56 protein-coding genes, 1 pseudogene and 1 riboswitch (2 of these 58 only partly in view) are annotated in these 57671 nt (G+C 42.0%); of the genes and pseudogenes, 24 read left to right on the forward strand and 33 right to left on the reverse strand.

Going from position 1 to position 57671, the window contains the following annotated elements; translation table 11 throughout:
- Together MKY77_RS19795 and MKY77_RS19800 are read left to right on the forward strand one after the other, a co-directional pair.
- A protein-coding gene (locus tag MKY77_RS19795) for a TIGR01212 family radical SAM protein (RefSeq protein ID WP_339147373.1) crosses the window boundary here: on the forward strand, window positions 1–356 show its final stretch. The gene continues 622 nt to the left of window position 1, outside the view; 356 of the gene's 978 nt are visible here — the last part of the coding sequence; its start codon lies off the left edge, out of view; it ends in the stop codon at window positions 354–356.
- Window positions 353–925, forward strand: a complete 573-nt coding sequence (locus MKY77_RS19800; protein WP_339147375.1) for a class I SAM-dependent methyltransferase — start codon at window positions 353–355, stop codon at window positions 923–925. Before MKY77_RS19795 ends, MKY77_RS19800 begins: the two co-directional genes overlap by 4 nt.
- Before the next feature lie 187 nt (window positions 926–1112).
- Here MKY77_RS19800 and MKY77_RS19805 read toward each other — a convergent pair whose 3' ends face one another.
- Together MKY77_RS19805 and MKY77_RS19810 are read right to left on the reverse strand one after the other, a co-directional pair.
- Complete coding sequence (locus MKY77_RS19805; RefSeq protein WP_339149867.1) at window positions 1113–2183, reverse strand: tetraprenyl-beta-curcumene synthase family protein; 1071 nt, start codon at window positions 2181–2183, stop codon at window positions 1113–1115.
- Between the two features lie 2 nt (window positions 2184–2185).
- On the reverse strand, window positions 2186–2977 hold the full coding sequence (locus tag MKY77_RS19810; protein ID WP_339147376.1) for an alpha/beta hydrolase: 792 nt from the start codon (window positions 2975–2977) through the stop codon (window positions 2186–2188).
- A gap of 82 nt (window positions 2978–3059) precedes the next feature.
- Here MKY77_RS19810 and MKY77_RS19815 point away from each other — a divergent pair, with 82 nt between their 5' ends.
- From MKY77_RS19815 to abc-f, 5 genes are all read left to right on the forward strand, one after another.
- A complete protein-coding gene (locus MKY77_RS19815; RefSeq protein WP_339147377.1) occupies window positions 3060–3578 on the forward strand; it encodes a gamma carbonic anhydrase family protein in 519 nt (172 codons plus the stop codon).
- Window positions 3579–3984: 406 nt separating this feature from the next.
- Complete coding sequence (locus MKY77_RS19820; protein ID WP_339149868.1) at window positions 3985–4524, forward strand: phosphatase PAP2 family protein; 540 nt, start codon at window positions 3985–3987, stop codon at window positions 4522–4524.
- A 16-nt stretch (window positions 4525–4540) separates the two neighbouring features.
- Window positions 4541–5686 (forward strand): glycosyltransferase family 1 protein, encoded by a 1146-nt coding sequence (locus tag MKY77_RS19825; protein WP_339147378.1) that lies wholly within the window; start codon window positions 4541–4543, stop codon window positions 5684–5686.
- Window positions 5687–5762: 76 nt separating this feature from the next.
- The gene (locus tag MKY77_RS19830; RefSeq protein ID WP_339147379.1) at window positions 5763–5894 is read left to right on the forward strand and encodes an RAxF-45 family protein; all 132 of its coding nucleotides are present in this window, start codon (window positions 5763–5765) and stop codon (window positions 5892–5894) included.
- 148 nt (window positions 5895–6042) lie between these two features.
- Window positions 6043–7932 (forward strand): ABC-F type ribosomal protection protein, encoded by a 1890-nt coding sequence (gene abc-f, locus MKY77_RS19835; RefSeq protein ID WP_339147380.1) that lies wholly within the window; start codon window positions 6043–6045, stop codon window positions 7930–7932.
- A 72-nt stretch (window positions 7933–8004) separates the two neighbouring features.
- Here abc-f and metK read toward each other — a convergent pair whose 3' ends face one another.
- Window positions 8005–9204, reverse strand: a complete 1200-nt coding sequence (metK, locus tag MKY77_RS19840; protein ID WP_339147381.1) for a methionine adenosyltransferase — start codon at window positions 9202–9204, stop codon at window positions 8005–8007.
- Window positions 9205–9381: 177 nt separating this feature from the next.
- A riboswitch (SAM riboswitch) is annotated at window positions 9382–9549 on the reverse strand.
- A 476-nt stretch (window positions 9550–10025) separates the two neighbouring features.
- Between metK and pckA the strand changes: the two genes are divergently transcribed.
- The gene (gene pckA, locus MKY77_RS19845) at window positions 10026–11612 is read left to right on the forward strand and encodes a phosphoenolpyruvate carboxykinase (ATP) (RefSeq protein WP_339149869.1); all 1587 of its coding nucleotides are present in this window, start codon (window positions 10026–10028) and stop codon (window positions 11610–11612) included.
- A 24-nt stretch (window positions 11613–11636) separates the two neighbouring features.
- On the opposite strand, the gene MKY77_RS19850 is transcribed toward pckA, so the two are convergent.
- Complete coding sequence (locus MKY77_RS19850) at window positions 11637–12425, reverse strand: prolyl oligopeptidase family serine peptidase (protein WP_339149870.1); 789 nt, start codon at window positions 12423–12425, stop codon at window positions 11637–11639.
- A gap of 123 nt (window positions 12426–12548) precedes the next feature.
- Here MKY77_RS19850 and MKY77_RS19855 point away from each other — a divergent pair, with 123 nt between their 5' ends.
- Genes MKY77_RS19855 through MKY77_RS19865 form a run of 3 tightly spaced genes read left to right on the forward strand, consistent with a single transcriptional unit; the run spans window position 12549 to window position 15119 of the window.
- Window positions 12549–13544, forward strand: a complete 996-nt coding sequence (locus tag MKY77_RS19855) for an ABC transporter substrate-binding protein (RefSeq protein ID WP_339147382.1) — start codon at window positions 12549–12551, stop codon at window positions 13542–13544.
- Window positions 13545–13555: 11 nt separating this feature from the next.
- A complete protein-coding gene (locus MKY77_RS19860; RefSeq protein ID WP_339147384.1) occupies window positions 13556–14335 on the forward strand; it encodes an ABC transporter ATP-binding protein in 780 nt (259 codons plus the stop codon).
- Window positions 14313–15119: an ABC transporter permease gene (locus MKY77_RS19865; protein ID WP_339147386.1), complete on the forward strand. Its 807-nt coding sequence runs from the start codon at window positions 14313–14315 to the stop codon at window positions 15117–15119. Before MKY77_RS19860 ends, MKY77_RS19865 begins: the two co-directional genes overlap by 23 nt.
- A 222-nt stretch (window positions 15120–15341) precedes the next feature.
- On the opposite strand, the gene ytkD is transcribed toward MKY77_RS19865, so the two are convergent.
- The 3 genes from ytkD to MKY77_RS19880 all read right to left on the reverse strand — a co-directional run bounded on the left by ytkD (window position 15342) and on the right by MKY77_RS19880 (window position 16711).
- Window positions 15342–15812: an RNA deprotection pyrophosphohydrolase gene (gene ytkD, locus MKY77_RS19870; protein ID WP_339147388.1), complete on the reverse strand. Its 471-nt coding sequence runs from the start codon at window positions 15810–15812 to the stop codon at window positions 15342–15344.
- Window positions 15813–15918: 106 nt separating this feature from the next.
- On the reverse strand, window positions 15919–16239 hold the full coding sequence (locus MKY77_RS19875) for a hydrolase (RefSeq protein ID WP_339147390.1): 321 nt from the start codon (window positions 16237–16239) through the stop codon (window positions 15919–15921).
- Between the two features lie 73 nt (window positions 16240–16312).
- Window positions 16313–16711 carry a phage holin family protein gene (locus tag MKY77_RS19880; protein ID WP_339147392.1) on the reverse strand — a complete coding sequence of 133 codons (399 nt, stop codon included), beginning with the start codon at window positions 16709–16711 and terminating at the stop codon, window positions 16313–16315.
- Window positions 16712–16881: 170 nt separating this feature from the next.
- Here MKY77_RS19880 and MKY77_RS19885 point away from each other — a divergent pair, with 170 nt between their 5' ends.
- Window positions 16882–17118, forward strand: coding sequence for a hypothetical protein (locus tag MKY77_RS19885; RefSeq protein WP_339147393.1), 237 nt, complete (start codon window positions 16882–16884; stop codon window positions 17116–17118).
- Window positions 17119–17179: 61 nt separating this feature from the next.
- Here the strand turns inward: MKY77_RS19885 and MKY77_RS19890 are convergent, their stop codons facing one another.
- Complete coding sequence (locus MKY77_RS19890) at window positions 17180–17620, reverse strand: Dps family protein (protein ID WP_339147395.1); 441 nt, start codon at window positions 17618–17620, stop codon at window positions 17180–17182.
- 158 nt (window positions 17621–17778) lie between these two features.
- Here MKY77_RS19890 and ytzI point away from each other — a divergent pair, with 158 nt between their 5' ends.
- The gene (ytzI, locus tag MKY77_RS19895; protein WP_339147397.1) at window positions 17779–17940 is read left to right on the forward strand and encodes a YtzI protein; all 162 of its coding nucleotides are present in this window, start codon (window positions 17779–17781) and stop codon (window positions 17938–17940) included.
- A gap of 147 nt (window positions 17941–18087) precedes the next feature.
- Here ytzI and MKY77_RS19900 read toward each other — a convergent pair whose 3' ends face one another.
- Window positions 18088–19089, reverse strand: coding sequence for a TIGR03943 family protein (locus tag MKY77_RS19900; protein ID WP_339147399.1), 1002 nt, complete (start codon window positions 19087–19089; stop codon window positions 18088–18090).
- A gap of 17 nt (window positions 19090–19106) precedes the next feature.
- Window positions 19107–20117 carry a permease gene (locus tag MKY77_RS19905; RefSeq protein WP_339147401.1) on the reverse strand — a complete coding sequence of 337 codons (1011 nt, stop codon included), beginning with the start codon at window positions 20115–20117 and terminating at the stop codon, window positions 19107–19109.
- Between the two features lie 224 nt (window positions 20118–20341).
- On the opposite strand from MKY77_RS19905, the gene MKY77_RS19910 reads away from it, so the two are divergent.
- Window positions 20342–21514 (forward strand): FAD/NAD(P)-binding protein, encoded by a 1173-nt coding sequence (locus tag MKY77_RS19910; RefSeq protein WP_339147402.1) that lies wholly within the window; start codon window positions 20342–20344, stop codon window positions 21512–21514.
- A gap of 35 nt (window positions 21515–21549) precedes the next feature.
- Here the strand turns inward: MKY77_RS19910 and MKY77_RS19915 are convergent, their stop codons facing one another.
- Window positions 21550–22023 (reverse strand): S-ribosylhomocysteine lyase, encoded by a 474-nt coding sequence (locus MKY77_RS19915; protein WP_063559791.1) that lies wholly within the window; start codon window positions 22021–22023, stop codon window positions 21550–21552.
- Between the two features lie 139 nt (window positions 22024–22162).
- Between MKY77_RS19915 and yidD the strand changes: the two genes are divergently transcribed.
- Window positions 22163–22390: a membrane protein insertion efficiency factor YidD gene (gene yidD, locus MKY77_RS19920; protein WP_339147403.1), complete on the forward strand. Its 228-nt coding sequence runs from the start codon at window positions 22163–22165 to the stop codon at window positions 22388–22390.
- On the opposite strand, the gene MKY77_RS19925 is transcribed toward yidD, so the two are convergent.
- On the reverse strand, window positions 22387–22953 hold the full coding sequence (locus tag MKY77_RS19925; protein WP_339147404.1) for a carbonic anhydrase: 567 nt from the start codon (window positions 22951–22953) through the stop codon (window positions 22387–22389). The two genes, yidD and MKY77_RS19925, sit on opposite strands and share 4 nt — an antisense overlap.
- Before the next feature lie 167 nt (window positions 22954–23120).
- On the opposite strand from MKY77_RS19925, the gene MKY77_RS19930 reads away from it, so the two are divergent.
- Both MKY77_RS19930 and MKY77_RS19935 read left to right on the forward strand, forming a co-directional pair.
- Window positions 23121–24305: a GTP-binding protein gene (locus MKY77_RS19930; RefSeq protein WP_339147405.1), complete on the forward strand. Its 1185-nt coding sequence runs from the start codon at window positions 23121–23123 to the stop codon at window positions 24303–24305.
- A 92-nt stretch (window positions 24306–24397) separates the two neighbouring features.
- A complete protein-coding gene (locus tag MKY77_RS19935) occupies window positions 24398–25609 on the forward strand; it encodes a zinc ABC transporter substrate-binding protein (protein ID WP_339147406.1) in 1212 nt (403 codons plus the stop codon).
- A 322-nt stretch (window positions 25610–25931) separates the two neighbouring features.
- On the opposite strand, the gene MKY77_RS19940 is transcribed toward MKY77_RS19935, so the two are convergent.
- Window positions 25932–26921: a zinc-dependent alcohol dehydrogenase family protein gene (locus MKY77_RS19940; RefSeq protein ID WP_339147408.1), complete on the reverse strand. Its 990-nt coding sequence runs from the start codon at window positions 26919–26921 to the stop codon at window positions 25932–25934.
- Window positions 26922–27481: 560 nt separating this feature from the next.
- On the opposite strand from MKY77_RS19940, the gene MKY77_RS19945 reads away from it, so the two are divergent.
- Entirely contained in the window at window positions 27482–27952 is a 471-nt protein-coding gene (locus MKY77_RS19945) for a DinB family protein (RefSeq protein ID WP_339147410.1), read from the forward strand.
- A 204-nt stretch (window positions 27953–28156) separates the two neighbouring features.
- On the opposite strand, the gene MKY77_RS19950 is transcribed toward MKY77_RS19945, so the two are convergent.
- From MKY77_RS19950 to MKY77_RS20010, 13 genes are all read right to left on the reverse strand, one after another.
- Window positions 28157–28711 (reverse strand): hypothetical protein, encoded by a 555-nt coding sequence (locus tag MKY77_RS19950; RefSeq protein ID WP_339147411.1) that lies wholly within the window; start codon window positions 28709–28711, stop codon window positions 28157–28159.
- Between the two features lie 404 nt (window positions 28712–29115).
- Window positions 29116–30285 carry an MFS transporter gene (locus MKY77_RS19955; RefSeq protein ID WP_339149871.1) on the reverse strand — a complete coding sequence of 390 codons (1170 nt, stop codon included), beginning with the start codon at window positions 30283–30285 and terminating at the stop codon, window positions 29116–29118.
- Complete coding sequence (locus MKY77_RS19960) at window positions 30286–32814, reverse strand: right-handed parallel beta-helix repeat-containing protein (RefSeq protein WP_339147413.1); 2529 nt, start codon at window positions 32812–32814, stop codon at window positions 30286–30288. It lies immediately after the preceding gene.
- 148 nt (window positions 32815–32962) lie between these two features.
- Window positions 32963–35275, reverse strand: a complete 2313-nt coding sequence (locus MKY77_RS19965; RefSeq protein ID WP_339147414.1) for a DUF4962 domain-containing protein — start codon at window positions 35273–35275, stop codon at window positions 32963–32965.
- A gap of 13 nt (window positions 35276–35288) precedes the next feature.
- The gene (locus MKY77_RS19970) at window positions 35289–36050 is read right to left on the reverse strand and encodes a glucose 1-dehydrogenase (RefSeq protein ID WP_339147415.1); all 762 of its coding nucleotides are present in this window, start codon (window positions 36048–36050) and stop codon (window positions 35289–35291) included.
- A gap of 8 nt (window positions 36051–36058) precedes the next feature.
- Window positions 36059–37012 (reverse strand): sugar kinase, encoded by a 954-nt coding sequence (locus MKY77_RS19975; RefSeq protein WP_339147417.1) that lies wholly within the window; start codon window positions 37010–37012, stop codon window positions 36059–36061.
- 11 nt (window positions 37013–37023) lie between these two features.
- Window positions 37024–37668: a DUF624 domain-containing protein gene (locus MKY77_RS19980; RefSeq protein ID WP_339147418.1), complete on the reverse strand. Its 645-nt coding sequence runs from the start codon at window positions 37666–37668 to the stop codon at window positions 37024–37026.
- 17 nt (window positions 37669–37685) lie between these two features.
- Entirely contained in the window at window positions 37686–38336 is a 651-nt protein-coding gene (locus MKY77_RS19985; protein WP_339147419.1) for a bifunctional 4-hydroxy-2-oxoglutarate aldolase/2-dehydro-3-deoxy-phosphogluconate aldolase, read from the reverse strand.
- Window positions 38333–39085, reverse strand: coding sequence for a 2-dehydro-3-deoxy-D-gluconate 5-dehydrogenase KduD (gene kduD / locus MKY77_RS19990; RefSeq protein ID WP_339147420.1), 753 nt, complete (start codon window positions 39083–39085; stop codon window positions 38333–38335). The genes MKY77_RS19985 and kduD overlap by 4 nt, the downstream gene beginning before the upstream one ends.
- Before the next feature lie 12 nt (window positions 39086–39097).
- The gene (gene kduI / locus MKY77_RS19995) at window positions 39098–39928 is read right to left on the reverse strand and encodes a 5-dehydro-4-deoxy-D-glucuronate isomerase (protein ID WP_339147421.1); all 831 of its coding nucleotides are present in this window, start codon (window positions 39926–39928) and stop codon (window positions 39098–39100) included.
- Window positions 39929–40332: 404 nt separating this feature from the next.
- Window positions 40333–40650, reverse strand: coding sequence for a cupin domain-containing protein (locus MKY77_RS20000; RefSeq protein ID WP_339147422.1), 318 nt, complete (start codon window positions 40648–40650; stop codon window positions 40333–40335).
- A gap of 96 nt (window positions 40651–40746) precedes the next feature.
- Window positions 40747–42552, reverse strand: a complete 1806-nt coding sequence (locus MKY77_RS20005; protein ID WP_339147424.1) for a histidine kinase — start codon at window positions 42550–42552, stop codon at window positions 40747–40749.
- Window positions 42552–43592 (reverse strand): response regulator, encoded by a 1041-nt coding sequence (locus tag MKY77_RS20010; RefSeq protein WP_339147426.1) that lies wholly within the window; start codon window positions 43590–43592, stop codon window positions 42552–42554. Before MKY77_RS20010 ends, MKY77_RS20005 begins: the two co-directional genes overlap by 1 nt.
- A 188-nt stretch (window positions 43593–43780) precedes the next feature.
- Here MKY77_RS20010 and MKY77_RS20015 point away from each other — a divergent pair, with 188 nt between their 5' ends.
- From MKY77_RS20015 to MKY77_RS20025, 3 genes are all read left to right on the forward strand, one after another.
- Window positions 43781–44689 carry an ABC transporter permease subunit gene (locus MKY77_RS20015; RefSeq protein WP_339147428.1) on the forward strand — a complete coding sequence of 303 codons (909 nt, stop codon included), beginning with the start codon at window positions 43781–43783 and terminating at the stop codon, window positions 44687–44689.
- Window positions 44690–44701: 12 nt separating this feature from the next.
- Window positions 44702–45583: a carbohydrate ABC transporter permease gene (locus tag MKY77_RS20020; protein ID WP_339147429.1), complete on the forward strand. Its 882-nt coding sequence runs from the start codon at window positions 44702–44704 to the stop codon at window positions 45581–45583.
- 113 nt (window positions 45584–45696) lie between these two features.
- Window positions 45697–47268, forward strand: a complete 1572-nt coding sequence (locus tag MKY77_RS20025) for an extracellular solute-binding protein (RefSeq protein WP_339147431.1) — start codon at window positions 45697–45699, stop codon at window positions 47266–47268.
- Window positions 47269–47542: 274 nt separating this feature from the next.
- Here MKY77_RS20025 and MKY77_RS20030 read toward each other — a convergent pair whose 3' ends face one another.
- Together MKY77_RS20030 and MKY77_RS20035 are read right to left on the reverse strand one after the other, a co-directional pair.
- The gene (locus tag MKY77_RS20030; RefSeq protein ID WP_342515456.1) at window positions 47543–48712 is read right to left on the reverse strand and encodes an FAD-dependent monooxygenase; all 1170 of its coding nucleotides are present in this window, start codon (window positions 48710–48712) and stop codon (window positions 47543–47545) included.
- Between the two features lie 964 nt (window positions 48713–49676).
- Window positions 49677–50648 carry a GTP-binding protein gene (locus tag MKY77_RS20035; protein WP_339147433.1) on the reverse strand — a complete coding sequence of 324 codons (972 nt, stop codon included), beginning with the start codon at window positions 50646–50648 and terminating at the stop codon, window positions 49677–49679.
- A 243-nt stretch (window positions 50649–50891) separates the two neighbouring features.
- Here MKY77_RS20035 and MKY77_RS20040 point away from each other — a divergent pair, with 243 nt between their 5' ends.
- A complete protein-coding gene (locus MKY77_RS20040) occupies window positions 50892–52244 on the forward strand; it encodes a cytochrome ubiquinol oxidase subunit I (RefSeq protein WP_339147434.1) in 1353 nt (450 codons plus the stop codon).
- Window positions 52245–52259: 15 nt separating this feature from the next.
- Window positions 52260–53283: pseudogene (locus MKY77_RS20045) on the forward strand (cytochrome d ubiquinol oxidase subunit II).
- A gap of 31 nt (window positions 53284–53314) precedes the next feature.
- Here the strand turns inward: MKY77_RS20045 and MKY77_RS20050 are convergent.
- Window positions 53315–53599: a DUF2325 domain-containing protein gene (locus MKY77_RS20050; RefSeq protein WP_339147438.1), complete on the reverse strand. Its 285-nt coding sequence runs from the start codon at window positions 53597–53599 to the stop codon at window positions 53315–53317.
- Window positions 53600–53781: 182 nt separating this feature from the next.
- On the opposite strand from MKY77_RS20050, the gene MKY77_RS20055 reads away from it, so the two are divergent.
- Window positions 53782–53943, forward strand: a complete 162-nt coding sequence (locus MKY77_RS20055; RefSeq protein ID WP_065240314.1) for a DUF1540 domain-containing protein — start codon at window positions 53782–53784, stop codon at window positions 53941–53943.
- A gap of 78 nt (window positions 53944–54021) precedes the next feature.
- On the opposite strand, the gene MKY77_RS20060 is transcribed toward MKY77_RS20055, so the two are convergent.
- The 4 genes in view from MKY77_RS20060 to MKY77_RS20075 are tightly spaced (at most 36 nt apart) and all read right to left on the reverse strand, a layout consistent with a single transcriptional unit that may run on beyond the window.
- Entirely contained in the window at window positions 54022–54915 is an 894-nt protein-coding gene (locus tag MKY77_RS20060; RefSeq protein ID WP_339147440.1) for a metal ABC transporter permease, read from the reverse strand.
- Window positions 54912–56270, reverse strand: a complete 1359-nt coding sequence (locus tag MKY77_RS20065) for a metal ABC transporter permease (RefSeq protein ID WP_339147441.1) — start codon at window positions 56268–56270, stop codon at window positions 54912–54914. The genes MKY77_RS20060 and MKY77_RS20065 overlap by 4 nt, the downstream gene beginning before the upstream one ends.
- A 10-nt stretch (window positions 56271–56280) precedes the next feature.
- The gene (locus MKY77_RS20070) at window positions 56281–57027 is read right to left on the reverse strand and encodes a metal ABC transporter ATP-binding protein (RefSeq protein WP_339147442.1); all 747 of its coding nucleotides are present in this window, start codon (window positions 57025–57027) and stop codon (window positions 56281–56283) included.
- Window positions 57028–57063: 36 nt separating this feature from the next.
- A protein-coding gene (locus tag MKY77_RS20075) for a zinc ABC transporter substrate-binding protein (RefSeq protein ID WP_339147443.1) crosses the window boundary here: on the reverse strand, window positions 57064–57671 show its 3' portion. It continues 319 nt past the right edge of the window; 608 of the gene's 927 nt are visible here — the last part of the coding sequence; the start codon falls outside the window, past its right edge — the gene reads right to left on this strand; it ends in the stop codon at window positions 57064–57066.

Genomic DNA, 57671 nt, shown 5'->3' on the forward strand with positions numbered 1-57671 from the left:
ATAAAATGATGATGGAAACGGCAGAGGCTGTTGCAAAGCTGGATGTGCAGGGAATCAAAATTCATTTGCTTCACCTCCTGAAGGGCACTCCTATGGTAAAGCAATATGAAAAAGGCATGCTGGAATTCCTTTCCTTCGAGGATTACATCCAACTAGTTTGCGATCAGTTGGAGATTTTGCCACCTGAAATGATCGTCCATCGCATTACAGGGGACGGCCCCATTGATATCATGATCGGTCCGATGTGGAGTGTGGATAAGTGGTCGGTACTGAATGCCATTGATGCTGAACTGAAAAGAAGAGACAGTTGGCAAGGAAAGTATTATGTTGGGAAAGGCGCTGAGGATGCACGATGAAATTGGAACGAGTCTTACCATACAGTAAAAAGATTTTGAAACTTGCTGTGTCAGAGGGTGATATTGCTGTTGATTGTACAGTTGGAAACGGACACGATACCCTCTTCCTTGCAGAGCTTGTTGGAGAGTCTGGCCATGTGTATGGCTTTGATATCCAACGTGAGGCTATAACGAACACTGATGCTCTGCTAGGGGAACATGGTGCTGAACCTCGTGTCACGCTGTTTGAAGCAAGCCATGCAGAGGTACTGGATAGAATTCCTTCTGAAAAACATGACCAGATCAGGGGGGCCATTTTCAATCTGGGTTACCTTCCTGGTGGAGACAAAGAAATTGTAACGGTACCAGAGAGTACGATCATCGCCGTGGACAAACTTCTTTCCGTCATGAAAAAAGAGGGAGTCATCATCATTGTCGTCTATCACGGCCACCCAGAAGGCCAGGTCGAACGGGATGCCCTTCTCGACTACGTCACCAAACTGGACCAGAAAAAAGCACATGTCCTGCAATACCGCTTCCTGAACCAAGTGAACAACCCACCATTCATCATCGCCTTAGAAAAAAAATAACAAAGGATCCGGCACAAAAGCCGGATCCTTTGTCGCTTTAACGTGGTGAGGGTCAGACCCCTTTTAACGCTTTATAACTTTAACGCAGTGAGGGTCAGACCCTTTTTAACATTTTATAACTTTAACGCAGTGAGGGTCAGACCCCTTTTAACACTTTATAACTTTAACACAGTGAGGGTCAGACCCCTTAAGCTCCACGCCAGCTTTGAAAACGTCGATAGGCCCTCCCGTTCATGTAGAAGAAGTAGGCGGTACCGCCACTTGCTTTGATGATGCTTTTTGCCATGGCGGAGATGTCTTTGCAGTCGTGGACTTTGCGATCTGAAAGATAGACACCGAGCAGACCACGGTTGATCAAGCGGTGAAATTTTTCAAAAGGCAAGCCTGCCGTATAGATATCCGCCTGCTCCATGAAATGCCTTAACCTGTCCATGAACACAGACTCATTCTCATAATACGTGCAGAAATTAAGATCTCCACCTTCCAGATCTTCTTCTTGATCAATGAAATAATCCAGTAGTATATGCAGTCCTTGTATATAAGGAAAATATCCTCCCACAATCTTTTCCGCATGATCTGCGGTAAAAGATTCACGGAAGGCCTGCGATACCAGACAAAAAATCCCTAAAGTGGATCCAGAACAAGCAGAGAACTCATACCATTCCATCGGTGGTAGCTCTTCCTTATAAATGGAGAACCACTCCTCAAGCCTTGGCACCCTTTCCTCCACCACTACATGCTTATGTACTTGCAAATCGCAATAATATCCGGCAAGCTTCACCAAGTGCGGAGCTATCAGGGCATAATTACCCAAAGAACTCAACACACTTTGGCAAGTTGTCACCAAACTTGCAAGGTACCCTCCATCTTCCTGCTCTTCCCTGAATCGGTAATAATTTTTCAAAGGGGCTCCGACAGTCAATGCATCCGGCATGGATTCATGAAGGGCTGAGAAATCCTCAGGATCCATCGAAGTACTCCTGTCGCATAGATTATCCAAATAATCACTTATGGTCTGATAAGCAACGATAAACTTTACCGCCTCACGAAAATCGACTCCTGCAAGCAACGATAGAATACCGCCACCTTCACAATGGAAGGCTTTCGCCTCGATACTTGCCAGCGCCTGCTTGCGAAGCTCCTCATCGGGAATATCAGACGCTCTCTTCTTCCAACACTCCAACTCCTCATATACCACAGGAAAAACATCTCGATACACCCTTTTCATCAAGGAAAAAGGATGGGTGGGTACCTTCAAATTCATTCACTTCCTTCTATTTGTAAGTCCACAAAAGCTTTGGCATAACGGAATACGCGATCCCGCTCAGGTTCATTAAAAATTTCGTGATAAAGACCTTTCCATTCCTTGTAGCTTTTTTCTTTTGCAGAAAGGGAATTGAACCATGTCTCTGAAGCAAACTTTTCCACAATCAGATCGTCGCCTGCCTGCATAAGTAATACAGGAATATCCGGAAACTTATCAATCCCCGTAAAGGCCTGATTCATGGACTGAACCAGCTCACGGTACCATCTAACAGATACTTTCGTGATATAAAGCTCATCTCCTGCAGCGCTTCTCCAGATTTCTTCATTTCTCGTCGCTTTGTCAATGGTGATCCCTGTTTCGAATTTCGTCTTTGGCAAGATAAAATTCAGTCCTTTTGATAGGACATCCAACCTTTTTGTTGGAGGTTGTATCAGCTTCAAACATGGAGAAGATAAAATAACTCCCTCTACCATCAATGGTTTCTTCTCCTGAAGTGTACGGATAACCGCCAGACCTCCCATGCTATGACCAATGACAAAAACGGGCGGCTTCAGAAGATATGCTTCTTTGATCCAGTTTTCCACTTCATCTATATATTCATCGAAATTATCGATATGTCCCCTTCTACGTGTGGAAAGTCCTTGTCCTGGCAAATCCCCCATGATGACATTGAATCCATTTGATTTCCACTGATCCATCAACCACTTATATCTCCCGTGATGTTCCTGAGCGCCATGAACAATAACGATGGTTCCCTTAGGTTCTTCTGCCTCCCATTTCCACATTCTCGAACACTCCCTCAAAATAATGACATTCTTTCTGATATAATAAAATAAAACAAACATTTCTTACAAGCCGGAGGAACTTATGTATAAAATATACCCATATCTTGATAAAAAACCACAGATTGATGAAACCGCCTATCTCGCTGATTTCTCGGTTATCACAGGAGATGTGACCATCGGTAAGGAAAGCAGCATCTGGTTCCACACAGTCATTCGTGGCGATGTAGCCCCTACGATCATTGGGGAGAGGGTTAACATCCAGGATCAATCCCTGCTTCATCAAAGTCCCAACAAACCTTTGATAATAGAAGATGATGTCACAGTTGGGCACCAATGTACACTACATAGCGCATTTGTTCGTAAAAACGCCTTAATTGGCATGGGCTCCATCATTCTAGACGGAGCTGAAATTGGCGAGGGAGCCTTTATTGGGGCCGGCAGCCTTGTGCCACCTGGAAAGCGTATTCCACCTAATTCGCTAGCATTCGGCCGGCCTGCCAAAGTCGTTCGCGAACTGACGGAAGTAGACAAGCAGGACATGGCACGAATCCGAAGAGAATACGTCGAAAAAGGACAATTTTATAAATCTGTCCAAAACTGATAATCCATACACACCACCCACTTTCGGGTTGTGTCAGACTGTTGACAAACTATAAACTAGTTAGGTTATCTGTTGGAAGAGTTGATCTTCGTTGCAGGAGCTTCGCTTTCCGCGGGCGGTCCGGGAGCCTCCTCGGGCTAACGCCCTGCGGGGTCTCCCATGTCCCTTCCTCCCGCAGGAGTCTTCGCTCCTTCCACTGCGATCAACTAGAGAATTTCATTATTTTAAGCTTTGTCTACACACTGACACCACCCACTTTAGGGTGGTGTATTTTTTATTCTTAAGTTTCTGTTAATTTTCCACGAGCTAACTCTAACCCTTTCTTTACAAAAGCTTATAACTTCCTAAATATTTGCCATTTAAAATGAAAGTAAGAATTTAGTCTAGATGAAAAGGAGTCCTGATGATGGAGAAATTACTCTTAAATTTCTACGAATTGGAATGTAATCTGTTCCGCAGTGTGAATCAGCATTTTGACAGAAAGCATGTGAACTTCTTTTTCCGCAACATCACGCATGTTGGAGGGGCTGCTTTCACTATTTGTATCCTTCTGCTTCTAATCATCTTCAGCAATCATTCTCTTAAATATACAGCTATGGCAGCAGGGCTTTCATTGGCGCTCAGTCATATTCCGGTGGCAATTGCCAAAAAACTTTATCCAAGACGCCGCCCTTATCTAGCTTTGGAAGCGACCAAAGTGGCTACCAATCCGTTAAAGGATCATTCATTCCCATCTGGCCATACCACCGCAGTCTTTTCCAGCGTCATCCCTTTTATTCTATTCATGCCACCTCTTGCAATTCTTTTAATCCCTATTGCGCTCTGTGTAGCAGTTTCAAGGATCTACCTTGGGCTCCATTATCCATCTGATGTTGCAGTCGGGGCGGTGCTTGGAACCAGCACAGGTATCCTGTCTTACATGATGGGTGTTCCACAATTTTATTAATTGAAGGAGGTTTATTATGAAAATTGCTATCTTTACAGATACGTTTGCTCCAGATGTTAATGGTGTAGCCAAAACCTTGCAACGTCTTACCAATTACTTGGACAGTCATGGGATGGAGTATAGGGTGTTTGCCCCGGAAAGTACAAGCAAGGATCTGTTCACAAGCCATGTTCACCGCTTCGCCAGTCTGCCATTTTTCTTGTATCCGGAATGCCGGCTCGCCCTGCCGAACATGCTCTCTGTCAAGGCGGAACTTCAAAGATTCAAACCTGACCTCATTCATGTTGCAACTCCCTTTAATATCGGTCTTTGCGGGCTTCACTATGCAAAAAAACTCGATATTCCAGTAGTAGGTTCCTACCACACCGATTTTGATAAATACCTCGAATACTACGACCTTCAATTTCTCACAAAAGTACTCTGGAGCTACATGCGCTGGTTCCATCGCCCATTGCGGAAGATTTTTGTTCCATCCACCGACACGCAAAATCACCTTAAGAAACATGGGTTCACCAATACTACCGTCTGGCCAAGAGGCGTGGACTGTTCGGTATTTCATCCTGCTGCCTCCTACTCAAAACAGTTGAAGAGCAAATATAAAATAAAAGAGAAATTTATCCTTTCTTATGTAGGAAGGCTCGCACCGGAGAAAGATGTTACGCTTCTTCCTGAAATTGCTGCAGCACTGCCGGAATCCATCCGTGATGAGGTACACTGGCTATTGGTAGGGGACGGTCCATTGAAACAGGAACTATACAAAAACGCCCCTCCTAATATGACCTTTGCCGGTTTCCAATCAGGTCAAAACCTTGTGGAAGTTTATGCAGGTTCCGATTTGTTCGTTTTTCCTTCCGCTACCGAAACCTTTGGCAATGTGGTGTTGGAATCCCTTGCATCCGGAACTCCCGTAGTGGGCGCAAAGGCCGGCGGAGTCAAAACCATCATACAGCAGGGTCTGACAGGGCATCTATGCAGTCAAGGCGATTCCAAAGCTTTTGCTGCAGCTATCACCAGCCTTCTGGTGGATGAAGAAAAACGGGACCAGATGGCCCTGGCAGGGCGTCAATATGCTCTCGAACAATCTTGGAATGCCATTTTTGATAAACTACTGAAAGACTATAAAGGCACATTGGCGCAAGAAAACTTACAAGAGCTTGCTTAAAAATTAATAATTTGCAACTTTTAAAGAAATCATTATATAATATAGACATCTTACTTGTTCGGAAGGAGGGAAAAAGATGTTACTATCTGTTAATGCTCGCACACAATACATGGCATACTTGCATATTTGTCGTGCAATTTTTCATGATTCAGCTTTCAACAGGACACGTATGTCCTTTTTTAGAAAGCTGAATAGAAAAGACAGATAGTGAGAGATCTTTTGCCCAAAAGCACACCGGATGGAACCTGTACTCTTTTTTGTACACCACCTGTGTCTAAATAAAACCATGGGAAAGAAGGCTTCTTCTTACTCATGGTTTTTTTGTGCTTTTAATTTCTGAAGGAGATGAAATTAACATGATGATATGTACGTTAAATAATATAAGTAAAAGTTTTGCAGGAACGATGATTTTTGAGGATGTTTCAATGGAAATCCAGGCAAATGACCGCATTGGACTTGTGGGAAAAAACGGAAGTGGAAAGACGACACTCTTTCAACTGATAAGCAGTTTGGAAGCCCCTGATAAAGGCGCCATTCATATAAAAAAAGGCGCAAGAATTGGATACCTTGCCCAGATTCCTTCCTATCCTGAAGGGACAACGGGAGAAGATGTATTACGCTCGGCTTTTCAGGAAACATTGGATCTGCAACATAAGCTTCGGGCTTTGGAGGAGCAAATGACAGTGGTAGCTGAAGAGAGCAAATTGAACAAGATAATGCTTGAATATGGCGTCCTGCAAGAACGGTTCGGTTTTATGGGAGGGTATGAAATGGACGCCTCCATCCAGCGAATTGCAAATGGGCTAAAAATCACCCATTTACTATCTCAGCCATTCTCAAGCTTGAGTGGCGGAGAGCAAACAAAGATTTGCCTTGGGTTTATTTTATTACAAAATCCTGACCTGCTTCTTCTTGATGAACCGACCAATCATCTTGATATATTTTCTGTAGAGTGGCTGGAACATTATTTAAAAGAATATGATGGGACAGTTGTTGCCATCTCACATGACCGTTATTTCCTAGATGAGGTAGCAACTAAAATCATAGATTTAGAGGACGGGGAGATTCACACTTATCACACCAACTACAGTGGTTTCCTAAAGGAAAAAGAAGAGAGATTGCTGTTGGAATTCTCCGCGTATCAAGAACAACAGAAAAAAATCAAGAAAATGAAAGAGGCAATCAAGCGCCTGAAGGAATGGGCGAATCAGAGTAATCCTCCAAATGCGGCCATGCACCGCCGTGCAAAAAGCATGGAAAAAGCATTAAATAGAATGGAAAAAATAAAACGTCCCATCCTTGAAAGGAAGGCAATGGGACTTCAATTTGATGCCACAGATCGCACCGGAAAAGATGCTGTCATAATGGAAAAGGTAAGTAAAGCTTTTGGTACGAAAGCTCTTTTCCAAGAAATTGATCTTGCGGTTTATTTTAGAGAGCGGGCTGCGATTGTTGGTCAAAATGGTACAGGTAAATCTACTCTGTTAAAGATATTACTTGGAAAACTGGATGCGGATAGTGGATTAATAAAACTTGGAAGTAATGCAAAAGTCGGTTATCTTTCTCAGCACATCCATGCTAGCAATCCGAACCAAACATTGATTGAAGCTTTCCGTGAGGACATTTCCATCACATTGGAACATGCAAGGCATGTGTTGGCGAAATTCTTGTTCTATGGACCTTCTGTATTCAAGAAAGTAGAGAATTTAAGTGGCGGGGAGAAAATGCGGTTACGTCTGGCCCAGCTAATGCACCAGGACATCAATTTGTTGATATTGGATGAGCCGACCAACCACCTCGATATCGATTCAAGAGAAGTTCTTGAAGAAGCATTAGAGGATTTCAATGGCACCATCCTTGCAGTCTCCCATGATCGATACTTCTTAAATAAATATTTTGAAAAAACATGTTGGCTAGAAGATGGGAGACTTGTATCCTATGAAGGGAATTACCAATATGCCCGTGGAAAGCGGGAGGAGTTGGAGAGGAAAAAGATTGTGAAAAATATCCCTCAATTGGTAGGGATTCAGAATAAGAAAGAGCACTCACCCCCTAACGGGAATAATATTAAAAGCTTTGAAGAGTTAGAAAGGAATTTAGAAGATTTGGAAACGAAAATCGTTGGGGTAGAAGCTCAAATGAGCAATGAAGATGATCTACAAACTCTTCAAAATTTACAAAATGAACTCACCCTTTTAGAATCCAAGAGAGAATCATTATATGTAAAATTAGAGGAAATCCTTTAGAACTAAAAAACCGCCCTAGAATAAAGCTCCTCAAAGAGCCTTATTCCCGGGCGGTTTTCCTTATTACCTATATTAAGCGTTCGCTTGCTCCTTCAAAGCAGCCGCTTTGTCTGTTTGCTCCCAAGGAAGATCCAGATCATTACGTCCGAAGTGGCCGTATGCTGCAGTTTGCTTGTAGATAGGACGACGAAGGTCTAGCATTTTAATGATGCCTGCTGGACGAAGGTCGAAGTTGTTGCGAACCAATTCAACTAATTTTTCTTCAGAAACTTTACCAGTTCCGAATGTATCAACTGCGATGGATACCGGTTGAGCGACACCGATCGCGTAAGCCAATTGCACTTCACACTTGTCAGCAAGTCCGCTTGCGACGATGTTTTTAGCTACATAGCGTGCAGCGTATGCACCAGAACGGTCTACTTTCGTTGCATCCTTACCGGAGAATGCTCCACCACCGTGGCGAGCGTATCCACCGTAAGTATCAACGATGATCTTACGTCCTGTAAGACCTGCATCCCCTTGAGGTCCACCGATTACGAAACGGCCAGTTGGGTTGATGAAATATTTTGTATTCTCGTCGATCAATTCAGCAGGAACCACCGGCTTGATTACATATTCCTTGATGTTTCGTTGGATACGATCCAAGGAAACCTCTGGGTGATGTTGAGTAGAGATTACGATTGTATCAATACGAACTGGTTGGTCGTTCTCATCATATTCCACTGTCACTTGCGTTTTACCGTCTGGACGTAAGTAAGGAAGAACCTCATCTTTTCTTACTTCTGTTAAACGGCGAGAAAGCTTGTGCGCCAGTGAGATAGGTAAGGGCATTAATTCCTTTGTTTCATTACAAGCAAATCCGAACATTAGACCTTGGTCTCCCGCTCCGATCGCTTCGATTTCTGCATCTGACATTTGACCTTCACGAGCTTCTAGAGCTTGGTCCACACCCATTGCGATGTCAGCAGACTGCTCATCGATGGAAGTAAGTACTGCACAAGTTTCCGCATCAAAACCGTACTTTGCACGAGTATAACCGATGCCTTGGATTGTTTCACGAACAATCTTAGGAATATCTACATAAGTGGAAGTGGTGATTTCTCCAGCTACCAATACCAATCCAGTAGTAACGGATGTTTCACACGCTACACGTGCATTCGGATCATTAGTTAGGATCGCATCCAGGATTGAATCGGAAATTTGGTCACAAATCTTATCCGGGTGCCCTTCCGTTACGGACTCAGAAGTAAATAAACGACGTTGTTTAGTCATTAAAAAAAGTTCCTCCTTTTTGTTTATGAAAAGCGTTTGACTTCTCTTCACTTACAGCAGTTATATTTGATACGGATCTCAGTTCCTATTGTGATGTTCTATGTTATCTTGTGTAAAAATAGAAAAAACCTTCCCACAAAATTGAGGAAAGGTTTGATGTCGAGAATTAGCCTTTCACTCTTATCGGTCAAGGTCATAGCCTTGCTCAGGTTTAGCACCTTTTCTCAAGCGACCAAAGAACTTGGCCTAATACAAAACAGCGGCGTGCTTTTTCGCGCTCGCTCATCCTTTGAGCAGGTTGCTGGGTTTCATAGGGCCTGTCCCTCCACCAGCTCGGAATAAGAGTATCCGTTCAAGGTTCTATATTAGCGTACTAAAACCTTTCATGTCAACAAAAAAGAGAAATAATTCGACATCGATTTACAGGAAATAATTGCTTCCTTATTATTATCGTCTTTCCTTTGTTTATACAGATATTCTAAGCCTTGAGAAATTGATCCATCATTCTCTTTTACTTATGGGAAACAGGGTTTATAATGGTAGAGGGAATCGGGCTCGTCCCCTCTTACTTTAGGAGAGAGTTGGTAACGCTTTCAATTTAGTTTTGCCAAAAATTCAATTCAAATGGTCTACTTTACATAATGACTCATAGCTTTTCCATTGGGATAAGCCTGTTTTTCACAAAATGTTAACGAATTCACATTAATTTTCATAAAATAAGCTAATTAGTATGGACTATTAGTTTAAATGTGTTATACTTTTTAACAGATGAGAAAAAACAAAAATAATTAATAATTCAAATTGAAGGAGAGTTATCCATGATGAAAACGGTTGGGATCGATAATGGGTTAACAAAATTAATTTACGGAAGTAACACACATGTACAGCTTTCTGTTCCGCAATTGGTGGAAAAAGTATTAAACCGTAACGAAGGCTGCTTGACCTCTACAGGTGCTGTGCTCGCAACCACTGGAAAATACACGGGTCGCTCCCCTAAAGATAAATTTATTGTGGAAGAAGAGTTAAGCAAAGATAAAATCGATTGGGGAACCGTAAACAGCCCTATCTCAGAAGACGTGTTTGACCGCTTGTATAATAAAGTACTAACATACTTAGAAAATAAAGAGGAGATTTTTGTTTTTAAAGGATTTGCCGGAGCTGATGAAAAATATCAATTACCTATCCAGGTAATTAATGAGTTTGCATGGCACAACCTTTTTGCTCAACAGTTATTCATCAAACCAAACGAAGAGCAGTTGGCCAAACATGAAACCTCCTTCAGCATTGTATCTGCACCAAACTTCAAGGCTGACCCAGCTGTGGATGGCACCAACTCAGAAGCATTCATCATCATTTCCTTCAGCAAACGCGTCGTTCTTATCGGTGGTACGGAATATGCTGGAGAAATGAAAAAGTCCATCTTCTCTGTTATGAACTACCTTTTACCGGAAAACGGCATCATGCCGATGCACTGCTCTGCAAATGTAGGCCGTGAAGGCGATGTAGCCTTATTCTTCGGACTATCCGGAACAGGTAAAACAACCCTATCCGCTGATCCAAACCGCAAGCTTATTGGTGATGATGAGCACGGTTGGTCCAACACGGGCGTATTCAACATTGAGGGCGGCTGCTATGCAAAATGCATCGGCCTGACACATGAAAAAGAACCACAAATCTTTGATGCAATCCGTTTCGGATCTGTGTTAGAAAATGTGGTCATTGATGGACAATCCAGAATTGCCGACTATGATAACTCTACACTAACAGAAAACACACGTGCAGCATATTCCTTGGATGCAATGGAAAATATCGTCCAACCTAGCATTGCCGGCCATCCGACAACCATCGTCTTTTTGACAGCTGATGCAACGGGCGTATTGCCTCCTATCTCCAAGCTTTCAAAAGAACAGGCGATGTTCCACTTCTTAAGTGGTTACACGAGTAAGCTTGCAGGTACAGAGCGCGGAATCACATCACCACAAGCAACATTCTCTACTTGCTTCGGTTCACCGTTCCTGCCGCTTCCAGCTACGACTTATGCAGAGATGCTCGGTAAGAAAATCGATGAGCACAACGTCCAAGTCTACCTTGTCAACACAGGCTGGACTGGCGGAGAATATGGTGTTGGAAACCGCATGAAGCTTTCTTACACTAGAGCGATGGTACAGGCGGCACTTGAAGGCGACCTGACAAATGTAGAAGTGGAAACAGACCCTTACTTCGGAGTTTCCATCCCTGTGCATGTCCCTGGTGTACCTGATGAAGTGTTGCAACCGAAGAAAACTTGGCATGACGAAGAAAAATACGATCAGTTTGCTCGTGAGCTTGCAGGCAAATTCAAAGCAAACTTCAAGAAATTTGAGAATGTACCGGCGGAAGTCCTTGAGATGGGCGGGCCTACGGTTTAATACAGAGAAGAGCGGAAACCATCATCATTGGTTCCGCTCTTTCTTTTGTTCTTTCATCCACAATGTCAACCGCTCCACAATCCTCCGGTTCTCCCTTGGCGGAAAATAATGCGTGTACTCCGGATAATACCATGCCTCCACCTTCTTTCCCATCTCCTTCGCACACCTTTCTAATCGATAGGAGTGCTCAATGGAAACGTTCTTGTCCCGCTCCCCGTGGATAAGCAAGATTGGAGCATCCAACCTATCAAGCTCCAGTAAAGGCGTCCGCCATTCATATCGTTCCGGATACTTATTCGGCGTTCCTCCTATCACACGTTTCATCATGCGGCGCAAATCCACTCTTTCCTCGTAGGTGAGAAACATATCAGATACCCCGCCCCAGGATACAACAGAACACACTTCAGGAAACTCTATTCCTGTCATAAGAGCCATCACGCCCCCACGTGAGAAACCGAACACATGAATGCGGTCAGCCTTCACCTTTTTTAGACCTGCTAACAACTTATAAGCAGAAAACGCATCCACCCTGTCATCCCCAGCAAAGTCTTCATTTCCCTCCCCACCTTGATTACCACGGTAAAAAGGTGCCATTACCACAAACCCTTCCGAGGCGAACTGAACGATCCTACCAACCCGGACCTGTCCGACATTTTTGATTCCGCCCCTTAAATATAGAAATCCATCATACTTCCCCTCCGCTTTCGGTTCGGCAAGTAACCCCTTCACCTTCAACCCACCGCTATAATATGTTACCGAAAAAACAAGGATATGCGGACTTGGTGATGGATATGGAGTTTTTTCAACAATCATCCCGTCTTGCAAAATATTGCCCCCCTTTTACGCACTAGGCATTCACACATATTTAGCACAAATCATACGCTACTCTATACAAACATACAAAGCATATGCCCAAAATTTCTGAGGAGGTTGGACATGAAAGGTTTACGAATAGCATCAAGTATTTTATTATCATTTATTTTAATCGTTGCCCTTGCAGCTTGCGGTGGTGGCAAAACAGAAAAGGTCCGGATTGCCGAAGTTACCCGTTCTATTTTCTATGCTCCCCAATATGTTGCGATTGAAAAAGGCTTTTTTGAAGAAGAAGGACTTGAAGTGGAACTTACCACAACTTGGGGTGGGGATAAAACGATGACCACCCTTTTGGCTGACGGTGCGGAAGTGGCATTGGTAGGTTCGGAGACATCCATTTATGTGTATGCGCAAGGCTCGAATGACCCAATCATCAACTTTGCCCAGCTAACGCAGACAGACGGAACATTTTTAGTGTCCAGAGAAAAGCTTGAAACCTTTTCGTGGGACGATTTAAAAGGCAGGACATTCCTTGGTCAGCGCAAAGGTGGGATGCCACAAATGGCTGGAGAGTTTGTCCTTAAAAAACATGGTATTGATCCACAAAATGATTTGAATCTCATCCAAAATGTCGACTTTGCTAATATCCCTAGTGCCTTCGCTTCAGGAACAGGAGAATTCGTGCAGCTGTTCGAACCGCAGGCTAGTATTTTTGAAGCGGAAGGCATTGGTTATATCGTCGCTTCTTTCGGGGAAGAATCAGGCCACCTTCCATATACGACATTCATGGCCAAAGAAAGCTTTTTAAAAGAGAATGCAGAAGCAGCTCAAAAATTCACCCGCGCCCTCTACAAGGCACAGCAATGGGTGGAAAATAATCCTGCCTCTGAAACAGCCAAAGTCATTCTCCCATATTTTGAGGATACATCGGTGGAGTTGATTGAAACCGTAATAGACCGCTATAAGAGTCAAGGCTCCTTCGCAACTGACCCAATCCTTGACCAAGAGGAGTGGGAAAACCTGCAGAACATCATGCAAGAAGCCGGTGAGCTACCCAAATATGTAGAACATGGCACACTGGTCAATACCACCATTGCAGAAGAGGTAATGGAAGAATAGGATGATGAACGATGAGTTTATTATCAATCAATAACATTGGACATATTTATTTCACACCGGAACGGGCCACAAAGGTCCTAGAGGACATTTCCATCACAATCGAGGAGGGGGAGTTCATCTCCATTCTCGGCCCTAGTGGCTGTGGGAAAACGACGCTGCTCTCCATCATCGCAGGCCTGCTTAAGCCAACAGAGGGAAAGGTTCTGCTTGGAGAAAAACCTTCAAGGGACTGCATTGCTGATATCGGCTATATGCTCCAACAGGATTACCTTTTTCCTTGGAAAACAATTGAAGAAAATGTACTCCTTGGTTTGAAAATATCAAATAAACGTTCCAAAAAAACGATAGAAAAAACTTTGCAGTTATTAAAAGATATGGGACTTCCTGATGTGGAAAAACTATATCCTTCCCAGCTTTCAGGCGGGATGAGGCAACGGGCCGCACTTGTCCGCACACTTGCTACAGACCCTGCGCTCCTTCTACTTGATGAACCGTTTTCGGCCCTCGATTATCAAACAAAGTTAAAACTCGAGGACCTTGTTTTTTCCACACTCAAATCCTTTAAAAAAACTGCGTTGCTTGTTACCCATGATATCGGGGAAGCCATTGCCATGAGTGACCGGATTTTCTTGTTAAAAGCAAATCCAGGCCGTTTGGCAAAAACGTTCATCGTCCCAGAAGAATTAAGAAACATGGTCCCATTCGAAGCAAGGCAACATAAGGATTTCTCCACCTTGTTCCAAAAGATCTGGAAGGAGCTGGAGCAACTTGAACAAGAAAGCGAACATTGACCTCCTTCATGCTGATTTCCTGAAGCAAAGAAAAAAAGTGACCTATAAAGTAAGGTTATATCAATTAATCATTTTCGTCGTGTTCTTCGCTTCATGGGAAATGGCAGGAAAAAACAGTTGGATCAATCCCCTGCTGTTCAGCTATCCAAGCCGGATCTGGAATCTTTTCATTGATAAAATTCGGGACGGTACACTGCTTTCCAATATCAGTATCACCGTTACAGAAACCATCTTTGGATTTATCCTAGGTACACTCATCGGTACTATTATGGCAGCGATCCTATGGTGGTCGCCTATGATTTCAAGAGTACTCGAGCCTTACCTGGTCATCCTAAACGCGATGCCTAAAGTGGCGCTTGGACCTATCTTGATTGTTGCCATTGGACCTAATATGGGGTCCATCATCACAATGGGAGCCATCATCTCGGTGATCATCACCACCATTGTGGTCTACACCGCCTTTAAAGAAGTGGATACCAACTACCTGAAGGTACTGAGGACCTTCGGGGCGACCCGTGCACAGCTCTTCCAACAAGCCGTGCTTCCTGCATCCTATCCCACCATCATTTCCACCTTGAAGGTGAACGTCGGTCTCGCATGGGTGGGGGTCATAGTCGGAGAGTTCCTGGTCAGTTCCAAAGGGCTTGGCTATATGATCATCTATGGGTTCCAAGTATTCAACTTCACCCTGGTGCTGTTGAGCCTGCTGATCATCGCTGTATTTGCCACCATCATGTACCAGCTGGTGGAGTATTTGGAGAGAAAATTGGTTAAACACACTTAACTCAATGAAAATGTAAAGAGCAACCCCGGTTAAATGGAGTTGCTCTTTTTAATTGGCTCTTTTCTCAAAGGTTGTTGCCATTTACTAGGAAAAAGTTGGCAATTGGACCTTTTGCCGCACACATACTCTAAACTATATATGCAGTCTAATCATTCAGCCGGGAAAAGGGCACGATAGTAAGGGATATAACGGTAAATTTATAAATACTATGAAGTAACAAGTTTACGAAAACAATTTCTTAATTTTCTCAAGGCTATATGTCAGCACATCATCTTTCATTATAAAGCTGAATCGACTATCTTTTTTGACATTTCCGGGAATCTGCCTCAATAAGACAGGTCCATTTGTTTCAAAATATGTATCCTGCTTTTCAAGCTTTTCGATGATGGCAAAGTAAACATTTTTGATAATGATCTTCTCTCTTCCATCCACTTTATATTGCCCTATGTATTGCAACTGGGCCACATGCCCACCTGTTTCTTCCTTCACTTCCCTGATTGCTCCCTGATCTGCAGTTTCCCCAATCTCTACTTTTCCGCCCGGAAACTCCAGTCCACGGTTTTTATGGCTGGTCAACAACCACTGGTCCTCATATCGGCAAATAACCCAGACGTGTTTGGGGTCTCGAGAAAAAGGATGGTCTTCAAAGGATAACATCACTCGGTTGTTATAAATATCTTCAAACTCATACATACTATCGAAACTCCAATATCTCTTTTTTTCTTATTTATCTTATCATAGTAGCATCGAAAATGTGAGAGTCAAGTACCCCATTTAGACCATCATTCCTAAAAAAATTCTATTCAATTACATCATCCATCAGCCCTTGGTTCTTTATATGGGCCTTCGTTGCATCATCCCCAAGCTCATAAATCATCTTGAAAGCGTGTTGCAACCCGTTGTCGTAAGCATCATTTTCACGGTCGTAATGGTATTGTATAAACGGAATGTGCGCTCTCCAAAAGCTTTGCCAATCGGAAGAATAGTTCTGATCAAAGATCTCTCTTAATTGTGTGATTTCATCATCAGTAGCCTGAATTTGATAATCCCAAGGAGTTGATGTGCTCACTTGTGAAATAGATCCTTCTGCAAGAGAAATATAATATGTTTTTCGCTCCATATGTTTTCACCCTTTCCAGTGTCTTCTCTTATTTTCACTCAAACTCCGCGCTTTATTCTTCCAAGTCAACTTGTTAAGAATCCGCTTTTTTCTTGATTGCTTCAACTACTTTTTTTAACATTTTCGGAATTGGCACTCCCATGCGAGATGCATTTTCCATTATAGAAATGAACTCATTCACTAGATAAAATAAAATGGTGACATCCTTTATCATGTTTGTACCCAAGATAGTATCCACCACATGGGCAATACTCACCAGGACAAAAATGAAAACCTTTTGTGCGATTCCCTTTAAGCCTACCCGACTCGATAAGCGCTTTTCTACATAGGCAGCCAATATTCCCGTCACATAATCTACTATGACAAATGCAATCAAAAAAATTAAAAGCTTATTGAAACCACCGTACAAAAGCGAAGCAATATAGCCGAATATAGAAACTGCACCCAAATACATCAAACTGTACTTGTCCATGACAACTCCCCACTCAACTCAATTTTTATTTTTGATAATAAACCAACTAATTTCCATACAGCATAATATGCAATCTGCCAGCTTCCGGTTACGAGTTAGTAGAGTTTTTTGTATGAACAGGGAAAAATCGTGAAAACTAACTATTACTTTACTAGAGGAGATAGTTTATCATGAAAACCTTTGAAACGTTCGTAAATAAATACCATAAAAAATGGATAAGAGAAGATGAAGACATTGATGCAGTCGCATTTTCGATTGTAAACAGCTTTACAAGGGAACAATGCTTAGACCTTCTTAACGAATTATCGGATGAGGAGCTTCATCTAGTGGTAGCTCAGTTAGTGATGGAGCAAGTGAAAGAATTTCTGATAAAGGGGGAATACGGAGAAGGTGGGTTACTCCATTAACTGATATTGTCAAAAAAAAGCCCGAGCCCCTAAAACTTCTTTCGGGCTTCGGGCTTTCTCATTATTTTCCTAAAAATGCATGTAACATCCAATTGTGTTTTTCCACACTCTGGTGAATGGCAAGTAGCATGTCCCCAGTAGTTTCATCTCCTGCCTGGTCTGCAATCTCCATACCTTCCTTTAACTCGTCAATAAGGGTCGAAAAGTCATTCGCAATGGACTCGACCATCTGCTTAGCAGACTCTTTCCCTTCCGCTTCATTGATAGTAGAAATCTCAAGGATCTCCTTCATTGTTCCAACCGGAGTCCCTTCGATTGCCAACAGTCTTTCTGCCAACTCGTCGATATGGGTGGCAGCCTCTCCATATAACTCCTCAAACTTTTCATGGAGTGTGAAGAACTCAGGACCTTTAACAAACCAATGATAATTATGTAATTTGATAAAAAGGACACTCCAGTTAGCTACCTGCTTATTTACTACTTCCGTTAGTTGTTGAGACATAAAAAAACCTCCTATAGACATAGCAATTTATATACTTTATTTACCCCCTTTAGCGTCTCCTTAAACAGATGACTTATGCCTCATTATAAAGCTTTTTATAAACCTCCACTTTAATGATAGAATAAGAAAAGCCATTATTAAAGGAGGATTTCCATCAAATGATGACCATCTTGATCATCTGCATCATCATCGTAATTGTCGTGCTATTCCTGACCCTGCTCTCCACCAACAAAGCATACAAATACGAACACACCATAGACCCCGTCGACCAAGAAACAACACACACCGAAAGCCGCCCCGACGTAGAGGAGAAAAAGTAAAGAAATTTTAAAAAAGGGGTCAGACCCCTAAAGGGATTTTACTCCTAACGTCGAAACCCCCTGAGCACCGACTGCTCAGGGGGTTCTTTTCTTAATACTTATTTCATTATATTTCTTCTCATACTTTTCTTTTCATTAGCTTTAGGGTTAGTAGTATTCATAGATGTAAGGTGAATCGGGTTGTTCGACTTTCTCCAGAGTGTCGACTTCGACGTATGGGAGCGTCCAGTTGTTGTATTGTGTTGTTGTCAACGTTCCGCTCACCTTAACCCAATCATCATTTTCCAGATCCGCTGCACCGCTCATAGTTGATAATGTTCCATAAACACTTGCGTCTGCTACACAACAAGATAGACCAAAACGAGCCACGACAAACTGGTTCTCTGAGAAGTCGGCTTCACGATACACAAACCCTACCATCTCAATCTTTTTACCGACAAACTCATTGATGCTCATATCAATTATGTTCATCATCGGAATATATCTGTCCTCATCGACGACAATCGTATCCATCTCAAGCATTTCAGCCTTCAATTCCTCATAATAACCCTCAGGTGGTTCTTGCAGTTCAAAGCCATCCGGGTGCTCCAAAGGTGCATCCGCTAACTGCTCATCAATGGAAGGTTGATTCTCTTGATCTTCCATATACCCTTCTGGATCATCCAAATATGCTTCCGCCCTGGAGGTATCTGATTCTGAAGTATCCCCCTCTTCACCAGAACCACCTGCCGGCCCATCAAATGCCCCTGCCTGTTGTCGTTGCTCCACAATCTGCTTGGAATTCGTAAACCCCCGCTTATCAATGATGGAACTATCCAGAATGTTATCAGGAAACATAAAACCTGTCACAACAGGCAACACGAACATGGAATAGATCAAAATGGATTGAATCGGGGTGGAAGATTCCCCATGGTCAAATCCACAATTACACACCAATTCATCTTTATTTTTCGAGCCGCTCCGCCATATCTGCACAATACCCAGTATAAACAACGTCCCCGCTGCAAAATACATGAACGGCATCATTCGGGGAGCGATGAAATTCGTAATATCACCTGTCACCAAAAGCTTAAAAAACAAGAGAGTAAATCCTAATAGAATGATTCCACGTAAATAAATATGGAACCCATAGTCTCGATTATTTTCCATATGTCGTCATCCTCTCCTTACAGCACCAGCTGTTGGAAAATAAGTATGCTCGCAAATACCACAACAGTCACAACAGCCATAAACACTAGTACGAATTTTGTACGGAAGTAGGCAAATAACATAAAAGTATTTTTCAAATCCAACATCGGACCATAAATCATGAACGCAAGTAACGATCCGGTGGTAAAGGTTGTCCCGAACGAAGCAGCAACAAAAGCATCAGCCTCTGAACAAAGTGACAACACATAGGCAAATGCCATCATCACAGCCGGAGACAATACATCGTTCTGCCCTAATGCAAGCAAGATACTGCGATCAAGAAATGTCTGGAATAAACTCGCAATGAACGCACCAGCAATCAAGTATTTACCCATATCAAAAAACTCATCGCTTGCATGATAGAACGTCGCCTTCCATTTGTTTTGCTGTAGCACAGGCTGCTCCAATTCAACGTCCTGCCTGCCCTGCAGCTCACTTTTCGTCCAGCGCAATTGGTTCTTATTATCAAAAAGCAACAACATCAATAACCCAATGACAATACATAATACAAAAGCAAGTCCAAAACGGCCATATAGAATGGTCGGATTTCCATTAAACGCGAAATATGTAGATGCGACAACAACCGGATTCAGGATAGGTGCACCCACTAACAGCACTACCCCAACATGAAGAGGCATCCCTTTTTTGATCAATCTTCGCACTACAGGAATGATCGCACATTCACATATTGGAAAAATGGCACCTAAAATAGCCGCAGGAATGATCGCAGCAAATGCATTTTTCGGAAGGAACTTTTTTATTGTTTCCTCTGACACGAATGTCTGGATAAGTGCAGAGGCGAAAACTCCAAGTAAAATAAACGGAATTGCTTCTATGACAATACTAAGAAATATCGTATTTACGTTCAGCCACGAACTTGGAATATCAAATGGGATTTCTTTAAAATCCACAAAAAAGAACAGATACAAAAATACCCCAATCAACGCAAGTCCGATAGAATCTTTCAAAAGACTATTGCTTGTCCTCATACTTCTACTCCTATCATATTTTCTATTTTGTATTATAACATATGAAACTTCCACTGCTTCATCTTAGATACTAGCAATATATGTATAATCTATTTACTATATGATAGAAAAGTTTGAAAAGGGTTCCCCCTTTTACTTCTTGATTCCTAATGCATCTTACTATACTATATGTAATATCATAAATCGTAATAATTACTATTTTCACGAAGTGAGGAGTGTTTCCTATGCTTAAATGGGTTATTGTTGGTGGAGGAATTCAAGGAATAACAGTAGCTTCCTTTTTACTTAAAAAGAAGAAGACTTCCAATAATCAGTTGCGAATTATTGATCCAAATCCAAATCCTTTGGATAATTGGAAAAGGTGTACATCCTCCATTTCTATGGCACACTTGAGATCGCCTTCGGTCCATCACATTGATACAGAACCATTCAGCTTGCAGTCTTTTTCTAAAAAGGAACATAAGTATCATCCAAACACCGATTTTTATGGGAGATATAAAAGACCATCATTGGAAATGTTCAATGACCATTGTGATCATCTGATGGACGAATTAGATATCCAACAGTCTTATGTGGCTTCTAAAGTGGAGAATATCGAAAAGAAGGATGGGTACTGGAGGGTGTACCTGCAAAGCGGTGAGGTATTAGAAACGGAAAAGGTAGTGATAGCTATTGGAATAAGTGACCAATTACACCTTCCGGATTGGGCCAAGGACCTAAAACAGGATCATCCCAACTCTTTGTATCACGTGTTTGACAAAGACCTACCACTTTTTGAGAGTATGATAGCACCATTTATCATAATAGGTGGAGGTATTACCGCCACCCACTTAGCTATCAAACTGGCTTCCTTGTTCCCGGGTGAGGTGACTATGCTGAAACGTCATCCATTCAGAGTCCATGATTTTGACAGCAATCCAGAATGGCTCGGTCCTAAAATGCGTCAGCCTTTTGTCCAAATAAAAGACTATGAAAAAAGGCGTAAAACCATAAGAACAGCAAGGCATAAAGGCTCTATTCCCTCAGAATTAAGGAACAGACTTAGCCATTTAGTCCGAACAGAAAAATTGAAATTGAAGGACGGAACGGTAACAGATTATAAGGTTCAATCTAACAAGGTAGAGCTGTTTTTAGACAATGGAGAATCAATAATAGGTGGGACCATTCTTCTGGCAACAGGATTTGAACAAGGGCTTCCTGGCAGAGAATGGCTAGAGCCTGTCATAAAACAAGAGAATCTTCCGTGTGCAAAGTGCGGCTATCCTATTGTTAACCAGATGTTAGAATGGGCTCCAAATCTTTTTGTAAGTGGCGCTCTGGCAGAACTTGAAGTCGGTCCAATTGCACGTAATATTTCTGGCGCAAGAGTGGCTGCCAACATCATATCCTCCATTTAAAAAAGGATGACCCAAAATGAGTCATCCTTTCCCTTTTATCCGAATACTTTTTTCAAATCTTCTTTATCCTGCTCTAACCAGAATTTCATCAATCGTTTTGCTCCCTCAAGATCGTGAAGCTTTGCTTGACCGCATTGTTTTTCATTGGCTGCCGGAATTTCTACAATCTGAACAGCATCCTTTAACGTGTCTTCCATCAAGTCAACAATTTCATCTACTGTCGGCTCGCCGCTTACCACTAAATAGTAACCAGTTTGGCAGCCCATTGGAGAAATGTCGATGATATCAAAATGGCTGTACTTTTCCGCATGTGTACGGATATTGAATGCCAATAAGTGCTCCAGTGTGTGAATTGCGTCTGGCTTCATCGCTTGTTTGTTTGGCTGGCAAAAACGAATATCATATTTATTGACAACACCGTCTGTTCCTACTTTGTGTACTCCACAATGACGAACATAAGGAGCTTTTACCGCATTATGATCTAGTTCAAAACTTTCTACTGAAGGCATAATTGCACTCTCCCTTTATTAAAAGTTATTTACAGTATAACACAGATTTAATCCCAATTAAATTCATCTGATTTATAAGAATTTAATAAATTTTTTCTTTCTCAAATTTTCGATTATAATTTATATGAGGTGACCGTATATGAAACATGTCTTTTTATTCATCATTCGTTTTTATAGAAAATTCATTTCCCCCTTAACCCCTCCAACTTGCCGATTTTACCCGACGTGTTCCCATTATGGAATGGAAGCGATTGGACGTTTTGGAGCAATTAAAGGCGGTTGGCTGACGATAAAAAGAATTCTAAAATGCCACCCATTTCATCCTGGTGGCATCGATCATGTTCCGGAAAAGAAGGAAAAACGTTAATTTTGTTCATACCCATCAACAACAAGATCCAGTTTACCTGTGTGCGGGTCGATGACCAATCCATGCACAGGTACCCCGTCTGGCATAAGTGGATGGTTTGCAATCATATCCACACTCTCCCTAACGCTTTCCTCCACACTATCAAACCCTTTTAAGAATCCTTTTACATCAATGCCTGCATATTTCAAGTCATCAATTTTTTCTTTCGTTACTCCCCTTGCTTCCATCTTTTCACGCATGCCCTCGGGATTGATTTTTCCCATTCCGCAATCGTGATGACCAACAACCAATACTTCATCTGCATTAAGCTCAAACACTGCCACCAATATACTTCTCATGATACTTCCAAAAGGGTGCGATACAATCGCTCCGGCATTCTTTACGATTTTCATATCCCCATGCTTTAGGTTCATCGCTTTTGGCAAAAGGTCCATCAGCCTTGTATCCATGCATGATAAAACCACTAATTTTTTATCAGGAAATTTGGTGGTTTGGTATTGAATATACTCCTCTTTTTCTACAAAATCCGAATTATGTTCTAAAATTTCATCCAGTAACTTCATCTTTTTAACCTCTTTCTGAATAATAGTTTAGATTCCCTTCTTTCAATATGACAAACTCAAAACAAAATGACAATAAAAATAGCTTGTTTTCTTTTTAGGTTTTTAGTACTATTTTATATGTAAATCGTAAAGATTACGCTTTGTACAAGAAAGGAAGTTTACATTTTATGAAGAAGAAGATACCTGTAACGGTACTAAGTGGTTATCTTGGTGCAGGAAAAACAACACTGTTAAATCATATCTTATCAAATAGAGAAGGTTTGAAAATTGCGGTAATCGTAAACGATATGAGTGAAGTTAATGTGGACGCGGCACTGATCCATCAAGGGGGATTCTCCAGAACCGAAGAAAAGTTGATAGAAATGCAAAACGGCTGTATCTGCTGCACATTGCGGGAAGACCTAATGAAGGAAGTAGAGCGCCTTGTTGATGAAGGCAACATCGACTATATCGTTATCGAGTCCTCCGGGATAAGTGAACCAATTCCTGTTGCCCAAACCTTTACTTACTTAGATGAGGAATTTGAGATTGACCTAACAGAAAAGTGCCGCTTGGATGCGATGATTACCGTAGTAGATGGATTCCGCTTCTATGATGACTATCAATCCGGAGAAAGCCTTCTAGATCGAAAACAAGGAACGGACGAATCGGATATCCGAGAAATTTCTGACCTTTTAATTGATCAAATTGAATTTGCCGACATCCTTTTATTAAACAAAACAGACTTACTAGATCCCCGATATGTAGTTGAATTGGAGGCGCTGTTAAGAAAATTAAATCCAGATGCCAAGATTATTAAAACGGTTAATAGTGAAGTAGAGCTAACGTCCATCTTAAATACAGGGCTGTTCGATTTTGAAAAAGCAAGCCAAGCTGCTGGTTGGATCAAGGAATTGAACGAAGAGCACACCCCTGAAACCGAAGAATATGGAATATCCTCTTTCGTATACCGCCGCAAGAAACCATTTCACCCCGAACGATTCAAGAACTGGCTCGATAACTGGCCTGAAAACATTGTCCGTGCGAAAGGCTTCTTCTGGCTTGCTTCAAGAAATGATATGGCTGGATTGATTTCCCAAGCTGGTGCATCCATTATGATTCAAGGTGCTGGAGAATGGGTCGCAAGCTACAGTGAAGAGGCGAAAAAGCTAACATTGGAAGAAGAACCAGAATTACTGGAAAGATGGGACGAAACATATGGAGATAGAATGACAGAACTTGTATTCATCGGCATTGAAATGGACCAAAAGCAAATTGAACGCTCATTGGACACTTGTCTCCTAACAGAAAAAGAAATGAACGAGGACTGGTCCAACCTCCCAGACCCAGTACCTGCTTTTATAGTAGACTAATTGTAAAAATTTTATAACATTTGTCTTTTTAGTTCTCAAATCGTAATAGTTACGATATAATGTGGTGGGATACAAAACGAGAGGAGAAAACAATGAAAACTAAATCTATTTTTATCGCAATGATGTTAGTAGTTTTTACATTCCTTGTTGGATGTAATTCAGATAACCAGGCTTCTGACGGCAGCGAAAAGCTAAATGTCTATACGACCATCTTCCCGTTGGAGGACTTTACAAAGAAAATTGGTGGTGAACATGTTGAGGTAACTTCCGTGTACCCACCTGGTGCCGATGCACATACTTTTGAACCTTCAACAAGAACGATGAGTGAAATGGCTTCAGCTGATGCTTTCATCTACTCAGGAGTTGGAGCGGAAGGATTTGCTGATAAGGCAAAAGGCGTTTTAGAAAACGAGGACGTAAAGGTTGTTGCGGCTGGTCATGGTATTGAGCTTCGTAGTGAGGATGATCACGATCATGAGGAAGAAGCTCACGGTGACGATCATGACCACGAGCATGAGGAAGAAGCCCACGGTGACGATCATGACCACGATCATGAGGAAGAAGCTCACAGTGACGACCATGATCACGAGCATGAGGAAGAAGCTCACGGTGACGATCATGACCACGATCATGAGGAAGAAGCTCACAGTGACGACCATGATCACGAGCATGAGGAAGAAGCTCACGGTGATGACCATGACCACGAGCATGAGGAAGAAGCTCACAATGACGACCACGATCACGAGCATGAAGAAGATGGACACGAAGGTCACGACCATTCTGATGGAGACCCTCATGTATGGTTAGATCCAACTCTTTCCATTACTCTTGCTGAAAATATTAAAAAAGCTCTTGTTGAGTTAAAGCCAGAAGCAAAAGAGGACTTTGAGGCAAATTTCGAAAAACTGAAAGCCGACCTCGAAGAATTAGATGCAGAATTCAAGGAAACAGTCGATACTGCAAACACGAACAAAATATTAGTTTCCCATGCAGCATACGGTTACTGGGAGCACCGCTATGGATTGGAACAGATTAGCGTAACTGGCTTATCTCCAACCCAGGAGCCTTCTCAAAAACAACTGACTGAAATAATCAATACTGCAAAAGAAAATGAGATCAAATATGTCATCTTTGATCAGAACATCAGCGGCAAAATTGCAGAAGTCGTGAAGAATGAGATAAAGGCTGAAGCACTAGTACTTCATAATTTAGAGGCAGTGACAGAAGAAGATGTTAATAACGAGGAAGATTATTTCAGCTTGATGCGTCAGAACTTAGAGACGTTGCAGAAGGCTTTGAATTAATTCCATGTGGAAACAGGCAGCCGAAGGTGGGCTGCCTGTTTTTTATTGTGTACGTTCAAATTCATATCCTCTTTTTTCAAGTTCCAGATACCATCTTTTTATTGTAGAGATGATTTACAGGGTTTTGTTTTTTCTAGGTCCCGATTGGACGATTATGTTAACTTCTGCAACTATTTTCTTTCTAGAATCCCAGTAGTAGATGATAAATCACGAGCGACACAAAAGTCTTTTTGAATTGACACAAAACTCTTTAATATATCGGAGTTTTGTGTCATAAGTTTCTTCAATTAAAACTCCCGATTCTTTAATAAAAAGTCTTTAATCAGCTTGTCAAAAAAATTTTCCCTTTACCTTTTTTAGAAGATTCAACAACACTAACAGCTTCTTTTACTTCTAACAAATCGTAATGAGAATCTGTCGTCATTAGTCTTAATTGGTTATCCTTTATTAATGTTATCAAATGATCGAATGTTTCTTGCCATTTATCTGTTGAGACATTCTTATTCCAATTCCGTAAATGGAACATATTAGCCTTCACTTTTGCTTTATTTATAATATCTGCCCAGTTTACCTGTACTCCTGATAAAAGACCGATGGTTAAAAAATCCCCTTTAGGATGGACACAAAAAGCTAATTCGTTTCCAGATGACCCTCCAACAGAATCAATAGCAGCATCTGCACCCATTCCATTTGTTAATTCCATAACCGTTTCATAGAGTAGATTTTTGGATGTATCAATTACAAAAGAAGCACCTAGATGTAGTAATCCCTTTGTATGTTTATTATTTCTAGTAACTGCAATCAATTTAAACCCTAAAACCTTCGATAATTGAGCAAAAATGTGACCAATTGCAGATCCGCACGCATTAACCAATAAAACATCATTCGGTCTTAATTTTAATACTTCTGTACAAACCACCCATGCTGTAAGCGGATTTATATACATCTGTGCTGCCGTAAAATCATCAATAGTATCAGGTATGCAAACTGCATATTCTACTGATGTTTTAACGAATTCTTGCCACGTACCTTCCCCTCGTAAAGGTAATACACGTTTACCAATAAGATTTTTAGAAACTAAGGGACCTATTTCTTCTACAATTCCAACTCCTTCATACCCCGGAATAATAGGTAAAGAAATTCTGTGAGAATATGATCCTCTAATCGGTATTAAATCAGAGGGATTTATTGGACGAGCTAACATACGCACAAGAACTTCATTATCTTTTGGTGGTTCAATAGCTTTATATTCAACTTTTAGCACATCTTTAGGACTACCGAATTCGTAGAATTTAATACATTTTGCATCCAAAACCATTAGTCTCCTTAATCAAAGTAATAATATTTATTATATCACTTTCTACTAACTACCCTTACCTTTACTCATTCCATTTAATGGAACTAAAATACAAAATGAGCACCTATTCTTCTTCAAGAATGGCGCCTGATAATTGAATAAATTCCTACTTAGTGAAGAAAACCCTGAATTCTACTCCTTGAAAATAAACTATGTTTACTGAACAACTGTCTTTTCTACGATTTTATAAATGTAATCAGCATTCTCTAGTGGATTTTCTTTATTAAGGTAGTAATCTTTAGCTAACCAATATCTTTTTTGATATTTTTCGATTCTTGTTTGATAAGTACCAAGATAAACATCTCTGCCCAATACTCTCTTTGACCTTAACTCATGGCTACATTGAAGAAAAATACTAAAATCAAAGAAACTACGCCATTCTTTTCATAGTAAGAAAACACCAAAAGGTGAACGATGAACTACAGAAAAATCATAAAAAATCCTCATGTTTTAATCAGCACGAACATTCATTCGTGTATAATTAATATATTGTGTTAACCTAAGGAGGAATTTAAATGAATTCAATTGATTTAATTACATTAAATTTCAATGAAGTTAGAAGAAGAAGCATAAAAGTCTGGACCTCTATTCCTGATGAAATGCTCTATTGGAAGCCAGATGATAAAGCATTGAACTGCTTAGAAATGATTAGGCATGTACTAGAAAGTGAACATTATTATCACCTAGCTATAAAAAATCGAGCTAGTTTATCCGAATTCGATTCACCTTTTGCCGATCGTCCTTTTAAATCTGTAAATACAGAATTAGAATTTGCAGAACCTTATCGAAAACAGTTCATGACTACTATTAAGTCGTTTTCGGAAGAGGATTTAAGTAATATTAAAATTGATCGCTCAGAGTCAGGTTATATAAGAGAACTTGGTGATATGCTTTTACGAATTGCTTATCATGAATCAGTTCATACTGGTCAGTTATTAGATTATTTAAGAACAGCAGATATTCCAAGGGTCCGTATCTGGGATTAATACTTTAAATTGGTGCAATCACATTAGTGGAGCACCTTTTCTTTTACTCCTCTTCAGTCAAGCGGCTTATCCATGAGACAGGAAAGTGCCTGTTCGCGTTTATTGAATAGATTCCTTGTATTGAGTAGTAAAAAAATCTTTTGTTTTTCATTCAGCTTTCTTGTTCAACATAAGCTCCAAGTTAGTTGAACAATTTCCCTTCATTTATTTTAGAAAAATCTGAATTTCCCCTTCGTTATCTTCTACTAATTTATCTAATATCATATTCGCTTTTTCGACATATTCGCTTCCATCATTCATAGGCTCATCTAGCATTTCTTCTGTATAGGCTGTCACATAAACAACCATTGCCTGTGTTTTTTCAACATACATCTCATAATATTCTTCTGGGACCATTCCAAATTTCTTAGCCTGAGCATCTACGAACGCACGAATATCATTTGCATAGTCAGTATCATCTTCATCAAAAGTATTAACACTTTTTCCACTTATCCTATCTTTAATTTCCTGTAGTTCTTGTGATACATCAAGGTTTAATTCTGTTACTTCTTGCTCAGCTAATTTTGCTTTTATAGTACCATCTAAGTTGTCAATTAGACTATCATCAGAATACAAAAAACGTAAATCCCCAACTGTTATTTCTTCACCTCTTACAATTGCTGCAACTTCAGTATCAACAAAATCCGATATCAGAGCTTCATTACATCCAACTATGAAAAGCATACAAACTAGAAATAAATAAATAAACAACCTTTTCATATTTATCCCCCTATTAATCTATCCTCCCGTTTGCTTAGTTCCAATTATTTCATAATCTAAAAATTCCTTCAATATGATATATTCATTGACCTATACAATAAACAAGCGCTAATCCTTGTTACAGGATAGCGCCCTTTAGTAACTAATTTATAGCTAATCTCAAATTTACTTAAAGCTTCTTGTACTAACGCCCCGTACCTGATGAAAATTAACATCAATTCAAAAAATATTGAAACAAAACTAGTTACTTCTCCCTAAAACTATGTTAATGATTTAAAATTTTCTAGAGGGAGGGATTATGATGACTAAACTAAACGCTTAATAATCAAGATATAAAACAAGCATTAAGTGAACTAAAAAGAAAAATAGCTCATCTTTCAATCTCTAAAAGATGATAGAAGATTTTAATGAACGACACGCTTCCATAAAGCCAAACCTCCAACCATCATAAACACCAACCAAGGTAACCATGAAATTTCCGTTCTCACAGAATAGTCAAAGAGAAACCCGCCTAGCATGTTTCCGAATAAACCACCAACTGCCAGAGCCAAACCATTGAAACCATAGAAGGAACCAATATGGCTTAATGGTGCAAGTTCAGCTATTCGCTTGCTAATCATGGGTTGAATGAACATTTGGCCCATGCTGAATGTGATAACACCCATACACAAGAAATAAAAATTAGACGACCATCCTATTAAAACAAGACCCAGAGTAATCAAGGCAGTCCCTAGCCTGAGCAAACCAGTGGTGGAAATATGTTTCCCTAATTTGTGAATGGCAGGTACTTGTGTACACACTACAACAAACGCACCAGTAGTATAAATGATCCCTATCTTACCTTGCTCCAGACCTAGCAGTTGTACTTTCACCGGGACGGCCAGATAAAGCTGAACAACTAGAAACCAAACCCCGATCATCTTCAGACAAAAATGTACATACACTTTATTAGACAAAATTAAGGATGTATTTTCTATTAATGGCTTGCTCTCAGCACTATTGTTGAGGTTGGGCAAGCCAAGTAGTGTGAGTAAAAAGACGATGATAAACATCCCCCCAGCAAATAGGCATACCCATTGGAAATCGTAAGTAAGCAAAAATGCTCCTATTACCGGACCAAGTACAAAACCTGTATTACTGAGCATCTCCCTGATTGAATAAATCAATGATCGGTTCTTATCGTTGGAAAGGACTGTATAAAATGAAAAGCTGGAAGGGTGAAACAGAGCACCACCAAGTCCTGATAATACAGCAGCCAGGACTAATAGCAAGGGTCCTTCCACAAAACCGAACAGGATAAAACCACTGGCACGAACTAGAACTCCAGAGCAAATCACATATTTGTAGCTTACCCTATCGGAAATGAAACCGCCTAAGACCATGAGTCCCTGTTGGCAAAAGCTTCTGACTCCGATAATTAACCCAACCAAAGTAGCACCTAAAGCTAAATGATCCAGTAGATGCAATGCAAGTAGAGGAATGAGCATAAAGAAACCGATAGCCATGGTGAACGTATTGGTAAAAAGGATCCAAAGAGGTAATGGGACTTCTCTTAGACTTTTAATAGCTCCAATTTATTCCTTTGTCTCGATGAACAACTGAGGCCATCTATTGGAATTAGCTTCCTCTTTGGAGTAGATATTCACATTCCCATTCTGGCCCTCCACGTCTACCACTAGAAAGCTTACTTCTCCCTGCCCTGCATGCTGCTTAACAAAATCACTGACATTAAGCGTAAACCTCTTTTCTGTCGGAGAATCTATGATGAAGGTACCAAGGTGAAAGGCAGTCTCAGCTACACCAGTTACCTCGACCTTGTTCTGATTTAGATTTGGTGCATTATTCCAGACTAAGGCTCTTTCATTCCAGTCATTATTTAAAATTCCATAGACTTCTAATTTGACAGATTCGGTATTACTTCCCGTTTTACCTGTTAAAGAAAAAGTAGCTCTTTCCGTTGATTGTCTCTCTTCGAAATTAAATTTATAAAAACCGACCCGTCCCTTTGAACCGTCACTGTTCCGTTTTATGTTGAAATACCTGAAATAGTTTTTATCTGATTCATCATTATCAATAAGTTCCTGATGTAGGATGCCATAATTGCTTTCAGGTCGTTCAATATCGACCAGGGCATCATCGGAAGGAAACAGAATCCTCCCAAATAGCTCTTCTTCCTCATCGGCATTGTCAAGCAACGAAAGAAAGTCAATTTCCTTTGTTTTAACTATTTTGTTCTCTTCCAGTGTAATGTTTCTACCCGCTTCTAGCTTGATACCATTTTGGTTGTTGATAATCTTGTTGTTCGAAATCATGATATCCTCTGGGATTCCCGCTCCTTTATTTTGATTGTTCCGGTCACCAAAATCTTCAGCAACTACAATAGCCCAAAAACCAGGTGCGGAATTATTGATGATCTTATTGTCTTTCACAATTGTTCTAGGGGCATTCAAAAGATAAATGCCTTTTGCGTTTGCTGGTGTTCCGGTGTTAACGATGTGATTGTTCTCGATGACTGTATCCGGTGAGCCCATGATGACCGTAATTCCATCCCTGGTATTTTTCAATGTATTTTGATGGATGAAGTTTCCAGGTCCTGAGGCGGAATGGCTGTTCGGGGCGGTCCCGCCAGTGTTTCCAACTCCAATGCCGCCTCTTGGAACACCGTCAATATTATTAAGTCTGATCTCGTTTAAATATTCTCCTTGTCCGTGCAAATCTATGGCATCGTGTATATTTCCCCTATACAGATTGTCGGTAATAAGATTGTTGTGGGCAAAATTCTGGATAAGTGTTCCATGGCGCATATACGGACCTTCAAAGCTGTTGTTCCTTACGACATTGAAATACGTATCATTGGCATGCCCAAGTCGATGGATCCCTTGGATACCCTGAATCGAAATACCATACCCTGCTCCACCCCCTCCAACATCCGTGGCATTGCGGAAGGTGGAATGCTCGACAATATTTTTACTGCTCTTTTCAATACGTACACCCATCCGTTGGAACTTCTCTACAGTTACATGTGAAATGGTAATATGCTGAGATGGTTTGCTTGCATAATCAGCTATAAAAATTCCATAGGCAGGGCCTCCACGTTCAGGATTATTGATGGAAGGATCTTCTGAAAATATCCCATCAAAGCTTGAGGAGATGGTCATGTTCGATATTAATACGTTTTGTTTTCCATAAGACGTAATTACTTTACTATTAGGTGATTCCTTAGCATTAAAATGGGAAATCAAATTCACCGAGTCCTGAGATTCACCGCGAAGGTTCACTCCGTCTTTCAGGTAAAGATGTGATGTCCCATCATTTGGCATCGTGCTTCGCAAGTGATAGACCCCTGCAGGGAAATAAACCTCATCCCCTACTTTCGCTGTCTCTATCGCCTGAAGAATGGCAGGGAGATCATCGTGGGCATTATCTCTCGGATCCGCTCCAAAATCTATCACATTAAAGGTTGAACCTGTCACCTCATTGGAAGAGTGTGGTAAGTATGCCGTGCCATCCGGATAAACAAGCCCAGGTTTTGTAAATGGTGCAGCATCTGGGTCAGGGCCAGGGAAAACCGCCTTTAACTCCTTAACTAACGGACCTTCTTCATATGGAGCATATACATGTACCGCGGTCATGCTATTCCAAGCATTCACTGAATTACCATACGAAGTAATACGGATATATCTACCCTCTAAATTGTCAAAATCGAACGCCTCTAGATTAACAGAGTCTCCGCTGCTCGATTGTTTGTCTACCACCTTCGTCCATCCGTCATGAGGATTTAACGACACTTCGATATCTATCGTGGTCGTACGCACATCTCCACTATGAAAGGCTATTCCAAGATAGCCAATCTCTTTGGCAGCCCCTAAGTCAAATTGAATCCACTGGCCCACCCCTTGTGCTGACCATCGTGTTGAAAGGTCATCATCAATCGTATTTTCCGGTACGTTCCCATCATGCTCACTTGCAATGACCTCCATCACTTCATAATTGACAGGACCCTCCATTGCCTTTACTTCAGAAAGGAGGCCATATTCCTGACCAAGACAACCAATCAATAGAACCAAACATAACAAGCAACTTTTCAGCTTGAGTCTCTTCATTTTCAGTTCTCCTTTTTAAAAATATTTTATCCCCCAGCGGACTTTACTTTATTGAAGGAGTAATTTTTCATCCACCTATTCGATAACTCATTTTTCAAATTTAAGAGCCTCGTTTATAACAGAGGCTCTTGGTGTCTAATAACTAAGTCTAGTAGACTTTTGGTACTTCTACCCGGAATGTCCGTCCGTCTTCTGTGAAGTAGAATTGCAGACCGTGGTCTTGGTCATCCATAAAGTACGAAACATATTTAGGTTGCTGTTTTTTCATTGGCTGTAGCAGGGTGACGATACGATGACGAGTAGATTTCTTCGTTTTTGCCTGAACTCTATAATGGATTGGATCATCTCCAATCTCCTTAAGGTCCACTCCAGGGAAATCATGATGCTTCTCTAAATTCAACTCTCCACTGGAGCAGTAGACGAATCGCCCTTCTAAAATGGCGTTTTCGCCTGCTACAGTAAAGGACTGATGTTTCAATTGAGGTTCACAAAGGCTGTGGATCAGCCAATCAAGCTCTGCCGGCTCATTAAGATCCACAGAATCTATCAAAATGAAATAAGAGTCGTTGACAAAATACGTTTCCCGTACATAGTTTTTCAAATGCGGAGAATAGTATTGATAAGCAGCAGTAGCGTTTGCCCTGATATAAATGCAATCCTCCCGCTCCTCGACTGAGTCTATATATCCGTTGGCATTTTTGGCAATGAACTTATCTTTCTCGGCAAACTGACCCTTGCCGTCAATCAGAATGGCGTTTTTAGAGATGGTCTGGCGCCTCCATTTCATATGCATTGTACTGTTAAAGGCGACATAGTAACCACTGTGGATTGCAAGTGGATCACCAAATGCATGGAGGACAAAGGCATTCTGATCCCCATGGCTATGACTGATGGAGCCATATGGGCTGCTCTTCGTCAAATACATAATGTGTTCAGCGGGATCCCCCATGCTTTTATGCACGGCGACCCAACCAACATCCTTGAACCATTTCACCTTTGGCAGGTCGGATGGCACTTTCGCTTTAATCGTAGGGTAATCATGCTGGTACATCATCTCGTCAAAATGAAAATCCCACCATCCTTTGTTGAAAAATTTCTCATCCGCCTCTGTGTCCCATTCCTTCGTCTGCTCATAAAACCATTGATAATAGGGATTCCCAGTGATCCCTGCAAACTGACGGATATTGAACCCCACCTTAAGTCCGGGACGCTCACCGAGATTGGCATGGTCACCAAAGCTTGCCCTATTCGTGTCAGGAGAGTAGACGTACAGTGGGAAGTCCCCTGTCTTTTGGAAAAATGGCCTGGAGAAAAAATTGATCTGATGGAATTTGTTGATAAGGTTAAGTCCTTCTATGACATAAGCCATCCCCGTCATCCAATAATGTGGGCCTTCCGCCCAACCGCCATCCGCTCCCCCCCATGGCGTATAGAGGGCACTGTAATATTCAATGGTATAATCCAGCCACCCTTTCACTTTTTCTTCCTCTCCATAAAGGGCGATACAGCAAGGAACAAGTACAGAGGATAGCGATCTGACCGCATGGCTATCAAAAGGGACATGATGAATTTTTGATCGTTCCATTACATGAAAGGCTACCTGCTCAGTCCTGCGGTATAGTTTAGCACGGACAAACTCCCTTTCCTCTTCTGACAAATACTGGCTCAGCCAATCATAGCCCCAAGCCAAAGCTCCGGCAATTCGGAAAGCCGATTCATCATTATAGTCACGGGATGTGGTTCCTTCCGTATCCCATGAACTGATATGAAGGAGCCACTTTTTTGCTTTTTCAATAATCACCTCATCTCTTAAGATGACTCCTGCCACACTTAGATGACGAATGGCATGCAATGCTTCCTGACAGTCCATGTACATCTGACGCCATATGACAGCTACACGTTCGTTATTTGGGTAAGGCAATGGCTCCTCCGTTAAAGGCGCATGTAGAAAAGGTTCCACAGACTTCTTGAAGAAAGTGCCCCAATTACAATAGTCCTCCGACAGTTTAATTTTCTCCCTAAACTGTTCGACCTCCCCCTCACTCAACCATAGGCGCGGCCTAGGTAAATCGGGGGCAGAATTCCTTGCCTCCCTAGAAGGTAGTGGGGTTTCTGGCAGGCCTTCACTGATTTGAAAGCTCCTAGCTATACTCCATTCACTGATACGGTTTTCCTGATCAGCCTGATCAAGCAAGGCATAACGCCAATAGTAGGTACCAGGCGCCATTGCCTGATCCGGAGTGAAAAAATTTTGATGAACAGGTTGATAGATTCTCGTCTTCTCCATCTCAAAGGATGGGGAGGATGAAATCTCCACTGCATAAAGCTCCTCTTCGAGTTTGGCAGGCATCCAAGTAAAGCGTGGAGGATTTTCAATGATTTGGGTTGTCTCATCAGGCTGATATGGCACATTCAACTCTCCGCTTTTCGGCTGGTATAAGCTGATAATTGTTTCTTTCATTCTTTTCTCCTCCTTATCTCATGTACATTCCACCGTTAATTTCAATTGTTTCACCTGTAAGGTAGCTACCGAGCTCTGATACTAGAAACAGAACCGCACCAGCTACATCTTCGGGTTTTCCAGCTCTTTGCATTGGAATTCCCTTGACTGCATTTATTCTGCCTTCCTCAGTCGTAAAGGTGTCATGAAACGGCGTGTCTCCGATGAAGCCTGGTGAGATTGCATTAACGGTAATATTATGGGGTGCCAGTTCCTTCGCCAAAGCTTTGGAAAATGTCAGGACCGCTCCCTTTGAAGCCGCATACGCCGCTGCACCAGGTCCGCCCCCGTTATGGGCGGCCACCGAAGTCATGTTCACGATACTCCCGCCATTTTCCTTCATGAGTGGAATGGCTATCTGGGATACAAGAAACGTACTTGTGACATTCACATCCATGATTTTGTGCCAAAGCTCCTCACTCATCACTTCAACCGGAGATCGTTGAACAAGATGTCCCGCATTATTTACGAGAACATCTAAAGTACCTCCGAAGAATTCTTTCGTTTTCCCCAACACCTGGATGATATCTTCTTTCAAAAGGACATCACCTTGTACTGCTTTCGCTTTCCTTCCCATTTTTGTGATCATCTCGACCACCTCCTCCGCACCTGTGCGGTTGCTTCCGTAATGGACAACCAAGTCGGCGCCAGCTTCTGCCAATTTAAGGGCAATCCCTCTTCCAATTCCTGTTCCGCCTCCCGTTACCAATGCCTTTTTCCCTTCCAAATTCATCATGGTAGTTCCTACCTTTCCACTATTTTTCTTTTACTCTTCCAAGTTCTCATTTCCTCTAGAGTTGGTGCACCTTGGTAATCTCCCAGCCGGGAAACGATCATCGCACCACACCAGTTCCCCATCTCCAGACAATCCTCTAGAGAATAACCTTCCAACACCCCGTATAAAAAGCCTGCATTAAAACCATCCCCTGCACCTACCGTGTCGACAACCATTGTGCCTGGTACAGAATCAGAGTGAAGGCTTCTCTCACCTTGATAAGCGCTAGCGCCAAATTCACCTTTCTTCACAATAAGCACCCCTGAGGTTTTGAGCCTTTTCCTGAAATAGCTCACTGCCTCCTCCAGATTCTCTTCCCCCGAGCAAAGACAGGCCTCCGTATCCCCCAAAAATAAAATATCCAAGTAAGCATATATTTCTTCAAAAAAGGACTTTGCCTCTTTCACATCCCATAGCTTTTGCCGAAGATTCACATCAAAGCTGACAGGGATGCCTTCTCTGGCACACCATTTTATAAGACGAAGGCATTCCCTTTGCATACAAACATTCAGTGCAGGAAGAATGCCCGTCAAATGCACTCTTTTGGCTTTTTTTAGATAGGTGAAATGCTCCTCTGTCAAAACGATGGATGCTGCTGCGGAAGGCTTACGATAATAATGAACATGGACGCTTTCCCTGCTTGCCATATCCTTGAACATGACACCAGTAGGAAGGTCGTTGGAGAACTTGACCATTTCTATATCAACACCTTCTCCCCTGACCACCTTTTGGATGAAATGTCCGAACGGATCATCACCAAGTCCGCTGATCCATCCCGCTTTTTTTCCGAGACGCGCTAGTCCGATTGCAGTATTTGTCTCTGCTCCTCCAATTGTTTTCGCTAAATACGGAGCCTGCTCAAGCCTATCTCCATGCAATGGGGTAAAGCAAACCATCGTTTCCCCCCATGTAATGATATCCATCTGCTTCCCCCCTATGTTGACGACCCTTCAGGACTTCGAATAAACTCTACCTCTTCTACCTTTTGGAAAGAAGCTAGTGCAAGCTTCATTACAAAATAGGCGCACATGCTGAATCCTATCAAAAAGACTAAGATAGGAAGAAAAAGGAGGAAGAGAACTGTAACACCAAGGACAAATGATATTCCAAGTGCAATCGCCGGTTGTGTAATGATAATTGTCACAGCAAGCTTGACTATATCCCGAATCCGCAACCTAAAATGGACATAAACGGCGGCCACAATACTACTGCACAATAAGTGAATAATGGAAATACCGATCAATAGATTCGCCATTAACTGAGCGAAAGGAGTTTCATAGCTTTGAAGGATGCGAATGTCCATGTATAGAAACAGCCCTATTCCAAGAGACATGAATCCGACAAGTTGGGTAATAACGAAATTCTCTCGATATCCCCGCCAGAATAATGACCAGGTCTCTTCCTCTTTTAATTGAAGCCTCTTACGCATTACCCCAAACAAGGAAAATGTTGCAGGAAAAAAACCAAAAATAATTCCCCCGCAAAATAAACCCAACCACCACAAAACCTGTACCTTGAGCAAAAAGTAAATCCATTCGGCCACCATATTAAACCTGTTGATCATGCCGTCATCGTTCATCTTCCCCTTCCTTTCTTTTAAGTTGATTTCGCTTCTTGGACCTGTTCGGCAATTTGCTTTGCGATATTTGAAATCAGGTGGTATTGTCCCGATTCCATCCGTTCCACATTCATGAGTGATCCACCAACCCCTACTGCCGCCGCTCCAGCACGTATGTAGTCACGCGCGTTTTTCTCCGTAATCCCGCCGGTAGGAATAAGCAATTGATTACCAAGCACTGCTCCAACACCTTTGATGAACCCGCTACCTAGGACTTCTGCAGGAAACACCTTGACCAAATCTGCACCTAATACTGACGCTTCATGGATTTCCGTCGGTGTCATTGCTCCTGGTGCGGTGATAATTCCAAGACTTCTCCCAGCCTCTAAAACTTCCGATGATAAAAAGGGACTGAAAAGGAAACTTGCACCAGCACGTTTTGCCTCCACTGCCATTTCTGCAGTCCTGACTGTTCCTGCACCAATCAATGCCTCTCCATTGAAATGCTTGTTAAGCATCTCGATTGCGCTGCTTGCTTCCATGGTATCCATCGTCACCTCCAAACATTTCACCCCGGAATTCACCAAGGTTTCCGATAGCTTCAAAAGATAAGCAGATGGAATTTTCCTTAAAACGGCAATGACGCCATTATTAACGATGTATTCTTTGGCCTCCTCCTTCTGCATCATCTGGCAAGCCACCCCCCGTCCACGACAAGAATATGACCGTTCACATAATCCGAGGCTCCTGAAGCTAGAAATACCGCCGCACCTGCAATATCGGATGCTTCTCCCCACCTGCCAGCCGGGATCCGCGAGAGGATGGCTTCATTTCGCTCCATATCCTCTCGAAGGCCTTTTGTATTGTTGGTAGTAATATAACCAGGCGCAATCGCATTCACCTGGACCCCGCCAGCGGCCCATTCATTGGCCCACGCCTTTGTCAGCCCAGCGACAGCATGCTTGCTTGCGGTGTAAGAAGGCACCGTAATCCCTCCCTGAAAAGAAAGCAACGAGGCAATATTGATGATCTTTCCATACTTCCTACCCAGCATCTGTTTGGCAATAGGCCGGGTGAAATGAAACAGGGAATGGAGATTTGTATTAAGCACCGCATTCCAATTTTCCTTAGAGAAATCCACTGCTGGTTCCCTGCGGATGATCCCAGCATTATTGACGAGGATATCCACTGTCGTGTTGGACAGGATATTCTCTGCCACTCCCCCAGCCTCATCAGGATTCCCCAGGTCTGCAATGACGGTTTTACACTTTCTTTCCCATCTTCCGACCATCATCTCCGTTTCCTGCATATTATCCCTATGACCAAGTAATACAAGGTCTGCACCAGCTTCGGCAAGCCCCACTGCTATCGCCTGACCAATTCCCGTCCTCGCCCCGGTGACAAGAGCGGTTCTTCCCTTCAATGAAAATTTTTCCACCTTGCACTCCTCCTATCGAAGATCCTCCATTGGGACAAACTCCATGTCGGTAAATGTATAATTCTCACCAGCCATCGCCCAAATGAAAGAGTAGCGGCTTGTTCCCACTCCAGAGTGAATGGACCAGGGCGGAGAAATCAATGCTTCCTCATTACCTACCACTAGATGCCTTGTTTCCCTCGGTTCCCCCATGAAATGGAACACCCTGCTGTTCTCCTCCATATCAAAATAAAGGTAGGTCTCCATCCTGCGATCATGGATGTGAGCTGGCATGGTGTTCCACATATTGTTTGGCTCTAAAAGCGTCATACCAAGCATTAGCTGACAGCTCTGCGCTCCGTCTGCATGTATATATTTATAAATCGTTCTTTTGTTGGATTCTTCATTTGCACCAAGATGAACAGGTTCGGCCTCCCGTATATCAATCTTTCGAGACGGGAATGTCGTATGGGCCAAAGTGGAAACAAGATAAAATTTTGCAGGGTTCTCGACTGTCTTGCTTGAAAACTCCACCTTCTTTTCCCCTTTTCCGATATAAAGCCCATCTCTTGCATTCAATTCAAAAGACTCCTTTTCAGTCCGAATCAAGCCTGGTCCGCCAATATTGACGACTCCAAGTTCCCTTCTCTCCATAAAATGCTCTGTTTTCAGGAAAGCTTCGCCGCTCAAGAGTACCGAACCGTTTAAAGGCTTCACTCCACCTATGACTACTCTGTCTTCATGGGAATAAACGAGCTTTAATTTGTTCTCCTGGAAGAGACCTTGGATTAAGTAATTGTTCCGGAAATCCTCCGTTGTGTAATGTTTTGCTTCATTGGGATTTGTTGCATATCGGTTTTCCATATTGACCCCCTTAAAAGTAATCGCTTACATTGTCTAAATCTTAGCATCTACAATCCTCCTTACCTAAGGAATAATTTTGTATGTTAGTTGGTTTTTTTTAGATGAGTATTCGTCCTGTTATCGTAATTAAGCATTTTTAAACAGAATAAGGCTGGTACAAAACCAAAGTTCTGTAACAAAAGACGAACATTATAAATATCGGCCCTGACTTAGCGTGATCCGTGAGTCTCCACGGGTTCCTGCGGGTCTCACACCGGCCGCTTCTCCCGAAGGAGTCTTTGCCATGCACCATCAACCGCTTGTCTAAAACAAACCCTTAATAAAAAAGACCCGGACTAATTTGATGTTAAAACTCAAATTAGTCCGGGTCTTTTTTAGATCTCTCGTAATACCACATATAAAAGCTATTCTCTGCCAAGTAAATCCAAGCGCAGAGGGGTGAATGCATCCAACAGGATCCCCTTCTCCAGTGCAATTGCACTATGCTTTACTCCGCTTGGGATGACCAGGGTCTCACCTGAGCGGACCGTCCTTTTCTCACCATCCAGCAAAAATTCAAACGTACCTTGTTTGACGTAGGTCAGCTGCTCATGCGGATGACTGTGCACGTATCCCTCTGCGCCTTTATCAAAATGGACCTCCATCATCATCAACGATATCCCTGGTGAAAATATCTTCCTCTTCACCCCTGGCTCTGCCTGTTCCCAATTGTTCTCGCTCATCTCTATCTCCCCTTCCCAGTCTAGTGTACTCATCGTAACAAAAGATGGAAACGGGATAGGGAGAATGGCTTTATATTCACCTTGCTTTTTTTTAGGTCAAGCGGAGCTTTCTCTCCAACTGGACCGGTGGAAGGTGAGTGTTACTGTTGTTCCCCCTTCTTTCGAACCATTAATAGCAAGCCCATAGCCTTCCCCACAAATTAAACGTATTCGATGATGTACATTGCTAACGCCGATACCCATATTGCGGTTCCATTCATGAAGTTGTTTTGTCGCCAATTGTTCATTGATTTCTTTCAAACGCTCATTGGTGATTCCGACGCCGTTATCGCAAACGCTAATCACTAGTTTATGCTTGTCCACCTCTGCATATAGATGGATTTCCCCTTCGTATCCCCGTTTTCTCAGGCCGTGATGTATGGCATTTTCAACGATCGGTTGCAAGGAGAGCTTTACCACCTCTTCCCCTAACAGACTTTTGGGAACATGGAAGTTCACCTGTATTTTCTTTTGAAACCGATGTTCTTGGACAATGAGAAAATTACTTACATGCTCTATTTCTTCCCTTAAAGTGACCACTTCAAAGTTTCGGACCGAATAGCGAAACATGGAAGAGAGGGCCGTTGCCATTTCCGATATTTCCTCCGCCTCATTCAAAATGGCATAGGCATTCATCGTTTCCAGTGTATTGTGAAGAAAATGAGGATTGATCTGTGATTGAAGTGCCTGTAATTCGCTTCTTTGTTTTTCTATCAGTACTTTCTGGTTTTGAAGCTCCGACTTATAGAGGTCCTCTACCAGCTCGGTCAATCTCTCGATCATTTTGTTATAACTGATGACTAACCTACTGATTTCGTCACTGCCTTTTAATGGCTTGATCTTTTCCCATTCCCCCATCTCCATCATTTTCATCCCTTGCTCCACTTTACGAAGAGGACGCACAATGCTTCTAGTAAAGCCTGTTGATATGAGGAGCGCGACGAAAATGGCGATGAACGAAGCAACAAATGCATTACGTTTTACACCCGAGACCGGTTCAAGGATGCTGACTTCAGGGGTGGTTGCTACCAAGGTCCAACCTGTATAGGCAGACTTGGAGTAATAAAACATGGTCTCCTGTGAGAGCCATTTATCAATGAAGGCCCCCTCCTCCTCTTCCGTAAATTGCTGCAAAATAGTATCTTGAAGGGTGATTCCTATCAGATTGGGGTCTGAATGATAGACGATTTCCCCTTTATTATCGATGATCCAGAGGGAAGTGTCATTTTTCAATTGTCCAATATTCCACAGTTTTTCGAGGGCGACTGCATTGATATCCACTCCCAGAATCCCCTTTGGAATAAAAGAGGTAGTCCCCCTAACTCTGCGTGTGATACTGATGACATATGGAGACCGGTTATAAATGCTCTCCTTGCCAAGGAGGTTTATTTGGCCATTTTCCGGTGTGGTCTCCTTCAACAGCTCATAAATTTCAAGATTTGTTCCATACTCAGCTCGTTTAATCAGCCTGTCCTCTGACAGTACCATTTGCCCTTGATCCCCAACTAAATAGATAAGGTTAATATCATTATGTTGTATAGAAATCCTATTCATCAGCCTTTTGATGTCCGAATTGTATTGATATCTTTCAAAAAGCTGATCATCCCCAAGATCCAGAAAGCCTTTGATACGTTGGTCAGATAGTAGAGACAAGGTGGCGAGCTCCAAATCCATGATATATCGGTCCGTCTGATAACTCGTGTTCTCCACAATATGATGTAAATAGACCTCCGTCTGACTTTTTATTTGGGATGCCGCTTCTTTATAGATGAGATAGGAGGCAATCGAGATGGTCAATAGAATGACAATAGTAAAATAGAGCAAAATCCGTTGTTGTATGTTTAACCTGTAGAGCCATGACATCAATCTATCCCCATTTCCACCCTATATTCGGATGGGGTTTGACCAGTATACTTTTTAAATGTTTTTGTAAAATGTGGATGGTCATTCAAGCCGATCATTCCAGGGATATCAATCACCCTGATATCATTCCGTAGCAATAACTCCTTTGCCTTTTCCATCCTCAATCTGATACGGAATTTGACAAATGTCTCGCCCGTTTCTTTTTTGAACAGCTGGCTGAAGTAGGATGCGTTCAGTCCGAGTTTTTGCGCTACCTCGTCCAAACTTATTTCCCTTTCCAGATGGATCAGAATATAGTCCTTGGCAATTGCAATCGGGTCTACTTCATTCCCCCGTCTTTTGATTTCAATAGCTCCTATTAGCTTGTGACAGGTATGGAGGAAATGCCTATCTGCCTCTTCTATTGATTTGCCCTTCAACACCGTATCTAATGAGATGCCAACCTTACTTCCTTTATTGTTGAGTCGATTCATCAATGAATCCAATAAATGTGAAAGTACATCGTTGTAATACTGAATTGGGAGTTTCCTCTTTTTCACTATCTCCTTCCAAGCCAGATAGCCCTCCTCCATCTTGTCCCTGTTCAAGGACCAAATTGCCGCCTCCAAATGCTGCAAACAATCATCCATTTCGGTTGCAGAAATAAAGTCGCTAGTATTTAGCTGGCGATTTTCCATACATCTTTCCACAGCCTCCAACATCTTCCTTTTACTAACAGGCTTTAGTACATACTCCGTGACCCCGTATATAATTGCCTTCTGCGCATATTCAAAACTATCATAACCTGAGATGATGATCCATTGGGTGTTCGGCAGTTTCTTTTTCCAGCTTTGAATAAGAGTCAAGCCATTGGTTTCGGCCATTTCTATGTCTGTAAAAATCAAGTCGAACTGTTGGTTTTCTAGAATATACTCCGCCTCCTCTGCCGTTTCTGCCTCCGTTAATCCTTCTATATAAAACCCATCAATATCAAGCTGGCCCAGTAGTTTTTTAAAACCTTTGCGAATCAAGGGCTCATCTTCAACTAATAAGATTTTCATGTTACCACTCCTTTGTTAAGCGCTTTCATTTTTTATTATTATATCGTAAACTTTTATATTTATTTTAAAAATTCTGAAATTAAATCCAAAAAAAACACAAGAGTCACAAAATACACTCTCTTGATGAAAGCCTTTTCAAAGATTACGATTAACCCACATTACAGATGTTTGATGAAGGGGGAAAAATTATGGGAGTAAGTTTGCTAGCTAATATAAAGAAGCATAAAGCCCTTTACCTGATTGCATTACCGGGCATCATCTATTTTCTTTTGTTTAAGTATGTTCCTCTGATGGGCTCCGCTATTGCATTTCAAAATTATAATATTTTTCACGGAGTCATGGGGAGTGAGTGGGTCGGCTTCGACCAGTTCCGGAAGATGTTTTCTTATCCTGATTTTATCAGAATATTGAAAAATACCTTATTGATTAATTTTTATGATCTTCTTTTCGGCTTCACCTCACCCATTGTATTAGCGCTTATGTTGAATGAAGTAAGGAAAGTCATTGCCAAGCGGATGATCCAAACGGTCATCTATATGCCACATTTCTTGTCGTGGGTCATAATCAGTGGAATCTTCATTGGAGTCTTGTCTCCTTCTACAGGGATTGTAAACACATTGATTACCTCGTTCGGATATGACCCCATTTATTTTCTTGGGGAAGACAACTATATCCGGTCCATCATTGTTGGCTCAGGCATGTGGCGGGATACTGGTTGGGGGACTATCATCTATCTTGCTGCACTTGCGGGAATCAATCCGAACCTATACGAGGCTGCAGAGGTGGATGGTGCCAATCGTTGGCAGCAGACATGGCATATCACCATTCCATCCCTCCTACCGACCATCACCATTCTGTTTCTTTTGCAGATTGGGAACTTTCTAGACTTTGGATTTGAAAGAGTGTATGTATTCCTCAATCCACTTAACCGGGAAAGCGGAGAGATTTTTGACACATACATTTATCAAGTAGGATTATTGCAAAACCAGTTCAGTTATACAACCGCCATCGGAATCTTTAAGTCGGTAGTTGGCCTGATTCTTCTTGTCGGTGCAAATTTTCTTAGTCGAAAGACGACCGGCAACAGTTTATACTAGGGAGGTAGACTTATGGCGAACAGAGAAACCCGATCCAGGAAGCTGTTTCTAACCTTTAATATCAGCATTCTGGTCCTATTATCACTTATCATGATCTTGCCGTTTTTCCATGTATTAGCACAATCGTTCAGCAGCTCCAATGCAATAGACAGAGGGGAAGTTTTATTTTTACCTGTTGATTTGACCTTTGACAATTACCAATATGTGTTCCAGGATATGACGATATGGCGTGCTTTTGGTGTCACGGTATTCATAACCGTCTTCGGTACACTGTTCAATTTGATAGCAACTGCATCACTTGCTTATCCATTATCAAGACAGGAGTTCAAAGGCAGAAAGATTTTCCTGTTCATGGTGCTTTTCACCATGATTTTCTCTGCACCGCTTATCCCGACCTATCTTCTCATCCAGAAGCTGGGGATGCTGGATACACTCTGGGCTCTGATAATTCCAACTGCGATCAGCGCATTTAATTTCTTTGTCATGCGGTCTTTCTTTTTACAGATTCCGAATGAGCTTATCGATTCGAGCCGGATGGATGGCTGCGGAGAAATGCGGATATTGTTTCAAATTGTACTTCCACTTTCAAAACCGGCATTAGCAACCTTGGGTATCTTTTATGCCGTTTTTCACTGGAACACGTATTTTAATGCTTTAATGTATATTGATAATCGTAAACTTTATCCACTACAAGTGAAGCTTCGGGAAATGATCGTGGATGATACGCTGGTGGCCGATCCTACATCAGATGTATTTGCAAGCATGCTATCAAGCTCCCCGGACGGAATCAAAATGGCAACAATCATTGTAGCGACGATTCCGATCCTATTAGTCTATCCTTTTCTACAGCGTTTCTTTATCAAGGGGTTCTTATTAGGTGGGATCAAAGACTAACTAAAAAATACACAAACTGAACTAAAATCATCACATTTTAAATAGTAAAAGCTCTTGATATTATAAATGTAAGCACTTACAATATTCAGAATTTTCAAATGGGAGGGCAATACATGAAGAAATCCTTGCTAGCCGCATGTTGTTTACTGTTCGTCACCATCTTTACCATCGCTTGTACCAACACCCAATCAAGCCAGACTGCGAAAACGGAATCGGAAGGCAGTCAAAATAGTGATTCTACCGAGCCTTTGAAGTTTTCCATCTCCATGAGAACACTTGCTACACCATACGTGGAAAACCATCCGGATATCAATGAAGACAAGTGGGTGCATGAACTAGAACGCCTCACAAACACAGACATCGATATCCGCCTTGTGCCCCATCAGGAATATGTAGAAAAAATGACCTTGATGCTGGCATCCGGGAACATACCAGATGTTGTTCAGGCATCCGGCGGTGTCCTTGGCCCTGAATTAGCTGGTGCCGTAGAAGCAGGTGTATTCATGCCACTGGACGATCTCTTAAAAGAGCATGGACAAAATTTACTAAAGGTCATCCCGCAAGAGGCCTGGGACCAAGTTACCTATGATGGTCAAATCTATGCCATCCCTGATTACCTCTCTAATCGTTCTAGACGTGGGATGTGGATTCGGATGGATTTACTAGAAAAAACAGGATTAGACATTCCTAAAACGGCAGAGGAATATTTAGAAGTACTGCGTGCCTTCAAGGAACTTGGCGTCGAAAATCCTTATCAAGGAAGGGAAGCCTTCAAATACGCAGATACATTCTTCGGGGCTTATGATGCATTCCCTTTTCAATGGGAACTATATAACGGTGAAGTCGTACCGAAATTCATGGCAGGCGATAAAATAAAGGATGCTCTCCAATTCTATAAAACGATGCATGAGGAAGGTCTCATCCATAGAGAGTTTCTGACAACCCAACAACCAGAATTCCGTAGTAATATCATAGCCGGGAAAGCAGGAATGTGGAGCATGAATGCAGAGGAATTAGTCGCTTGGGAGCAAGAAATCCAACAACACGTACCGGAAGCACGAGTAGAAATCATCCCTTCCCCAACAGGTCCTGATGGTAAAGGCGGACACTATCTATACAACAGTGTCATCCGTTCCTTCCTCATCAACAAAAACACGGAAGCGGATATAGCCAAACTTATTCAATTCTTTGACTGGCAAGTGTCTGAAGAAGCAGAACAATTCTTCACATATGGAATGGAAGGTGTGACATACTCACTCCAAAACGGTGAAATTACTTATGACATCCCAACAGAATCGAACGCAATCAATGAACAGCGCTATCGCTCATACTGGCTCTGGATGATTAAAGATGCCACTTATACAAAGGGTATCCTGGAGCTCACAGAGGATGGCCAGAAGTTAATTAGTGTCTTTGACGAGGTACTGAACCGCGAAGGCCGTGACAGTGTCCAGTTCGATCCACCACTTTCCAGTCTTCAAAGCAACCCAGACATCCGTCCAGGGAGCGATGTACCACCAGACGTCTGGATGAGCGGGGCAGCCCGTATCATTTTAGGCCAAGAACCAATAGAATACCACGACAAAATTATTGAAGATTGGCTAAACAAAGGTGGTCGCAAAGCCGTCGAAGAAGCGACCAAACGTTATAATGACGAAGATGGGGTCCAGAAACCAGCCAACTAAACACGAACCTAGAAAAGAATGGGTCATCGAAGATAGGATCTTCGGTGACCCATTCAATTAGACTTATAACTAGTTCTGGTGAGCAAACACAAATTCTCTTATCCTACCCAATAATTGAAGATGAGCAATAGCTGGAGATCAATTAGCTGATCTTCAGTTATTGCCCCCTTACTTCAATAATTTTTTATTATCTTTCAACCTATTTTTTAAAGGCTGTTATGATTTTTTCTAAATCCTCTGGACCTTCATAATCAACAAAGTGAAAAACACCCTTTCACACCTCATGTCCAACCATCCATTCCAAACGCTTGATTTGAACGGTGTCTGGCATTGCACGGAGCATTAGGTTCCGGAAATGGATCGCTAACGGGTTTTCAAGCTGCATTAACCTCGCCATTGCTCTTGAGCCTCGTACTACTTGTGTGGTGCGGGGAATCCTAATTTTCTCATACATTTTAAAAGCTTGCTGCACGTTGTCAGGGTATTTTTCAAGGGAACGGGATAATACCAGTGCATCTTCTAGGGCTTGGGCTCCCCCTTGTCCGAGGTTAGGAAGCATCGGATGAGCGGCATCTCCGAGCAACGTAGCCCTGCCTTTACTCCAATATTTTACCGGACTCCGATCAAAGATTTCATGGAGGAGTATGTCTGATTCATTGGTAGACTCAATGACTGCTTCAATTGGCTGGAATGAACCCTTAAATTTCTCCAAAGCAGCTTTCTTCCGATCCTCGGTGGTAATCATCGTTCCTTGCGGGGTATTAATTGCTGAAAACCAAAATATTCGACCACTGCCAAGATGGGAAAATCCGAACCTTTTACCAGGCCCCCAAGCTTCAAAGCCTCCTCCAAGTTCGACTGGAAAGCGGTCATCTTCAAAATTGGATATGCCTCGAATAGCGGTGAACCCAGAATAACGGGAAGGTGTTGATCCGATAACATATTTCCTTACTTCGGAATGTACGCCGTCAGCTCCAATTAATAAATCTCCTTCTGCTTCCTCTCCATCCTCAAAAATCGCCTTAATTTTCGTTACATCCTTTTCTATATTAATTAACTTTTTCCCGAAAATAACGGTTTCTTGTTTTAATTTATTGTATAAAATGTTTTGCAGATCAGGACGATAAATCAGGTAGCTATAGGTACCATAAAGTTTCGCTTGTTTATGAACAGGTACATTAACTAGGAGCTTTCCATCCCATGTTCGTATCTCTGCTTTTTTTACGGGGGAGCCGGCCTTGCGAACTTGTTCGGCGACCCCCAATTTCTCCAAGACTTTGATGGCATTTGCGGATAAAACAATTCCTGCACCTAATTCCTTAAGTTCTTTTGCCTTCTCGTATACAGTGACGTTCCATCCTAACTGCTGTAGGGCTATTGCAGCAGAAAGTCCACCTAGCCCTCCACCAATAATCATTACTGCTTTAGGTGCCATACCAGTCATCCTTTCTGCTTTTCCATGAAAAGCCTCAATTAAAACCTACTTATGAAGAAATTTGAAACTTTAAATCAAGCCGACGATATATGGAAAACTAAGAAGTAGGCAGGAATAAGATGAACAACATCAGTGTATCCAGTATGAAGTGAGTGCCGATTCCCGCAGTAAATACTGGTAGTACGCCCTATCAGCAAACCACCTCGTTGTTTAAGTGATTTTTTTCACAAACACAAACCAACAAAACATTTTTACAATGCATTTCAAGGTGATCTCCAGCTATTTATTTAAATATAACTAATATAAAATGTGTTTTTTTCGCTAACTACTTTTTTAAATTCCCTTTTAATATTTCTGTCTTGTGATAAAGTTCCCCTTATTAACAACCTCTTAAAGTTTTTCAGGATCTCCAGCTCAAGAAACACTTCAAATATTTAATAAAGCAAACTTGTTTGCGGTTCTCGCAAAATAAAGTTTCAAATAAAAGGTTTTAATTTTAAAATAACAGTATCCCGAACGAATTCCTTCCACTTTTATTTCATAATTTAGACCTATTATAAAAAAATGAACTATCTTTCTTCAACACCCTACCTATTGCTTAATAACAATTATTTCATAATCAAAAACTCATAGAACTAATAAAATACATATTTTTCATAAATTTCTCCCTTTTTAAAATTGACAGTAATTGTTTATTTATTACATTTATTAGAATATTATAACACTTGCACAAATATAGAAAAGGGGGAAATTCTATAAAAAATCATTACAGTATTTGTTTTAGTCACTAGTCGTTCTTTTTTCCTTATTTTCGTTTTCGTTCGTAACAGCAAACGCTTCAGAACTTGTAGAATCGGATAAAACAAAACTAGAGATTCTCAATGGAGATGCGTTAATTGAGGAAGGTGCTTCAAATCCAAGTTAAAAAGCTGCTTCCAAGGCGACACCCCCACCTTAAAAACAGCTCACTAACCTATTCTCCCCTCAATGCCTCACAAAACTTCTCCACTTTCCGTTCATCAATTTCCTTTCCAATCAAAATGATCGAAGGCTGAATTTCGTTATTCTCAATTCTGTTAAGCACTAAAGTAGATGCGGCATATTGGAATTCATATAAACCAGGAGTTTCATCTAGCCGGACGATACCCTTGGCCCTTACCACCTGTTTAGAGAGCTTTTTAAGTTGCTTTTCCAATACAACACGGTTAATCGGCTCTGAAAAGGTTACTTTTACGGCTTCAATGTGATGGTGGTGGTGATGGTGGCCGTCATGACTATGATCATGTCCTCTAGCATCCTCTCCACGACCAACCTCCTTCATTTCTTTCATCTGCATCCGCTTTTCCAGTAGTATCTCCAATGGCACCTCACCATGGCTCGTCCGGTAGACCGGTACATGGTCCTCTAACTCATCGGCGAGCTTTGACTCCACTTTGATAAGCTCCTTCTCTGAAACAAGATCCATTTTATTCAACACCAAAAGATGAGCAGATGTGACTTGTTCCTTCAACAAGCCCCGTATTTCTTTGGAACTGCTGAAAAAGCTCTGATATTCAAGATAATGACTTGCATCCACAAGACTTATCATCGACTGCAACTCAAAATGCTCCATATAGATTGGTGTTAATAAGACATCTTTAATTTCAAGAGGATTCGCAACACCCGTTCCTTCAATGATTAACACGTCCACCTTTTCACCCAAATATTGATCAAGCGTAGACTTCAGATCTTCCTGAATGGTGCAGCAGATGCATCCATTCAGTAGTTCTACCACTTTCTCCTCTTTAAAAAGATGGTCCTCTACATTTTCATCGCCGAGTTCATTGAGGATGATACCAGGTTTCATCCCCTCGTTTTTAAAGTGATTCAACATATGTAAAAGTACGGTCGTTTTCCCGCTACCCAAAAATCCACTGATAACAAAAACAGGTATCCTTTTGGTCATTATATACACTCCTATCGTTTCATCCTATTATCCTACTACCCATTATACAATTGCTTTAAAAGTAAATAAAATCAAGTTTCAAATCGTAACCATTACGCTTTTAATTTTATAGCTTACCCTATGTTCTTTCAAGCAATATGGTACTTCCCTTTAAGATGGGCTTTTCTTTTAGCAAAATATGCATAATAAGTGGAAAAATGTGGACCATAACCATATAAAACTAGCGCGAAGGGACGTAGCCATATGGATGATGTAGTTATTGCAAGGTCATTGTTTGGGACCACCATGGGATTTCATATCATTTTTGCCACACTTGGTGTGGGAATACCGTTGATGATCTTGATAGCTGAATTGATGTATCAAAAAACGCAGAACCGCGAGTATGCCATCATGGCGAAAAGATGGACAAAAGCAAAAGCAGTACTACTTGGAGTGGCCATTCCGACCGGTACCATCGCAGGTGTACAGCTTTCCCTTTTATGGCCCGGGTTCATGGAGGTCATCGGAAAGGTTATGGCCCTTCCATTTCAGATTGAGATCTATGCTTTTTTCATTGAAGCATTATTTATCTCTATCTACGTCTATGCAGCGGATAGGATATCCCCCTGGATGAGAATTTTCAGCGTGACACTTGTGACCATCGGGGCTGCGGCTTCGGCTGTGTTGATCACAAATGTTCATGCCTTTGAAGGTACACCAGCAGGATTCCGGATCGAAAATGGACAGATTGTCGATGTAGACCCTTGGGCTGCATTCTTCAACCCAAGTTTCGTCGTTACAGCAGCACATGTCGCCGTTTCTGCTTTTATGACCGGTGCATTTGTTATTGCTTCTGTTGCTGCTTATAAAATGCTACGAAACAAACACAATGAGCGAGTGTATAAATTTCATCGCAAGGCGTTGATCATGGGACTTGTGGTAGGGGGAATCTTCTCGTTCATGACAGCAATCAACGGTCATGAATCCGCTCAGCTATTGCATCAATACCAGCCGGAAAAGCTTGCTGCGGCTGAAGGGCTTTTTGAAACACAATCCCATGCTCCCCTTGCCATCGGCGGATTCACCGATCGGGAAACAAAAGAAGTGAAATGGGGCATTGAAATACCTTGGGCGTTAAGCTTCTTGGCGGATGACCGCTTTGATACAGTGGTAGTGGGTTTGGATGATTTCCCAGAGGAGTATTGGCCACCTTTATTTGTCCACACGCTATTCAATGCCATGGTTGGCATTGGTTCGTTATTAATAATACTCTCTTTGGTAGGCTTCTTTTGGAGCAAGATACTGAAAAAACGCACCTATCCAAAATGGATGATGTGGCTGTTTGTTGCTGCAGGGCCTATGGCTGTATTGGCCATAGAATTCGGTTGGATATTTGCATGTACAGGTAGACAGCCATGGGTCATCTATCGCGTCATGTTAACAGAGGATGCTGTGACAGGCAACCAGAACCTTGCTGCCTTATTCCTAGCGTTTGCAGGGATTTATGTATTACTGGGAGCTGCGGTGGTCCTTGTTTTACGCTACTACTTCAAGCGCCATCCGATTGAGGATGAACTTGATGAAATCCCCCCATCACCTACTGGGGTTCAGGCCTAAGGGAGGTTTATCTGCATGACAGATGTGATATTGGCGATTACCGTCCTATGGGGATTCATCTTTATTTATGCGGTAATGGCAACGATGGATTTCGGGGCAGGATTCTGGTCCATGCTCTATATAAAGAATGAGAAAACCAATGCGACGAACATTGCTAACAGGTATCTTTCCCCAACCTGGGAGGTGACTAATGTTTTTGTCGTCGCTGTAGTAGTGGCCATCTACAGTTTTTTTCCAAGCGCCGCCTACACCCTCGGCACGGTACTTCTGATACCGGGCAGCATCATTCTATTATTACTTGCTGTCCGAAGTGGATTTCTTGTCTTCTCACACATTGTGGATGACTACCACAAACCGTTGACCTATGTATCTGGAATCAGCGGTTTTATTATTCCGGCTTTTTTGATTCTGGTATTACCGATTACACATGGGGGATTTGTGGATAACATAGATGGGGTGGATACTCTGATGCTCGGACGTTTGTTGACGAGCCCTCACGCCCTTTCTTTTATTCTTTTTGCAATTAGCAGTACGCTGTTCCTTTCCTCCCTTCTATTGGCGGATTTTTCAAAGGTGGCAAAAGATAAGCATGCCTACGAAATATACCGACGAGACGCGCTCATTCTCGGACCTGTCGCTTGGTGCTTTACTCATCATGATCACCATGCGCTATGAAGCAGCTTGGCTTTTTGATGGAATGATGGACTATCTGGTCTGGTTATTCCTTTCGGCTGCGATGTTTGTTGTGACAGGTGTCGCCTTAGTTCTACCTGGAAAAAATGGATGGACTGGCCTCCCGCGTCTCGGTGTGGTATCGGCTTTCATTCAGTATGCACTTGCAAGCTATGCATACGGGAGGGCACATTTACCATACATCATTTATCCGAATGTAACCATCCAGAATGGATTTACAGACCCAGCTTCCTTCCGGGCACTGTTCATCACCTATATCATCGGATTCGTCATTCTGTTCCCAGGATTTATCTACTTCTGGAGACTGTTCATGAAGGATGAAAGGTACATTAAGAGTGAAAATTAAAGCTAGCGGACTTAATCGTCTCCTGGCTTTTTCAATTCCGAATATTCCCAAGCACCTTCTGTATGGAACTCCAAGATCTCTTACAGTAAAAAACTGGCTTGTTACTTTCCTTTGCTTTTTGCTTGATCACCTTGGCCAGATTATGATTGATATAATCAGTCAGAACAAGAATGATATCAATATGCTCTGGTATTGTTCTTTTTACCACTTGCACTTTTCTTCCGTCAATATGTAAAACATCTTCAAATCCTTGAGTTAACAGTTTATCGTGGATATTCCCTAAGTGATCTGCACCAACTACCATTAATGAAGCCATCGCTTATTACACCCTTCCTTTAATTGAGAATGATTCTCTTTTGTTATATTCATAATAATTGAGAATGATTCTCTTTGTCAATAAATTTTATAATTATACCTGTTTTTCAAAAGTAAGTATGAAAAAGATTCTCTAGTCAATATTAAGAAAGTATCTTCTGTACAAAAAAGGAGGACGAAAAGATGGCAAGAGACGTGGAAGTTTTATGTGAAGTCGAAAACTGTAACTATTGGGGCCAAGGGAACCGTTGCCAAGCAGACGCTATTTATGTAGTGAGCCATAAAGGCAATACAGCCCACGATACAAAAGACACAGATTGCAAAACCTTTAAACCTGCCCATTAATTGGGTAGATGTAAAAAAAGAAACCCAAGAGCTACTTTGCAGGTAGCTCTTGGGCTTTTCAATGTTTCTTGATATATCTTACTGAAGGCCGCTGCTTTCCTTTGATAAGCTCCTTCTGAAAATCCATTTCATGATCAACCCGTGTTTCGGCGACAAGAAAAATGTCACAACGAACAAAATCCCTGCCATGGAAGCCATTGAACCCGATATGGACACATTAAACAGGTAGGCAGCATAATAGCCAAGTACCGCAGATGCAACACCTATCAGCGCACTCAATCCAAGCATGACACTCAGTTTATCAGTCAATAAGTAGGCGCTGGCCCCTGGTGCAATCAGCATCGCAACCACCAGGATGGCTCCCACACTGTCAAAGGAAGCAACCGTCGTAATGGAGAGCATCCCCATCAATAAATAGTGCATGAACATGACCGGGATTCCAATCGCAAGGGCCATCTCCGGATCAAACGCACATATTTTCAGTTCCTTATAAAAGAAGAGAATGATTGCCAGGTTAATCACCAAAACCGTGCCCAACATCCAAACTGCTTTTGGACCAAGCTCCATTCCACCCAGCACGAATGTGTCCCACGGTACAAATGCTATTTCGCCCATCAATGCATGATCTACATCCAAATGGATCCGTCCTGCATATAAGGAGAGCAGGATGACACCTAATGCAAAGAGAGAAGTGAATACTACTCCGATGGCTGCATCCGATTGAACACCCGATGAGTGCAGTAGCTGAACGAAGAATGCCGTCAACAACCCAACAATCAGTGCGCCAACAAACATATAGACCCCTTCTAGGCTACTCGATACCAAATATGCCCCTACTATTCCAAGCAACACGGTATGGCTTATGGCGTCCGCAAGCATCGCCATGCGTCGCAATATAAGGAAACAACCGGTAATCCCACATGTTATTCCAACAAGTGATCCTGTGATAATAATCCAGCCTTCATAACTCATAAGCGTCCTTCACTTCCTTTCATCGTGGAATGAAAGCCAGCTGGACCTAGACTTTTCTTTTTCCTATATAAGAATAAGCCTTTGGGTTCCCTGCCAAAATCCCTGAGTAACGCCTTCAGTTCATCTAGGATTTCTTTTGGCCCCTCCAGGAGGTCCATGCTTCCTTCTCTCCATTCCGAAACAGGAAACTTACTTTCAAACATAACATACATATCCAGCAACCTATTTTTCAACACTATATCATGGGCCAGCTCCAGCCCCTTTTCTGTCAGCACAACTTGCTTGTCTTCCAGTTCTTTAATAGCACCTTCCCTCTCCAAACCTTTTATCACCGAAAGAAAACTGATGGTAGAAATGGGACGAATCTTTGTGATCTGTAGATAGGAAAAGCTTCCCATCTCTCTTCCCTCCGAGCTTTTCAGTCTCGCTTCTGTCAGTTCATACAGACTGGAAAGGATATTCTCCCTTGTAATCAACCGCTTCACTCTCCACTGTTTCAAGAACTTCGGCAGCAGCCCTTTTTTGGTTCCAAATAGAAGGGATATGATAAAAAGGATGGTCGCGGCCATAATGATTAGTGGACCTGTCGGCATTCCCCTTGAAAGAGTACTTAGCAGCGTCCCGACCACGCCGGATATTCCACCAACCAATCCTGCCAAGATAACCATATAATCAAGCCGCTCTGTCCAGTACCTTGCAGCGATGGCAGGAGTGATCAGCATGGCAGCCATCAAAATGACCCCAACCGCCTGCAAACCGATGACGACCGCCCCTACAATCAATGTCATTAAAAGACCGTTCAACCATTTCACGGGTAAGCCCAGTCCTTGCGCAAACTGCGGATCAAACGTAATCAGTTTCAGTTCTTTGAAAAGAAGAAAGGTAATGAATATCAAGACGAAGGCTATCACGCTGATAATTTGCACATCCGTCCCGACTATGGCAGCCGCTTGCCCGAAAATAAAAGAGTCAAGACCAGCCTGGTTGCCTTTTCCATGATGTTGGACATATGTCAAAAGGACAATCCCAAAACCAAAAAACACAGAGAGGACAAGCCCGATTGCAGTATCTTCCTTGATTCTTGAATGCTTGATGATCGCCTGAATACAATAGGTCCCTATCAGCCCTGAAATGGCAGCGCCGATCATAAACCACGACATCGATTTTGCTCCATATATAAGGAAAGCAATACAGATGCCAGGCAGTGCCGCATGTGCCATCGCATCCCCTAAAAGGCTCTGCTTCCTTAAAAGCGCAAAGCTCCCCAGCACCCCGCTCGCGATTCCAAGTAGAATGGTTCCGATTAACACCCATTGTACATTCGGATCTTGTAGCATATATAGAAATGTTCCCATACTGTCACTCCTATTGTTCGACAATGGCTTGATTTTGATCTAAGAACGCTAACCGTCCACCATACGTTTTTTGTAAGTTCTCTATTGTAAACACTTCTTCCGTTGGACCGATGGCAATCTTTCTGAGATTAATCAATAACGTCCAATCAAAATACTCTTTCACCGTTTGTAGATCGTGATGAACAACCAGCACCGTCTTCCCCTGGGCCTTCAGCTCGTTAAGAATCGTGATGATCGCTTTCTCCGTGGCGGCATCAACCCCAACAAAAGGTTCATCCATAAAATAAATGCTTGCGTCTTGTGCAAGTGCCCTTGCCAGAAAGACACGCTGCTGCTGCCCGCCTGAAAGCTGGCTGATCTGCCTTGTCGCATATTCACGCATACCGACTTTATCCAAACACTCATATGCAAACTCGATATCCTGCTTGTTCGGACGTTTCAACCAGCCGATATGACCATACCTTCCCATCAAAACAACATCTAAAGCATTCGTCGGAAAATCCCAATCCACCGAACCCCGCTGTGGCACATAGCCAATTAGTTTTCTCTGAGATTTATAGGATTTTCCGTATATGGTGATGTTGCCGGAAGCTTTTGGTATCAATTCCAGGGCCGCTTTAATCAAAGTGGATTTCCCGGCTCCATTTGGACCGATGATACCAATTAATTTCCCTTCCGGTACACAAAAGCTGATTTCTTTCAAAACAGGTTTACGATGATAGGCTACTGTAAGATTTTCTATTTTCACTGGCTCCATATTCGTTCACCTTTTCCTTTTTGTTATCTAAAAGCTTTATTTTAATGCGGCAACGATTGTATCAATGTTATGTCGGAACATCCCTAAATATGTTCCCGTTTCTGTTCCTTCTGCACCCATGGCATCAGAGTAGAGCTCTCCACCAATAACAACCGCGTGTCCCCTGCTCTCTGCTCCTTTTACCACAGCATTGATGCTATCCTCAGAAATACTGCTTTCCACAAATACCGCTTTTATGTTTCTCTCCACCAGGAGGTCCACAATGGATCGCACATCATTCAAGCCGAACTCCGCATCTGTACTCAACCCTTGTAAACCTGTGACTTCCATTCCGTATGCCTCACCAAAATATTGGAAAGCATCATGGGCAGTAACAAGGACCCTGCTCTCTTCAGGTATTGTTGCGATCTGTTCTTTCGCATAAGCATCCAATTCTTCAAGCTTCTGTATATACTCCGCTGCATTTTTTTCATAATAGGCAGCATTTTCATCATCTATTTTAATCAGGGAATTTTTAACTTCTTCTACTGTGTGCAACCAAAGAGATATATCAAACCAAACATGGGGATCTAACTTCCCTGCTTCCTCTTCATCATTTAGGAGCAGGTCTGTCGGAATGGATTCCGCAACAGCAATTGTTGGTT

The sequence above is a fragment of the Sutcliffiella sp. FSL R7-0096 genome (genome assembly GCF_038595065.1).
Lineage (GTDB): Bacteria > Bacillota > Bacilli > Bacillales > Bacillaceae_I > Sutcliffiella_A.

Bases quoted from the DNA above. Each gene is read 5' to 3' on its own strand.
- MKY77_RS20055 (WP_065240314.1), top strand. From the start codon at position 53,782: ATGGCAAGAGACGTGGAAGTTTTATGTGAAGTCGAAAACTGTAACTAT.
- MKY77_RS19860 (WP_339147384.1), top strand. From the start codon at position 13,556: ATGAGTTTATTATCAATCAATAACATTGGACATATTTATTTCACACCG.
- MKY77_RS19930 (WP_339147405.1), top strand. From the start codon at position 23,121: ATGAAGAAGAAGATACCTGTAACGGTACTAAGTGGTTATCTTGGTGCA.
- MKY77_RS19855 (WP_339147382.1), top strand. From the start codon at position 12,549: ATGAAAGGTTTACGAATAGCATCAAGTATTTTATTATCATTTATTTTA.
- MKY77_RS19905 (WP_339147401.1), bottom strand. From the start codon at position 20,117: ATGAGGACAAGCAATAGTCTTTTGAAAGATTCTATCGGACTTGCGTTG.
- MKY77_RS19830 (WP_339147379.1), top strand. From the start codon at position 5,763: ATGTTACTATCTGTTAATGCTCGCACACAATACATGGCATACTTGCAT.
- MKY77_RS20015 (WP_339147428.1), top strand. From the start codon at position 43,781: ATGGGAGTAAGTTTGCTAGCTAATATAAAGAAGCATAAAGCCCTTTAC.
- abc-f (WP_339147380.1), top strand. From the start codon at position 6,043: ATGATGATATGTACGTTAAATAATATAAGTAAAAGTTTTGCAGGAACG.
- MKY77_RS19880 (WP_339147392.1), bottom strand. From the start codon at position 16,711: ATGGACAAGTACAGTTTGATGTATTTGGGTGCAGTTTCTATATTCGGC.
- MKY77_RS19915 (WP_063559791.1), bottom strand. From the start codon at position 22,023: ATGCCTTCAGTAGAAAGTTTTGAACTAGATCATAATGCGGTAAAAGCT.
- MKY77_RS19910 (WP_339147402.1), top strand. From the start codon at position 20,342: ATGCTTAAATGGGTTATTGTTGGTGGAGGAATTCAAGGAATAACAGTA.
- MKY77_RS19885 (WP_339147393.1), top strand. From the start codon at position 16,882: ATGAAAACCTTTGAAACGTTCGTAAATAAATACCATAAAAAATGGATA.
- MKY77_RS20065 (WP_339147441.1), bottom strand. From the start codon at position 56,270: ATGGGAACATTTCTATATATGCTACAAGATCCGAATGTACAATGGGTG.
- MKY77_RS20050 (WP_339147438.1), bottom strand. From the start codon at position 53,599: ATGGCTTCATTAATGGTAGTTGGTGCAGATCACTTAGGGAATATCCAC.
- metK (WP_339147381.1), bottom strand. From the start codon at position 9,204: ATGACTAAACAACGTCGTTTATTTACTTCTGAGTCCGTAACGGAAGGG.
- MKY77_RS20060 (WP_339147440.1), bottom strand. From the start codon at position 54,915: ATGAGTTATGAAGGCTGGATTATTATCACAGGATCACTTGTTGGAATA.
- MKY77_RS20030 (WP_342515456.1), bottom strand. From the start codon at position 48,712: ATGACTGGTATGGCACCTAAAGCAGTAATGATTATTGGTGGAGGGCTA.
- MKY77_RS20005 (WP_339147424.1), bottom strand. From the start codon at position 42,552: ATGTCATGGCTCTACAGGTTAAACATACAACAACGGATTTTGCTCTAT.
- MKY77_RS19945 (WP_339147410.1), top strand. From the start codon at position 27,482: ATGAATTCAATTGATTTAATTACATTAAATTTCAATGAAGTTAGAAGA.
- MKY77_RS19820 (WP_339149868.1), top strand. From the start codon at position 3,985: ATGGAGAAATTACTCTTAAATTTCTACGAATTGGAATGTAATCTGTTC.
- MKY77_RS19850 (WP_339149870.1), bottom strand. From the start codon at position 12,425: ATGATTGTTGAAAAAACTCCATATCCATCACCAAGTCCGCATATCCTT.
- MKY77_RS19970 (WP_339147415.1), bottom strand. From the start codon at position 36,050: ATGATGAATTTGGAAGGGAAAAAGGCATTGGTAACGGGAGGCGGAACA.
- kduI (WP_339147421.1), bottom strand. From the start codon at position 39,928: ATGGAAAACCGATATGCAACAAATCCCAATGAAGCAAAACATTACACA.
- MKY77_RS19980 (WP_339147418.1), bottom strand. From the start codon at position 37,668: ATGAACGATGACGGCATGATCAACAGGTTTAATATGGTGGCCGAATGG.
- MKY77_RS20010 (WP_339147426.1), bottom strand. From the start codon at position 43,592: ATGAAAATCTTATTAGTTGAAGATGAGCCCTTGATTCGCAAAGGTTTT.
- ytzI (WP_339147397.1), top strand. From the start codon at position 17,779: ATGATGACCATCTTGATCATCTGCATCATCATCGTAATTGTCGTGCTA.
- MKY77_RS19985 (WP_339147419.1), bottom strand. From the start codon at position 38,336: ATGATGCAGAAGGAGGAGGCCAAAGAATACATCGTTAATAATGGCGTC.
- MKY77_RS20020 (WP_339147429.1), top strand. From the start codon at position 44,702: ATGGCGAACAGAGAAACCCGATCCAGGAAGCTGTTTCTAACCTTTAAT.
- MKY77_RS20070 (WP_339147442.1), bottom strand. From the start codon at position 57,027: ATGGAGCCAGTGAAAATAGAAAATCTTACAGTAGCCTATCATCGTAAA.
- MKY77_RS19900 (WP_339147399.1), bottom strand. From the start codon at position 19,089: ATGGAAAATAATCGAGACTATGGGTTCCATATTTATTTACGTGGAATC.
- MKY77_RS19935 (WP_339147406.1), top strand. From the start codon at position 24,398: ATGAAAACTAAATCTATTTTTATCGCAATGATGTTAGTAGTTTTTACA.
- MKY77_RS19810 (WP_339147376.1), bottom strand. From the start codon at position 2,977: ATGTGGAAATGGGAGGCAGAAGAACCTAAGGGAACCATCGTTATTGTT.
- MKY77_RS19815 (WP_339147377.1), top strand. From the start codon at position 3,060: ATGTATAAAATATACCCATATCTTGATAAAAAACCACAGATTGATGAA.
- MKY77_RS19890 (WP_339147395.1), bottom strand. From the start codon at position 17,620: ATGTCTCAACAACTAACGGAAGTAGTAAATAAGCAGGTAGCTAACTGG.
- MKY77_RS20040 (WP_339147434.1), top strand. From the start codon at position 50,892: ATGGATGATGTAGTTATTGCAAGGTCATTGTTTGGGACCACCATGGGA.
- MKY77_RS20035 (WP_339147433.1), bottom strand. From the start codon at position 50,648: ATGACCAAAAGGATACCTGTTTTTGTTATCAGTGGATTTTTGGGTAGC.
- ytkD (WP_339147388.1), bottom strand. From the start codon at position 15,812: ATGTATGAGTTTGAAGATATTTATAACAACCGAGTGATGTTATCCTTT.
- MKY77_RS20000 (WP_339147422.1), bottom strand. From the start codon at position 40,650: ATGAGCGAGAACAATTGGGAACAGGCAGAGCCAGGGGTGAAGAGGAAG.
- MKY77_RS19950 (WP_339147411.1), bottom strand. From the start codon at position 28,711: ATGAAAAGGTTGTTTATTTATTTATTTCTAGTTTGTATGCTTTTCATA.
- MKY77_RS19965 (WP_339147414.1), bottom strand. From the start codon at position 35,275: ATGAAAGAAACAATTATCAGCTTATACCAGCCGAAAAGCGGAGAGTTG.
- MKY77_RS19925 (WP_339147404.1), bottom strand. From the start codon at position 22,953: ATGAAGTTACTGGATGAAATTTTAGAACATAATTCGGATTTTGTAGAA.
- yidD (WP_339147403.1), top strand. From the start codon at position 22,163: ATGAAACATGTCTTTTTATTCATCATTCGTTTTTATAGAAAATTCATT.
- MKY77_RS20025 (WP_339147431.1), top strand. From the start codon at position 45,697: ATGAAGAAATCCTTGCTAGCCGCATGTTGTTTACTGTTCGTCACCATC.
- MKY77_RS19825 (WP_339147378.1), top strand. From the start codon at position 4,541: ATGAAAATTGCTATCTTTACAGATACGTTTGCTCCAGATGTTAATGGT.
- MKY77_RS19960 (WP_339147413.1), bottom strand. From the start codon at position 32,814: ATGAAGAGACTCAAGCTGAAAAGTTGCTTGTTATGTTTGGTTCTATTG.
- MKY77_RS19875 (WP_339147390.1), bottom strand. From the start codon at position 16,239: ATGGAGCGAAAAACATATTATATTTCTCTTGCAGAAGGATCTATTTCA.
- pckA (WP_339149869.1), top strand. From the start codon at position 10,026: ATGAAAACGGTTGGGATCGATAATGGGTTAACAAAATTAATTTACGGA.
- MKY77_RS19975 (WP_339147417.1), bottom strand. From the start codon at position 37,012: ATGGATATCATTACATGGGGGGAAACGATGGTTTGCTTTACCCCATTG.
- MKY77_RS19800 (WP_339147375.1), top strand. From the start codon at position 353: ATGAAATTGGAACGAGTCTTACCATACAGTAAAAAGATTTTGAAACTT.